58 protein-coding genes (2 of these 58 only partly in view) are annotated in these 54949 nt (G+C 62.9%); 34 read left to right on the top strand and 24 right to left on the bottom strand.

Going from position 1 to position 54949, the window contains the following annotated elements; genetic code table 11:
• On the top strand, nt 1–248 hold the end of the coding sequence (locus A2I95_RS11370; RefSeq protein ID WP_291729864.1) for a GNAT family protein. The gene continues 478 nt to the left of window position 1, outside the view; the window shows 248 of its 726 coding nt (coding positions 479–726); its start codon lies beyond the left edge, outside the window; it ends in the stop codon at nt 246–248.
• Nucleotides 249–344: 96 nt separating this feature from the next.
• On the opposite strand, the gene A2I95_RS11365 is transcribed toward A2I95_RS11370, so the two are convergent.
• On the bottom strand, nt 345–767 hold the full coding sequence (locus A2I95_RS11365; protein WP_027257720.1) for a tellurite resistance TerB family protein: 423 nt from the start codon (nt 765–767) through the stop codon (nt 345–347).
• Nucleotides 768–1018: 251 nt separating this feature from the next.
• Between A2I95_RS11365 and A2I95_RS11360 the strand changes: the two genes are divergently transcribed.
• The 3 genes from A2I95_RS11360 to A2I95_RS11350 all read left to right on the top strand — a co-directional run bounded on the left by A2I95_RS11360 (nt 1019) and on the right by A2I95_RS11350 (nt 5619).
• Nucleotides 1019–2662 carry a lysine--tRNA ligase gene (locus tag A2I95_RS11360; protein ID WP_291729863.1) on the top strand — a complete coding sequence of 548 codons (1644 nt, stop codon included), beginning with the start codon at nt 1019–1021 and terminating at the stop codon, nt 2660–2662.
• 173 nt (nt 2663–2835) lie between these two features.
• Complete coding sequence (locus tag A2I95_RS11355) at nt 2836–3237, top strand: DUF4864 domain-containing protein (protein ID WP_291729862.1); 402 nt, start codon at nt 2836–2838, stop codon at nt 3235–3237.
• A gap of 96 nt (nt 3238–3333) precedes the next feature.
• Nucleotides 3334–5619: a glycosyl hydrolase family 28-related protein gene (locus A2I95_RS11350; RefSeq protein WP_291729861.1), complete on the top strand. Its 2286-nt coding sequence runs from the start codon at nt 3334–3336 to the stop codon at nt 5617–5619.
• On the opposite strand, the gene A2I95_RS11345 is transcribed toward A2I95_RS11350, so the two are convergent.
• Both A2I95_RS11345 and A2I95_RS11340 read right to left on the bottom strand, forming a co-directional pair.
• Nucleotides 5616–6110 carry a pyridoxamine 5-phosphate oxidase gene (locus tag A2I95_RS11345; RefSeq protein WP_291729895.1) on the bottom strand — a complete coding sequence of 165 codons (495 nt, stop codon included), beginning with the start codon at nt 6108–6110 and terminating at the stop codon, nt 5616–5618. The two genes, A2I95_RS11350 and A2I95_RS11345, sit on opposite strands and share 4 nt — an antisense overlap.
• A 27-nt stretch (nt 6111–6137) precedes the next feature.
• The gene (locus tag A2I95_RS11340; RefSeq protein ID WP_291729860.1) at nt 6138–6797 is read right to left on the bottom strand and encodes a hypothetical protein; all 660 of its coding nucleotides are present in this window, start codon (nt 6795–6797) and stop codon (nt 6138–6140) included.
• A 153-nt stretch (nt 6798–6950) separates the two neighbouring features.
• Between A2I95_RS11340 and A2I95_RS11335 the strand changes: the two genes are divergently transcribed.
• Complete coding sequence (locus A2I95_RS11335) at nt 6951–7274, top strand: antibiotic biosynthesis monooxygenase (protein ID WP_129369562.1); 324 nt, start codon at nt 6951–6953, stop codon at nt 7272–7274.
• Between the two features lie 106 nt (nt 7275–7380).
• On the top strand, nt 7381–7788 hold the full coding sequence (locus A2I95_RS11330; protein ID WP_027257713.1) for a universal stress protein: 408 nt from the start codon (nt 7381–7383) through the stop codon (nt 7786–7788).
• A 39-nt stretch (nt 7789–7827) separates the two neighbouring features.
• Here A2I95_RS11330 and A2I95_RS11325 read toward each other — a convergent pair whose 3' ends face one another.
• Entirely contained in the window at nt 7828–8442 is a 615-nt protein-coding gene (locus A2I95_RS11325) for a hypothetical protein (protein ID WP_291729859.1), read from the bottom strand.
• Between the two features lie 153 nt (nt 8443–8595).
• Here A2I95_RS11325 and A2I95_RS11320 point away from each other — a divergent pair, with 153 nt between their 5' ends.
• Nucleotides 8596–8859, top strand: a complete 264-nt coding sequence (locus tag A2I95_RS11320; RefSeq protein ID WP_291729858.1) for a zf-TFIIB domain-containing protein — start codon at nt 8596–8598, stop codon at nt 8857–8859.
• A gap of 57 nt (nt 8860–8916) precedes the next feature.
• On the opposite strand, the gene A2I95_RS11315 is transcribed toward A2I95_RS11320, so the two are convergent.
• Nucleotides 8917–9384 (bottom strand): aminoacyl-tRNA deacylase, encoded by a 468-nt coding sequence (locus tag A2I95_RS11315; protein ID WP_291729857.1) that lies wholly within the window; start codon nt 9382–9384, stop codon nt 8917–8919.
• 308 nt (nt 9385–9692) lie between these two features.
• On the opposite strand from A2I95_RS11315, the gene ettA reads away from it, so the two are divergent.
• The 4 genes from ettA to A2I95_RS11295 all read left to right on the top strand — a co-directional run bounded on the left by ettA (nt 9693) and on the right by A2I95_RS11295 (nt 12624).
• Complete coding sequence (gene ettA / locus A2I95_RS11310) at nt 9693–11348, top strand: energy-dependent translational throttle protein EttA (RefSeq protein WP_291729856.1); 1656 nt, start codon at nt 9693–9695, stop codon at nt 11346–11348.
• 44 nt (nt 11349–11392) lie between these two features.
• Complete coding sequence (locus A2I95_RS11305) at nt 11393–11698, top strand: hypothetical protein (RefSeq protein WP_291729855.1); 306 nt, start codon at nt 11393–11395, stop codon at nt 11696–11698.
• 204 nt (nt 11699–11902) lie between these two features.
• Nucleotides 11903–12274, top strand: a complete 372-nt coding sequence (locus A2I95_RS11300) for a DUF4157 domain-containing protein (protein ID WP_291729854.1) — start codon at nt 11903–11905, stop codon at nt 12272–12274.
• Nucleotides 12275–12411: 137 nt separating this feature from the next.
• Nucleotides 12412–12624: a hypothetical protein gene (locus A2I95_RS11295; protein ID WP_291729853.1), complete on the top strand. Its 213-nt coding sequence runs from the start codon at nt 12412–12414 to the stop codon at nt 12622–12624.
• Here A2I95_RS11295 and trxC read toward each other — a convergent pair.
• A complete protein-coding gene (trxC, locus tag A2I95_RS11290; RefSeq protein WP_291729852.1) occupies nt 12621–13046 on the bottom strand; it encodes a thioredoxin TrxC in 426 nt (141 codons plus the stop codon). The two genes, A2I95_RS11295 and trxC, sit on opposite strands and share 4 nt — an antisense overlap.
• 129 nt (nt 13047–13175) lie before the next feature.
• Here trxC and A2I95_RS11285 point away from each other — a divergent pair, with 129 nt between their 5' ends.
• The 3 genes from A2I95_RS11285 (at nt 13176) to A2I95_RS11275 (ending at nt 14602) form a co-directional block, all read left to right on the top strand.
• Nucleotides 13176–13559: a hypothetical protein gene (locus tag A2I95_RS11285; RefSeq protein ID WP_291729851.1), complete on the top strand. Its 384-nt coding sequence runs from the start codon at nt 13176–13178 to the stop codon at nt 13557–13559.
• Between the two features lie 61 nt (nt 13560–13620).
• The gene (locus A2I95_RS11280) at nt 13621–14193 is read left to right on the top strand and encodes a L,D-transpeptidase (RefSeq protein WP_027257704.1); all 573 of its coding nucleotides are present in this window, start codon (nt 13621–13623) and stop codon (nt 14191–14193) included.
• A 199-nt stretch (nt 14194–14392) separates the two neighbouring features.
• Nucleotides 14393–14602 (top strand): cold-shock protein, encoded by a 210-nt coding sequence (locus tag A2I95_RS11275; RefSeq protein WP_027257703.1) that lies wholly within the window; start codon nt 14393–14395, stop codon nt 14600–14602.
• Between the two features lie 58 nt (nt 14603–14660).
• On the opposite strand, the gene A2I95_RS11270 is transcribed toward A2I95_RS11275, so the two are convergent.
• Complete coding sequence (locus A2I95_RS11270) at nt 14661–15302, bottom strand: arylesterase (RefSeq protein WP_291729850.1); 642 nt, start codon at nt 15300–15302, stop codon at nt 14661–14663.
• 48 nt (nt 15303–15350) lie between these two features.
• Here A2I95_RS11270 and A2I95_RS11265 point away from each other — a divergent pair, with 48 nt between their 5' ends.
• Together A2I95_RS11265 and A2I95_RS11260 are read left to right on the top strand one after the other, a co-directional pair.
• Complete coding sequence (locus tag A2I95_RS11265) at nt 15351–16055, top strand: ABC transporter ATP-binding protein (RefSeq protein WP_291729849.1); 705 nt, start codon at nt 15351–15353, stop codon at nt 16053–16055.
• Nucleotides 16052–18577 (top strand): FtsX-like permease family protein, encoded by a 2526-nt coding sequence (locus A2I95_RS11260; protein ID WP_291729848.1) that lies wholly within the window; start codon nt 16052–16054, stop codon nt 18575–18577. Before A2I95_RS11265 ends, A2I95_RS11260 begins: the two co-directional genes overlap by 4 nt.
• 17 nt (nt 18578–18594) lie before the next feature.
• Here A2I95_RS11260 and A2I95_RS11255 read toward each other — a convergent pair whose 3' ends face one another.
• A complete protein-coding gene (locus A2I95_RS11255) occupies nt 18595–19044 on the bottom strand; it encodes an Rrf2 family transcriptional regulator (protein ID WP_027257699.1) in 450 nt (149 codons plus the stop codon).
• Nucleotides 19045–19145: 101 nt separating this feature from the next.
• Here A2I95_RS11255 and A2I95_RS11250 point away from each other — a divergent pair, with 101 nt between their 5' ends.
• Nucleotides 19146–19718: a gamma-glutamylcyclotransferase family protein gene (locus tag A2I95_RS11250; RefSeq protein WP_291729847.1), complete on the top strand. Its 573-nt coding sequence runs from the start codon at nt 19146–19148 to the stop codon at nt 19716–19718.
• Complete coding sequence (locus A2I95_RS11245; RefSeq protein WP_291729846.1) at nt 19715–20908, top strand: DUF2254 domain-containing protein; 1194 nt, start codon at nt 19715–19717, stop codon at nt 20906–20908. The genes A2I95_RS11250 and A2I95_RS11245 overlap by 4 nt, the downstream gene beginning before the upstream one ends.
• Nucleotides 20909–21047: 139 nt before the next feature.
• Here the strand turns inward: A2I95_RS11245 and gltX are convergent, their stop codons facing one another.
• Both gltX and A2I95_RS11235 read right to left on the bottom strand, forming a co-directional pair.
• Complete coding sequence (gltX, locus tag A2I95_RS11240; RefSeq protein ID WP_291729845.1) at nt 21048–22373, bottom strand: glutamate--tRNA ligase; 1326 nt, start codon at nt 22371–22373, stop codon at nt 21048–21050.
• A gap of 124 nt (nt 22374–22497) precedes the next feature.
• The gene (locus A2I95_RS11235; protein ID WP_291729844.1) at nt 22498–22926 is read right to left on the bottom strand and encodes a DUF1801 domain-containing protein; all 429 of its coding nucleotides are present in this window, start codon (nt 22924–22926) and stop codon (nt 22498–22500) included.
• A 110-nt stretch (nt 22927–23036) separates the two neighbouring features.
• Between A2I95_RS11235 and A2I95_RS11230 the strand changes: the two genes are divergently transcribed.
• The gene (locus tag A2I95_RS11230; protein ID WP_291729843.1) at nt 23037–23969 is read left to right on the top strand and encodes an MBL fold metallo-hydrolase; all 933 of its coding nucleotides are present in this window, start codon (nt 23037–23039) and stop codon (nt 23967–23969) included.
• 10 nt (nt 23970–23979) lie between these two features.
• On the opposite strand, the gene A2I95_RS11225 is transcribed toward A2I95_RS11230, so the two are convergent.
• Both A2I95_RS11225 and A2I95_RS11220 read right to left on the bottom strand, forming a co-directional pair.
• Nucleotides 23980–25311 carry an FAD-binding oxidoreductase gene (locus A2I95_RS11225; protein ID WP_291729842.1) on the bottom strand — a complete coding sequence of 444 codons (1332 nt, stop codon included), beginning with the start codon at nt 25309–25311 and terminating at the stop codon, nt 23980–23982.
• A gap of 179 nt (nt 25312–25490) precedes the next feature.
• A complete protein-coding gene (locus tag A2I95_RS11220) occupies nt 25491–27149 on the bottom strand; it encodes an NAD+ synthase (protein WP_291729841.1) in 1659 nt (552 codons plus the stop codon).
• Nucleotides 27150–27330: 181 nt separating this feature from the next.
• On the opposite strand from A2I95_RS11220, the gene A2I95_RS11215 reads away from it, so the two are divergent.
• Complete coding sequence (locus tag A2I95_RS11215; RefSeq protein WP_291729840.1) at nt 27331–28734, top strand: 2-isopropylmalate synthase; 1404 nt, start codon at nt 27331–27333, stop codon at nt 28732–28734.
• A 54-nt stretch (nt 28735–28788) separates the two neighbouring features.
• On the opposite strand, the gene A2I95_RS11210 is transcribed toward A2I95_RS11215, so the two are convergent.
• A complete protein-coding gene (locus A2I95_RS11210; protein WP_291729839.1) occupies nt 28789–29454 on the bottom strand; it encodes a pyridoxamine 5'-phosphate oxidase family protein in 666 nt (221 codons plus the stop codon).
• Between the two features lie 96 nt (nt 29455–29550).
• Between A2I95_RS11210 and A2I95_RS11205 the strand changes: the two genes are divergently transcribed.
• Nucleotides 29551–30924 carry a PLP-dependent aminotransferase family protein gene (locus A2I95_RS11205; protein WP_291729838.1) on the top strand — a complete coding sequence of 458 codons (1374 nt, stop codon included), beginning with the start codon at nt 29551–29553 and terminating at the stop codon, nt 30922–30924.
• A 242-nt stretch (nt 30925–31166) separates the two neighbouring features.
• Entirely contained in the window at nt 31167–32765 is a 1599-nt protein-coding gene (locus A2I95_RS11200; protein ID WP_291729837.1) for a 2-isopropylmalate synthase, read from the top strand.
• A 99-nt stretch (nt 32766–32864) separates the two neighbouring features.
• On the opposite strand, the gene A2I95_RS11195 is transcribed toward A2I95_RS11200, so the two are convergent.
• On the bottom strand, nt 32865–33659 hold the full coding sequence (locus A2I95_RS11195; RefSeq protein ID WP_291729836.1) for a 23S rRNA (adenine(2030)-N(6))-methyltransferase RlmJ: 795 nt from the start codon (nt 33657–33659) through the stop codon (nt 32865–32867).
• Nucleotides 33660–33779: 120 nt separating this feature from the next.
• Between A2I95_RS11195 and A2I95_RS11190 the strand changes: the two genes are divergently transcribed.
• The 7 genes from A2I95_RS11190 to A2I95_RS11160 all read left to right on the top strand — a co-directional run bounded on the left by A2I95_RS11190 (nt 33780) and on the right by A2I95_RS11160 (nt 41415).
• A complete protein-coding gene (locus A2I95_RS11190) occupies nt 33780–34562 on the top strand; it encodes a hypothetical protein (RefSeq protein ID WP_291729835.1) in 783 nt (260 codons plus the stop codon).
• A 219-nt stretch (nt 34563–34781) separates the two neighbouring features.
• The gene (locus A2I95_RS11185) at nt 34782–35828 is read left to right on the top strand and encodes a rod shape-determining protein (RefSeq protein ID WP_027257685.1); all 1047 of its coding nucleotides are present in this window, start codon (nt 34782–34784) and stop codon (nt 35826–35828) included.
• Between the two features lie 65 nt (nt 35829–35893).
• Nucleotides 35894–36835 (top strand): rod shape-determining protein MreC, encoded by a 942-nt coding sequence (mreC, locus tag A2I95_RS11180; protein ID WP_291729834.1) that lies wholly within the window; start codon nt 35894–35896, stop codon nt 36833–36835.
• Nucleotides 36828–37367 (top strand): rod shape-determining protein MreD, encoded by a 540-nt coding sequence (locus tag A2I95_RS11175; protein ID WP_291729833.1) that lies wholly within the window; start codon nt 36828–36830, stop codon nt 37365–37367. Before mreC ends, A2I95_RS11175 begins: the two co-directional genes overlap by 8 nt.
• Nucleotides 37364–39310 carry a penicillin-binding protein 2 gene (gene mrdA, locus A2I95_RS11170; protein WP_291729832.1) on the top strand — a complete coding sequence of 649 codons (1947 nt, stop codon included), beginning with the start codon at nt 37364–37366 and terminating at the stop codon, nt 39308–39310. Before A2I95_RS11175 ends, mrdA begins: the two co-directional genes overlap by 4 nt.
• A complete protein-coding gene (gene rodA, locus A2I95_RS11165) occupies nt 39307–40458 on the top strand; it encodes a rod shape-determining protein RodA (protein WP_291729831.1) in 1152 nt (383 codons plus the stop codon). Before mrdA ends, rodA begins: the two co-directional genes overlap by 4 nt.
• 24 nt (nt 40459–40482) lie before the next feature.
• The gene (locus A2I95_RS11160) at nt 40483–41415 is read left to right on the top strand and encodes a glyoxylate/hydroxypyruvate reductase A (protein WP_291729830.1); all 933 of its coding nucleotides are present in this window, start codon (nt 40483–40485) and stop codon (nt 41413–41415) included.
• A gap of 127 nt (nt 41416–41542) precedes the next feature.
• Here the strand turns inward: A2I95_RS11160 and A2I95_RS11155 are convergent, their stop codons facing one another.
• A complete protein-coding gene (locus A2I95_RS11155; RefSeq protein WP_291729829.1) occupies nt 41543–43558 on the bottom strand; it encodes a M3 family metallopeptidase in 2016 nt (671 codons plus the stop codon).
• Between the two features lie 213 nt (nt 43559–43771).
• Here A2I95_RS11155 and A2I95_RS11150 point away from each other — a divergent pair, with 213 nt between their 5' ends.
• Nucleotides 43772–43897, top strand: coding sequence for a hypothetical protein (locus tag A2I95_RS11150; RefSeq protein WP_291729828.1), 126 nt, complete (start codon nt 43772–43774; stop codon nt 43895–43897).
• Nucleotides 43898–43915: 18 nt separating this feature from the next.
• Here the strand turns inward: A2I95_RS11150 and A2I95_RS11145 are convergent, their stop codons facing one another.
• The 6 genes from A2I95_RS11145 to A2I95_RS11120 all read right to left on the bottom strand — a co-directional run bounded on the left by A2I95_RS11145 (nt 43916) and on the right by A2I95_RS11120 (nt 48949).
• Nucleotides 43916–44266, bottom strand: coding sequence for a hypothetical protein (locus A2I95_RS11145; protein WP_291729827.1), 351 nt, complete (start codon nt 44264–44266; stop codon nt 43916–43918).
• A gap of 12 nt (nt 44267–44278) precedes the next feature.
• Entirely contained in the window at nt 44279–45328 is a 1050-nt protein-coding gene (locus A2I95_RS11140) for a HesA/MoeB/ThiF family protein (protein ID WP_291729826.1), read from the bottom strand.
• Complete coding sequence (gene dut / locus A2I95_RS11135; protein ID WP_291729825.1) at nt 45328–45783, bottom strand: dUTP diphosphatase; 456 nt, start codon at nt 45781–45783, stop codon at nt 45328–45330. The genes A2I95_RS11140 and dut overlap by 1 nt, the downstream gene beginning before the upstream one ends.
• A 38-nt stretch (nt 45784–45821) precedes the next feature.
• Nucleotides 45822–47018 (bottom strand): bifunctional phosphopantothenoylcysteine decarboxylase/phosphopantothenate--cysteine ligase CoaBC, encoded by a 1197-nt coding sequence (gene coaBC / locus A2I95_RS11130; RefSeq protein WP_291729824.1) that lies wholly within the window; start codon nt 47016–47018, stop codon nt 45822–45824.
• 219 nt (nt 47019–47237) lie between these two features.
• On the bottom strand, nt 47238–48053 hold the full coding sequence (locus tag A2I95_RS11125; protein ID WP_291729823.1) for a ChaN family lipoprotein: 816 nt from the start codon (nt 48051–48053) through the stop codon (nt 47238–47240).
• A 17-nt stretch (nt 48054–48070) separates the two neighbouring features.
• Nucleotides 48071–48949, bottom strand: a complete 879-nt coding sequence (locus tag A2I95_RS11120) for an RNA polymerase factor sigma-32 (protein WP_291729822.1) — start codon at nt 48947–48949, stop codon at nt 48071–48073.
• Between the two features lie 280 nt (nt 48950–49229).
• On the opposite strand from A2I95_RS11120, the gene cobU reads away from it, so the two are divergent.
• The 4 genes from cobU to A2I95_RS11100 all read left to right on the top strand — a co-directional run bounded on the left by cobU (nt 49230) and on the right by A2I95_RS11100 (nt 52691).
• Nucleotides 49230–49748 carry a bifunctional adenosylcobinamide kinase/adenosylcobinamide-phosphate guanylyltransferase gene (gene cobU, locus A2I95_RS11115; RefSeq protein WP_291729821.1) on the top strand — a complete coding sequence of 173 codons (519 nt, stop codon included), beginning with the start codon at nt 49230–49232 and terminating at the stop codon, nt 49746–49748.
• A complete protein-coding gene (locus A2I95_RS11110; protein WP_291729820.1) occupies nt 49745–50326 on the top strand; it encodes a histidine phosphatase family protein in 582 nt (193 codons plus the stop codon). The genes cobU and A2I95_RS11110 overlap by 4 nt, the downstream gene beginning before the upstream one ends.
• A gap of 58 nt (nt 50327–50384) precedes the next feature.
• The gene (locus A2I95_RS11105; RefSeq protein WP_291729819.1) at nt 50385–51068 is read left to right on the top strand and encodes a glutathione S-transferase; all 684 of its coding nucleotides are present in this window, start codon (nt 50385–50387) and stop codon (nt 51066–51068) included.
• Between the two features lie 114 nt (nt 51069–51182).
• The gene (locus A2I95_RS11100) at nt 51183–52691 is read left to right on the top strand and encodes a YifB family Mg chelatase-like AAA ATPase (RefSeq protein ID WP_291729894.1); all 1509 of its coding nucleotides are present in this window, start codon (nt 51183–51185) and stop codon (nt 52689–52691) included.
• Here A2I95_RS11100 and A2I95_RS11095 read toward each other — a convergent pair.
• The 3 genes from A2I95_RS11095 to A2I95_RS11085 form a co-directional block, all read right to left on the bottom strand.
• On the bottom strand, nt 52680–53588 hold the full coding sequence (locus A2I95_RS11095) for an alpha/beta hydrolase fold domain-containing protein (protein ID WP_291729818.1): 909 nt from the start codon (nt 53586–53588) through the stop codon (nt 52680–52682). The two genes, A2I95_RS11100 and A2I95_RS11095, sit on opposite strands and share 12 nt — an antisense overlap.
• Nucleotides 53588–54523, bottom strand: coding sequence for a glutathione synthase (gene gshB, locus A2I95_RS11090; RefSeq protein ID WP_291729817.1), 936 nt, complete (start codon nt 54521–54523; stop codon nt 53588–53590). Before gshB ends, A2I95_RS11095 begins: the two co-directional genes overlap by 1 nt.
• A 71-nt stretch (nt 54524–54594) precedes the next feature.
• Nucleotides 54595–54949, bottom strand: partial view of a YraN family protein gene (locus tag A2I95_RS11085; protein ID WP_291729816.1) — the 3' portion only. The gene runs 20 nt beyond the window's last position; 355 of the gene's 375 nt are visible here — the last part of the coding sequence; its start codon lies off the right edge, out of view; it ends in the stop codon at nt 54595–54597.

Here is a 54949-nt window from a genome sequence, read left to right as displayed (position 1 = left end):
ACGCCCTGAACGCGCCCTCCTGCCGTGCGGCAGAGCGCTTCGGTTTCACCTATGATGGTCTGTTCCGCCAGGCCATTGTCTATAAAGGCCGCAACCGCGATACCGCATGGTATTCAGTGCTGGATGGCGAGTGGCCGATGCTTGAAGCCGCCTATCAGACGTGGCTTGATCCAGCAAACTTCGGTGCGCAAGGGCAGCAGAAGCAAAGCCTCGGCACATTGATCGCAGCGGCCAGACGGACGGGCTGATACCGCAGGACCCTCCGCAGCCAGTCCCGCCCGCGCTCAGCTGCTGCTTAAACTTCACCAGGCCGCAAGGCCGGGGGCAGCGCCCCCCTTCGCCGTTCAGACCATGTGCCGCGCCCGCGCGCCGCGTTCGATGGCCGCGGCATGCAGCCGGTCGATGTTCAATTCATAGCGGACCTCCGCCAGGAACTCGAGCTCGGTCTCGCCCAGGATCCCGTCCGCAGCCGCCACATCGCAGGACAGCGCATAGGCGGTTTCAAACAGCCGCTCCGGCAGATCGCCGCGGATCAGACCGAACAGCGCCGCCAGCCCGTCTTCCTGCTCAAACAGGTCCAGAACGGTCTGCGAAACCCGTGTCACCCGGTCGATGTCATAGTCGGCAAACACCGGCAGCATATTGACCGCAGACTGGATCTTTACCAGTTCGGCAGTGCGGATGTTCTCGTCCGAGGCTGAAACCGCCACCATCAGCGCCACCAGACAGTCCTGCGGGGACATCGGGTGCGGGGTTTGCTCACTCATGGACGAAATCCTTCTTTGCGTAATATTGATCCGATCAGGATAGGTATGCCAGCGGCGAGGTTCAACAACAGGCTGTATCAGCGCGGCGTTTTTATCCTCTTTGCTGCTGCAAAAGACGGCCTCGGCGGGCCAGTGATTATTGACTCATGCTGCATCAGCACAATAGAGGAAAGGGCTGGATGCATGGGGCATCCGCACTGATCTTGCGGCCCCTGGAAAACCGGAAACGACGCCGCCGATGGAGAATACGAATGTCTGATGTGCGCGAAGAAGCTCTGAAGAGCAAAGCCTGGCCGTTTGAAGAGGCCCGCCGGGTTCTCAAACGTTATGCCAAGGGCGCGCCGGACAAGGGTTACGTGCTGTTCGAGACCGGCTATGGCCCCTCCGGCCTGCCGCATATCGGCACCTTTGGCGAGGTCGCCCGCACCACCATGATCAAAACCGCGTTCGAGGTGATCTCGGACATCCCGACCAAGCTGATCTGCTTCTCGGATGACCTCGACGGGATGCGCAAAATCCCGGGTAACGTGCCCAATGCCGAAGGCCTGCAGGACCACCTGCAAAAACCGCTGACCTCGGTGCCGGACCCGTTTGGCACCCATGAGAGCTTTGGCCACCACAACAACGCCATGCTGCGCCGTTTCCTCGATACCTTTGGTTTTGAGTATGAGTTCTATTCGGCGCAGGAGTTCTACCAGTCCGGCCAGTTCGACGAGGTGCTGAAACGCGCGGTCGACAAATACGACGACGTCATGGCGATCATGCTGAAGTCTTTGCGCGAAGAGCGCCGCCAGACCTATTCGATCTTCCTGCCGATCCACCCGGAAACCGGCCGCGTCCTCTATGTGCCGATGAAGAAGGTCTGCGCCGAGACCTATACCATCACCTTTGACGACGAATACGGCAAGGAATGGACCCTGCCCGTGACCGGCGGCAACGTCAAACTGCAGTGGAAACCGGATTTCGGCGCCCGCTGGGCGGCGCTGGAAGTCGATTTCGAGATGTACGGCAAGGATCACTCCACCAACACGCCGATCTATGACGGCATCTGCCGGGTGCTGGGCCACCGCGCGCCGGAGCATTTCACCTATGAGCTGTTCCTGGATGCCAACGGCCAGAAAATCTCGAAAACCTCCGGCAACGGCATTTCGATCGACGAATGGCTGACCTACGCCTCGACCGAAAGCCTGGCCTATTTCATGTATCTGAAGCCGAAGACCGCCAAGCGGATGCATTTCGACGTGATCCCCAAGGCGGTGGACGAATACCACCAGCAGCTGCGGGCCTATCACGGGCAGGACCTGAAGGGGCAGCTGAACAACCCGGTCTGGCACATCCACGGCGGTGACGTGCCGCAGTCGGATATGGTGGTGCCGTTCTCGATGCTGCTGAACCTCGCTTCGGCCTCCAGCGCCGAGGACAAAGCCACTATGTGGGGCTTCATCAACAAATATGCGCCCGATGCCACGCCGGAGACCAATCCTGCGATGGATCAGGCGGCGGGATTTGCCGTGGCCTATTTCAACGACTTTGTGAAACCGTCCAAGGTATTCCGCCTGCCCACCGGTCAAGAGCGTGCGGCACTGCTGGATCTGGCGGATGCGTTGAAATCGCCCGTGGCAGCGCTGGCAGCAATTGCCAAGAAGAACGAACTGGCCGGCAATGACGACCCGCTGCCCGAGGCCGATTTCGCGGATGAGGAATTCCTGCAATCCGTGGTCTTTGCCATCGGCAAGATCCACGGGTTTGAGCCGCTGCGCGCCTGGTTCTCGGCGATCTACGAGGTGCTGCTGGGGGCCTCCCAAGGTCCCCGCTTCGGCGGCTTCATCGCGCTTTACGGCGTCGAGGACACCATCGCGCTGATCGAAAAGGCGCTGGCGGGCGAGCTGGCCTAAGCCTTTCGCGGAATCGCAATCAGCAAGGGCGCGGGTTTCTGCGCCCTTTTCTTTTTCAGCCATGGGCGGCGGCCTGCGGCCTTGTCCCGCGCTGTGCACCAGCTCCCCCAAAAATTTCCTTTGACGTAACGTCACATCGCCCTAACTGGAGTCAAACGGACCGGGAGGGGCAGATGCGCAGTGTTCTGTTTGCGGGGGTAAGTGTTTTTCTTCTGGCCTTCCCGGCAATAGCTCAGAGGGAGCCGGTCACAGCCGTGATCGGCTCTCAGATTTCTGCTTTCCTGAACAATGATACCGAAACCGCCTTCTCCTACGCTTCGCCGTCGATCCGGCGCATTTTCGGCACCCCGGATCGCTTTGGCGAGATGGTGCGCCAGGGCTACCCGATGGTCTGGCGACCTGTTGAGGTGCGTTACCTGCAATTGCGGGACGTGGCCGGCAGCCTGTGGCAGCGGGTGATGGTCACCGACGAACAGGGCGCCGTGCACCTACTGGATTACCAAATGATTAATCTGGAAAGCGGCTGGAAAATCAACGCCGTACACATTCTGAAAGGACAGGGTGAAAGCACCTGAACCCAGGCCTGCGCACGCACCGCTGGGCGGAATTTAACGCGGCATCTGTAAATCCTTTTCCCTGAACGCGACATGCGCAGCAGGAAAGGGAATTCCATGAACAAGGCAATTACCGAAGGTTTGCAGCTGATGCCCCCCGCCTTTGCAGACGGTCTGAACGTCTGGTCCAGCGGCGACGGCACCCCGGGGTCGGACACTTATGACGGCGCTGCCAATGCGGTCTTTGTGGCGGCGGACTCTGATTTCGGCGGCTGCCTGGAGATGCAGAAGACCGAGAACACCCAGAAGCTGCGCTTCATGGGGCAGACGCCGCTGCAACCGGGCTGCTATTTGCAGATCAAGATCCGTATCAAGGCTGTTAGCGGCGCGCTGCCTGCGGTCCGCGTTGCAGGCTGGGCCGGTGCCAGCGGCGGCAGCCACATCGGCGGCGTATCCGAAGCCGGGCAGCAGCAGGCGCTCAGCACCTATGGCAAAGTACTCGAAGTCACCGGCATCGTCGGCAGCGGCGAGCGCGGCGGGGTGGACATGCCCTGGGGGCGCAGTGCGGCCTACGGCCATTTCGGCCTCGACCTGACTGGCGCCAACGGCGGCGTGGTCCGGATCGACGATATCGAAATCACCGATATCACCAGCGCTTTTGTGCGCGACATGCTGAGCGTGGTGGACGTCACGGACTATGGCGCGGTGGGCAATGGCAGCTTTGATTGCACGGCAGCTTTTGAAGCGGCCGATGCTGCTGCCGACGGGCGGCGCATCCTGGTGCCTGCAGGGGATTTCCGCCTGAACAGCACCGTTTCGCTGAACCACCAGGCCGTGTTCGAAGGCACCGTTTCCATGCCGGACAGCCAGATGCTGCTGCTGACAAAGAATTTCGATTTCCCCGCATATGCGGCGGCATTCGGCAATGAGGAGCTGGGGTTCAAAAAGGCGTTTCAGGCGCTGATCAACAACGCAGATCATGAATCCCTGGATCTGAAGGGCCGCAAGATCACCGTCACCGGGCCGATCGACATGCAAGCGGCGGTCCCGAACAAAAGCTCATATGCGACCCGCCGGGTCATCCGGAACGGGCAATTGGAGGCCGCCAGCAATGCGGCCTGGGACACCGATGTTGTGACTTCGCAGGCAACCTACAGTGCCTCGGACTCCAAGAAGCTGACCAATGTTGCGAACGTCGCCAATATTGCAGTCGGCTCTTTGGTCGAAGGCGCCGGTGTGGGCCGTGAGATCTATGTGGAATCCAAAAACACCGGCGCAGGAGAGCTGACCCTCAGCGGGGCGTTGTATGATGCCGAAGGCACCCAGACGTTCACCTTCCGCGACTTCAAGTATCTGGTGGATTTCAGCGGCTTCAGTTCGCTCAGCAAATTCGGCATGGAAGGCATCGAGTTTCAGTGCAATGGCCGCTGCAGCGCAGTGCGGCTGGCGCCGGCCGGGTCGGTGAACGCGTTTGACAGTTGTTTCTTTTCACGCCCCAAGGACCGGGGCATCACGTCGGCTGGTTCCGGCTGTCAGGGGATTCTGGTGGACAATTGCCAGTTCCTGTCGAATGAGGACGGGGAGGATGTGCCGGACCGGGTCAGTATCGGCCTCAACGTCAATGCCAACGATGCAAAGCTGCGCAGCAACCGGGCCACAAGGTTCCGCCATTTCGCGCTGCTGGCAGGCGGCAGCAACACGGTGACCGGAAATCACTTTTTTCAGGGCGACAATATCGCCAACGGCGTGCGTACGGCGGGGCTGGTGCTGGCCTCCAACAACTGCACCTCAACCGTGTCGGACAATTACATCGACAATTGCTTTATCGAATGGACCAACGAGCGGGATGCAACACCTGACTTCACCGGCGGGTTCTCGTTCAGCGCTTTGTCAGTGAGCGCCAATGTGTTCCTGTCCGGCGATGTCGCGCCGTGGTTCAGCTATATCGTCGTTAAACCCTATGGCAGCGGCCATTTCCTGAACGGGCTTTCTGTCACTGGCAATAAATTCCGCTCGCTTCAGGGCAGTATCGACCGAGCGGAACGGGTGGATACCAGTTTCTCGGATTTGGATTTCAGTCGTTCTAAAAGCGTCGATTTCAGCGGCAACATGTACCACAACGTCACGGCGCAAACCGCCAATCCGCTGCGGGTGCGGCATGATCAATCTTCGGCCTCAACCTCCTGGTCCGTGCGGGCCGAAGGGCTGTTGCCGTTCCAGGGGTTTGCCCGCTATGTCGATAGCGTGGTGCCGCTGGGCGCGCTGAAGAGCAGCGGCAACAGCACCCGCTACATTGTGCCGTATACCGAAGCGCAGCAAGGCTCGAACAACGACGAGATCCGGCTGCGCTGGGGCGAAGCCGTCAAGGGCGAAGTTCAGGTCATCATGCGGATGGACAGCTAACCAGTGCCGCCAGAGTGCTGAAGATCGGCGGCGGCAAGGCGGAAGGCCTTGCCAAAGCCGCCATTCAGATGCGCGCCCGTCACAGCAAACCGCACAAAGGTGAAATCAGCCAGTTGCAGATACAGCCTGGCCTTGGGCTGGCGGCGCAGGTAATGCGCGGCCAGCACCTCATGCTCCGGGTCTTGCCTGCTGATGAAACGCGCCCGGCACATCAGGCTCAGGCGCGGATGGGCAAGCGGGTCGCCTTTGTCTCCCGGTTCGCCGACCAGCAGCGAGCAGACCGGCCGCTGACGCAGCGCAGCCGTGTGCAGCGCCAGGCCGGAAATCAGGCTGACAGGATCCCCCTGCGGATCCAGTCCAAAAGCCACCCGTGTGACCAGCGGACTGCCATCGTCCAGCAGCACCCCAAGGGCGGCAAAGCGGGCGCTTGCCATCAGGCTTCGTGCCAAGGCGCGGGCGTCGTCATCTGCGGGGCGGACCGGGTCGGGCATCTGCATCTCTGGATTCCTTGAAAGGCTTCAAAACCTTTGCCACACCCCCAGCTCCAGACCAAGGCTGCGCCGGCCTGTGTTGCGGTACTCCAGCCCCAGGATCAGCTCCCGGCTGCCGTCCAGCGGATAGCGCACAGCTGGGGTCAGCGCATAGGAAAACCGGCCGCCGCCCGGCTTGTATGTCTCTATCTGCAGCATCGGGGCCATTTTTCCGGACCGGTTCAGACCGATGGTGGCATCCAGTTTCCAGGCCGCATCAAAACCGCTGTTGCGCAGCTCGTAGGCGGCATCGAGCGCCAGCCAGCCGGTGGCTTGGCCGGTTTCGAAACTGCGTCCGTAAGAAAGGGTAGCCTTTTGCATCATTTGCCAAAGACCCCGGAAATGATTGCCGCCGATCCCTGCCTCCGCTGCCAGCCGGTAACGGGGGCCGGCACGCAGCGGCAGGCGGGCAAAAAACAGGGCATGGCCGGAGCCAGCGGAATTTTCGTTCAGATCAATGCCGAGAGTGAGTTTGGAGGTAACGCCGAATGCCCCGTAATAGCTCAGCTCTTGCGCGCCTTCACCGCCGGTTTGCCGGTAGGTCGCGCTGGCAGAAGCAAACCCCCTGCCTGGCTTCTCCTGCCATGCGCCGCCAGCCGCCGGCTGGGCCAGCGTCAGGGCAAGACATACGGCACAGGCAGGTTTCATCCCAAACCCCTCAGAACACTGCGGCAAGAGTTCTGGATTATGATTAAGGTTGTATTAAATTTCGACCTAACACGAAATGGTTGCCGCTTCAAAAAAGGTGGTGCGCTTTATGCGCGAACGGGCGTAGGCTGGGGAAAGTCAACGGAGGGGCCAATGCCGAAAATAGCAAAAACCGCTGATATCCAAACCGTTATCACCACATTTGAGATGACGCCCGGGACCTGCCAGGACCTGCTGGAGGCGCTTCAGGACGCCTATGCGGACTTCATCTCGAAACAGCCCGGCTTTGTTGCGGCCGGCCTGCATGTGAATGACGCGCAGACACGTATCGCCAATTACTCGCAATGGCGCCGCCGCGAGGATTTCATGGCAATGCTGCGCAGTCCCGAAATGCGCGAGCGCAACCGCAAGATCAATGAACTGTGCCGCAGTTTTGAGCCGGTGATGTATGACGTGGCGGAGGTATTCGGCACCTGAGTCCTCCCGGGCCGCACTAGTACGGCACCTGCCTTGACCCCTGTCATAGCAGGCTGCCGCCGGCAGGGCTATCATTGACAGGAACATCAACCGATGGAGGTTTGTTATGTACCACAATGTCCTGGTGCCGATTTCATTTGATCCCGAGCGGGATGTGACCGGGCCGCTGAAAGTGGCGCGGCTGCTGTCTGCGCCCGGAGCCAAGGTGACGCTGCTGCATGTGATCGAGCAGGTTCCGGCTTATGCGATCTCTTACATCCCGGCAGATTTTATGGATGGCACCCGCAGCGCGCTGCAGGCCGAGCTGGACGGGCTGGCAAAGACGCTGCCCAATGCCACAGGCGAGCTGGTCGAAGGGCATTCCGGCCGCACTATTCTGGACTGGGCCGATCAGAACCAGCCGGATCTGATCGTCCTCGCCTCGCACCGCCCGTCAATGCAGGATCTGCTTTGGGGGTCCACCTCAGGCCATGTGGTGCGCCACGCCGCCTGTGCGGTGCATGTAGTGCGCTGAGGCCGCTCTGGTCTCGCCGCCCCAGTCAATCCGCCCGGGTCAGGCAGGAACCGCCGCCTTGAGCAGCGTCCAGGCCAGCCGGATAGCCCCCCCTGGCAGCAGGGCGGAGCGCAGCAGAACCTTATTGGAGTTTACCGCTTCGGCGATGCGGGCATAATGCACCTGCTTGTCTGCGGGGGAGCGCAGCAGGATGGTTTCGGCCTGTTTCATCGCCCGTTCGGTCTGCCGCTGAATCTGCGGCACTGCGGCGGGTTTTACCGCGCGGTAGAGGTTCAGCCCCTTGCGCTTGGGTTTCTGCGCCGGGTCCAGGTTCTGTTTCACCGCCTGGGTCAGCGTGTCCTGCACCAGCTCCAGCGCCTTGGTTGCTTCGGCATAGGCATGGTTGCCGCCCAGTTGCTGAACCGCCAGCTTGTAGGTGTGGCGGTAGCAGTCGTATCTGTAGACCTTGGGCAATGTCCCGCAGCGGTCAAAACCGCGCGTCAGCGTTGTCACAACGGTTTTTGTCGCCCGGGAGCTTAGCCCGCTGCGCTGACCGCCGCCGCCGCTTGCACTGCTGTCCCGGCTGCCGCCGCCACCGCCGCCTTCGCCGCCAAAGGCGGGGGTGCTGGCGAGGATCAGGGTCAGAAACCCGGCCTGGATGGTTTTGCTGCTCATGTGTGCCTCCATGGTTTGCAGGCAGCTTACCATGGGTCAGGCCCTTGGGAATGGGCGGAATTCTGCAAATTCCGCGAATTTGCGGGGCTATTGCCTTGTGCAAGACAGCGGGGCTGCCCACCTGAGTCGCTGGAGTTGTACAAGGAGACACAGATGCAGTGCCCGATTGACGGAACCCAGCTGGTGATGAGCGACCGCGCCGGTGTGGAGATTGATTATTGCCCGAAATGCCGCGGCGTGTGGCTGGACCGGGGCGAGCTGGATAAGATCATCGAGCGCTCCTCCCAGCCGGTTCAGGCCGCACCGCAGCAGCCGCAGCGGTATGACGACCGGGGCGGCGACTATGATCCGCGCTACGGCAAGAAACCCTATAAGAAGAAGAAAAAGAACTTTCTGGAAGATCTGTTCGACTTCTGACCCGCATCAGGCGCCGCCCCGGTGACGCGGGGGCGGCAGTCCTTTGCTGCACGGCTGTTAGTGCATGGTGCAGAAGGATCCGTGTTTCGCATCCTTCATAAGAACGTCGAAATCGTTGCCCTTCATTTCCACCAATGTCTTGTGGTCGCCGGCCTCGAACCAGACTTTGTCCAGGCCGGTCAAGCTGTCGTCGATCACCGTCGGCACATGATAGGCCTGACCCACGCAGGGGGCAGCGCCAGGGTCGCAATCGTCAAACACCTGGTTCAGCTCATATTCCGGCGCCAGGCCCAGGCGGCGGTCCATCATGGATTGCAGCGCGTGCAGATCAACGGTCTGGTTGGAAGGCACCACGGCAAGCACCGGGCCTTCCTCCATGTGGATGAGCACCGATTTTGCCAGATGGTCCCCCGGCACATGGGCACTTTCGGCGCATTCGGCGGACGTGGCGGTATAGGGATGGCGGACCGTGCCGAACGGCAGGCCTTGTGCCTCCAGATGATGTTTCAGGCGTGAGGCGATCATCAAAGGGTCCTCCTGTTTAGGAAAGGCCCCCCGGCCGCTGTGGCTCAGGTCTTGGACGCCGCGGGTGTGTCTGCAGTCACTGATTGGGCGGCATCGTCAGGTCTGGGCGCAGCCAGCGGCAAGCCGGGGCGCCCCGAAGTTTCCGGTGCCCTGCAGTGTGGGCCAGGAGGGGTGAGTCGGGCAAGAGGGCAGCCGCCGGCACAGGTTCAGCAGCCGGATTTCGCACCGTCTGCATCCCGCATTGCCCCGCCGCCGCCCATCCGTTATCACACCAGCCAGCTAGAATTCCCCCATCATGGAGCAGTCACATGGCCGCCTATCAGTACGTCTACCACATGCAGGGTGTCTCCAAGACCTACCCCGGTGGCAAGAAATGCTTTGAAAACATCCACCTGTCCTTCCTGCCCGGCGTGAAAATCGGTGTGGTCGGCGTCAACGGCGCCGGTAAGTCCACCCTGATGAAAATCATGGCCGGCCTCGACACCGATTTCACCGGTGAGGCCTGGGCCGCCGAAGGCGCCAAAGTCGGCTATCTGCCGCAGGAGCCGAAGCTGGACGAAAGCCTGACCGTGCGGGAAAACGTCATGCTGGGCGTCAAGGCCAAGAAGGACATCCTGGACCGCTACAACGAGTTGGCGATGAACTACTCGGACGAAACCGCCGAGGAGATGGCCGAGCTGCAGGACAAGATCGACGCCGAGAACTTGTGGGATCTGGACAGCCAGATTGACGTGTCGATGGAGGCGCTGCGCTGCCCGCCGGATGATGCCGAGATCGCCAATCTCTCGGGCGGTGAACGCCGCCGCGTGGCGCTGTGCAAGCTGCTGCTGGAAGCACCGGAAATGCTGCTGCTTGACGAACCGACCAACCACTTGGACGCCGAGACCATCGCTTGGCTGCAGCAGCACCTGATCGATTACAAGGGCACCATCCTCTGCGTCACCCACGACCGCTATTTCCTGGACGATATCACCAGCTGGATCCTGGAACTGGACCGCGGCCGCGGCATTCCTTACGAGGGCAACTACTCTGCCTGGCTGGAGCAGAAGGCCAAGCGCCTGCAGCAGGAAGCCCGCGAAGACAAATCCAAGCAGAAGACGCTGGAGCGCGAATTGGAATGGATGCGTCAGGGCGCCAAGGCGCGCCAGGCCAAATCCAAGGCCCGGATCAACGCTTATAACGATCTGGCCGGCCAGTCCGAACGCGAAAAGCTGACCCGCGCCCAGATCGTCATCCCCAACGGCCCGCGTCTGGGCTCCAAAGTGATCGACGTCGAAGGCATCTCGAAACACTACGGCGACAAGCAGCTGGTTGAAGGCCTGTCCTTTGATCTGCCCCCCGGCGGCATTGTCGGCGTGATCGGCCCCAACGGCGCGGGTAAATCGACCCTGTTCCGCATGCTGACCGGCCAGGAGCAGCCCGATGCGGGCACCGTCACCTATGGCGACACGGTGAAGCTGTCTTATGTCGATCAGTCGCGCGATGATCTGAAGGACAATGAAACCGTCTGGGAGGCCATTTCCGGAGGCTCCGAGATCATCGAGCTTGGCGATGCGCAGGTGAACTCCCGCGCCTATTGCTCCTCGTTCAACTTCAAGGGCGGCGATCAGCAGAAACCGCTGAACCTGCTGTCGGGCGGCGAACGCAACCGGGTCCACATGGCGCGGCTGCTGAAAGAGGGCGGCAACGTGCTGCTGCTTGATGAGCCGACCAACGACCTGGACGTCGAAACCCTGCGCGCGCTGGAAGACGCGCTGGTCGATTTCGCCGGCTGCGCCGTAGTGATCTCGCACGACCGTTTCTTCCTCGACCGGATCTGCACCCATATGCTGGCGTTTGAGGGCGACGCCCATGTGGAATGGTTCGAGGGCAACTTCGAGGACTATGAGGAAGACAAGAAACGCCGGCTGGGCGCGGACGCGCTGGAGCCCAAGCGATTGAAGCACAAGAAGTTTGTGCGGTGAACGATTGGCTTCCACTCTTGGGGGCCTTTGGTTTGGGATCCGTGGTGACAGCTGTTGTTCAAAGCTGGCTGTCATCACGAACCAAAGCATTGGAACGAAGCTTTCAAGAACGCAAAGAAGCCTACATCGGCCTTCTCGAAGCATACCACCGCGCAGCGGTGAACGGCACAGATGAATCAGCGAAGAGTTTTGCCTACTGGCAGATGCGCTGCGAAATCGTCGGGCCTCAGCCCGTCAGGGATTCCATTGAAGAAATCATAGCATCCAACACGGATCGCAAAGGCAGATCTCACGCTCACGAAAAGCTGAAATCTTCAATTCGAAAAGATCTAGGCATTACTTCAGAATAGCCCCAACACAAGGCCCGCGCCTGACCTTGGGGAGGTGCGATTGCGCCTCCGGCGTGACGGGAAGGTCAGGCGCGGGCCGTGCCGCTGAGCGCCGCGTCCCAAAGGGACAGAACCTCTCCATTTCGTCTTTCTGCCACTCTGCGCTACCATCGCGGCAGGCGCCCCGGCGCCCATTGTTGGTTTATGCATTGGAAAGGATCCCCCATGGCTTTGAAACCGGAAGAGGTGAAGGCACAGGTCGAGGCAGCCAAGGGCAAGAAGGCAAAGCGCAAGAAGCTTAAGACCGAACCTGAAGGCACCACGGAAAAGAAACTGCCCGGCGATCTGCGCAAAGGGCTGGAGGCGCATTTCGGCGGCAATCTCGGCAAGGTCAGGGTGCATGTCGGCGGCAATGCCAAGGACGTCTGCAAGGAACTGAAGGCCAAGGCCTTTACCGTCGGCAACAATATCTATGTGATGAAGCCCGCGTTTGCCAAGGATACCGATCTGCTGGTGCATGAGCTGGCCCATGTTCTGGAACAGGGCAAGGGCAAGATGCCCAAGGCCAAGGACGGTGTGGCGCTGACCTCAAAGTAGTCCTGCACCTTCCATTTGCGCCGCGCTGCCCAGCCTATTGACACATTTTAAACCTTTTTTAAGCAAAATTGCCCGCAAGATAGTGTTGAGAGACACTGGGGCGGTCAGGCTAGATTGCTCCTGAAGAGGGAGTTGCCATGGTTTGGGCTGGACTGTTTGCAGGAATGATCACCGGGATGGGCGCCACGGCGTTTGGGTTTTTCGTGGCCGCGCTGCCGCTGTGGCTTAGCCTGCTGCTGTATCCGGCGGCCGGGCTGGGCGCGACCCTGCTGGTGATCGCAGGGCTTTCCCTGCGCTGCTGGCTGCAGGCGCAGCCGGTTCTGGGACAAGCCTATGGCAACCGCGCCTAACCGCGCAGCCAGCTGATAATCTGGCCTTGCCGCATCACGCCGGTCTGGCGCTTTTTCTCTTTGCCGCGCTCAAAGGCGACCAGGGCCGGGATGCCGCGGATGCGGTAGCGCGCGCCGGTGGACGGGTGATCCTGGGTGTTCAGCTTGACCAGCCGCGCCTTGCTGCCCAGTGCCTTGGCGGCCTTGGCAAATTCCGGCGCCATCGTCCGGCAGGGCCCGCACCAGGGCGCCCAGAAATCCACCAGCAAAGGCAGATCGTCATTCTGCGCCGCCTTCTGCAATGTCGCCGGGTCCACGTCCACCGGCTTGCCCGGCATCAACGCCGCGCCGCAGCTGCCGCAATTGGGGCCTTTGCCCAGCTTGTCCTCCGGCACCCGGTTCAGCTGCGCACAGGCCAGGCAGGTCAGAGTCTTGGCGCCCATGATGGCTCCTCCGCTTTGATCCTGCTCTGATACAGACAACCGCCGCCAGGCCGCAAGGGAAGCCGCCGGAGCTTCACAAACCTGTTGTCAGCACTGGAAGCCGCAGGCCGCCGCTTCAATATCAAGGGCATGCAACAGATACTCCGCATCCTGCCGCCTCTGGCGGCCGTACTGGCAGCCGCCGAGCTGGCGCATTTCATGAATCTGACCGCCGGGCTGGGGGCGCATCCCTGGTGGGCGGGCAAAGTGATCTGGCTGGGCGCCCTGCCCGGCCTTGTTCTGGCCCTTGCCGTCCGGCTGCTGCATCCCCCGCGCTGGCTGGCAGCCGCGGGTTTCGCGGTCTTCGGTGCTGCGGCCTTTGCCATTGCGGCAGCAGGCAAGGCGCAATTCGCCGCGTCATATGCCGAGGACCTGTTGGCCGGGAAATTCTGGTACTTTGGCTGGATTGCCGTCTGCACCCTGGCTGCTGCGACGCTTGCAACACTTGCCGGCCCGTCTGCGGAAACCCGTTGACCCAGCGCATTCCGCGCCGGAAGATGATTAGAAGACACAACAGACATCCGGAGATTTAGCCATGATTTCACGCCGGAAAATTCTGAGCACTGGCACAGCGGCCGCCGCAGCAACCCTGCTTCCGCTGCCTGCGCTGGCCCGCAAGAAAGACCCCGCTCCCTTTGATCCCACCCCGCAGGAGGTCCGGATCCGCAAGGATTTTGCCCCGGGGCAAATCCTGGTGCTGCCGCGCTCCTACTACCTTTACTTTGTCACCGACAAGCGCAAGGCGATGCGCTATGGCGTTGGTGTCGGCAAGGCCGGTCTGGAGTTCACCGGCACCGCGGTGATCGAACGCAAGAAGGTCTGGCCCACCTGGCGCCCGACCGACGAGATGATCGAACGCGATCCGCGGGCCTATGCCAAATTCGTCGACAATGAGTACATTCAACCCGGCGGGCCGGAAAATCCGCTGGGTGCGCGGGCACTGTATCTGTTTCAGAACGGCATCGATACCTACTTCCGCATCCATGGCACCAACCAGCCGCAGACCATCGGGCACTCGGTATCCAACGGTTGCATCCGGATGATGAACGAGCATGTTATGGACCTGTATCAGAGGGTTCCGCTCGGCACGGTTGTGACAGTGCTTTAGGCACGGTTCTGCCAAAGACCCCGCGTCACTTTGGATTTTTTCTTGCGCCAAGGGTGATTCCTACTCAATTCTGTCACCGCAACGTTACGCGGGTATCATCACTGTTGCCTTACCGGCGCGGTCATGACCCTCTGGGTACCGCTGCCGTTCTGCCGCATGAAGCGGGCAGAGAATTGAGACGACTTAGGAGAATACGACGATGGCGACTGGCACCGTCAAATGGTTCAACACCACCAAAGGCTATGGCTTTATTGCACCCGACGATGGCGGCAAGGACATTTTTGTCCACATTTCCGCAGTTGAGCGATCGGGGCTGACCGGCCTGGCAGACAATCAGAAAGTGACCTTTGAGCTGCAGGCGGGCCGGGATGGCCGTGAGTCCGCGGTTGATATCGCACTGGCCTCCTGATCCGAATTTTTGATCACGCTTGAAAGCTTTCAAACAGCCCTGCCCGCCGGGGCTGTTTTCACTGGGTGATCATCCCGGCCAGCTGCAAGGCTGCGGGCCCGATCGCAGCCACGTTCAGCGCAACACCCCGGGCATTGGGGTGGATACCGTCATCCTGCATATAAGCCTGCGCCGCGGCCGGATCTCTGCCAACCTTGGCTGCAATGCCCGCAAAGGCATCCGGGTGCAGAACCGCACCGAATTCGGCGGCCAGATCCGGATAGATCGCATCAAAGGCGGCCTTATACTCCGGCCCGTAGTTGCCCGGCGCCTTGATGCCAACCAGAAGGGTTTTAATGCCCAAGGCCTTCGCTTCCTGCAGGATTAGGGTCAGATTGGCCCGCGCCTCCTCTGGCGCCAGGCCGCGCAACAGGTCATTGCCCCCTAACAGCACGATCAACCCGTCGGGATTGTCCGACAGCGTCCACGCGGCCCGTTCCGCCCCGCCCGCTGTAGTGTCACCGGACACGCCGGCGTTCTGCAGGACCACTTCGGCACCGTTCTCATTCAGCCAGCGCTCCAGCTGCGGCACCAGACCCTGGTCCTGCGGCAGCCCGTAGCCCTGCACCAGACTGTCGCCTAATGCGGTGATCCGCAGCGGCTCAGCCCAGGCGGCACTAGAAAAAAGCAGCAAACTCAATAGCGCCAGTATCTTGTGCATCGCCGCAAACACTCCATATCCGATAGGTGGATCCAACAGGCAGGCCCGATGACCAAAGATAACAGCCCCGTTCTGCATCTGTTAGATGCGTCCTTAACCCTGAATAGCAATACCGGTCCGGTAGAGATTTTGCACGGCATCTCGCTGGACGTGCAGCAGGGGGAGACTTTGGGGCTGGTCGGGCCGTCCGGATCGGGCAAGTCCTCGCTGTTGATGCTGATGGGCGGGCTGGAGCAGGCAACCGGCGGCAGCATCACTGCGCTTGGCCAGGATCTGACCGCGATGGACGAGGACGCGCTGGCCCGGTTCCGCCGCAATAACATGGGGGTGGTGTTCCAGAGTTTTCACCTGATCCCCACCATGACCGCGCTGGAGAACGTCGCCACACCGCTGGAGCTGGCAGGCGTCAAAGATGCCTTTGACCGCGCCCAGGCTGAGTTGGAAGCCGTCGGGCTGGGCCACCGGGCAGGCCATTTCCCGGCGCAGATGTCGGGCGGCGAGCAGCAGCGGGTGGCGCTGGCACGGGCGTTGGCGCCGCGGCCTGCGATCCTTTTGGCGGACGAGCCGACCGGCAACTTGGATGAAGCCAATGGCGAGGCGGTGATGGAGCTTCTGTTCGGTCTGCGCGACCGCTATGGCGCGACGCTGGTGATGGTCACCCACGCGCCGGAACTGGCCGCGCGCTGCGACCGGGTGGTCCGCTTGCGCGACGGACGGGTCGATGACGAGGCCGCGCGCGAGGCCGCGGAATGAGCACTTCCGCCTTCCGCCTCGCCTGGCGCTTTGCCCTGCGCGAACTGCGCGGCGGCCTGAAGGGGTTTCGCATTTTCCTGGCCTGCCTGGCGCTGGGGGTCGGGGTGATTGCTGCCATCGGCTCGATCCGGGCTTCGATCGAGACCGGACTGTCGCGTGAAGGCGCGACCATTCTGGGCGGCGATGCCGAGCTGAACTTCACCTACCGCTTTGCCAATGAAGATGAGCGCGGCTGGCTGGACCGGAACGCGGTCCGCTATTCCGAGATCGCCGAGTTCCGCTCAATGGCGACCGTGGGCGAGGAACGCGGGCTGACCCAGGTGAAGGCGGTGGACGGGCTGTATCCGTTGAAGGGGGATATGCACCTCACGCCTGAAATGCCGTTGGAGACTGCTCTGGCCGGAGCGGAGGGCTTGCCCGGCGGGGTAATGGACCGGGTGCTGGCGGACCGGTTGGGGCTGCAACCGGGCGATAGCTTCCGGTTGGGGACTCAGGATTTCCGCCTGATGGCAGTGATTGCCTTGGAGCCGGATGCCGCTGCCTCGGGCTTTGAACTGGGGCCGCGCACTATGGTGAGCACCGGGGATCTGGCGGAGTCAGGCCTGCTGGAACCCGGCACGCTGTTTGATACCAAATACCGGATGCAGCTGCCTGCGGGCAGCGACCTGACCGCGCTGCAGGCCGAGGCAGAGGGCCTGTTTGAAACCACCGGCATGCGCTGGCGGGATGCCAGGAATGGCGCGCCGGGGATATCCTCGTTCGTGGAACGTCTCGGCGGGTTTCTGGTGCTGGTGGGCCTGTCCGGACTGGCGGTGGGCGGGGTTGGCGTTTCCACCGCCGTGCGGGCCTATCTGGCGACCAAAACAGCCACTATCGCCACCCTGCGCACATTGGGGGCCGAGCGGCAGACGATTTTCCTGACCTACTTTCTGCAGATCGGCGCGCTGACGCTGATCGGGGTGGGCGTAGGGTTGGTGCTGGGCGGCTTGGGGCCAGTGCTGCTGGGGCCGTTGATTGCAGCGCAATTGCCCTTCCCGGCGGTGTTCTCGATCTATCCCTCCGCCCTGACTGAGGCCGCAATATATGGCGTGCTGACCGCCTTCATCTTTGCCCTGTGGCCGCTGGCGCGGGCCGAGCGCATCCGCGCCGCCTCGCTGTTCCGCGATGCCTTTGCCAGCCAAACCCGGCTGCCTGCGCCGCGCTATCTGCTGGCGACCGCGCTGGCGTTGGCGGCACTGGTCGGGCTGGCCGCCTGGTTCAGCGGCTCGGCGCAGCTGACGCTGTGGACCGCCGGCGGACTGATGGGCGCGCTGATGGTGCTGCTGATTGCCGCCCTAGGCATCGGCTTCCTCGCCCGCCGCGGTTCCGGCGCATCGCGCGGGCGGCCTGCCCTTCGCTGGGCGCTGTCCTCCATTGGCAGCGCCCGCGACGGCGCGGTGCCTGCGGTGCTGGCGCTGGGTCTTGGCCTGACGGTGCTGGCCGCCATCGGCCAAATCGACGGCAACATGCGCCGCGCTATTGCGGGCAACCTGCCGGATGTGGCGCCCAGTTATTTCTTTGTCGACATCCAGCGCAGCCAGATGCCCGATTTTCTGCAGCGCGTGGAAAACGACCCTGCAGTAACACGGGTGCAAAACGCGCCAATGCTGCGCGGGGTGCTGACCCATATCAACGGCCAACCGGCAACCGAAGTGGCGGGCGATCACTGGGTGGTGCGCGGCGACCGCGGCATCACCTATGCCGCCGCCCAGCCTGCCAGCACCGAGGTCACTGCCGGCGAATGGTGGCCTGCGGATTACAGCGGCGCTCCGCAGATCAGCTTTGCCGCAGAAGAGGCCGAAGAGCTGGGCCTCAGCCTGGGCGATACGCTGACGCTCAACATTCTGGGGCGCGGCATCACCGGCACCATCACCAGTTTCCGCAATGTGGATTTCTCCACCGCCGGGATGGGGTTTGTGATGGTGCTGAACGAGTCTGCCCTGGCCGGTGCACCGCACAGTTTCATCGCCACAGTTTACGCCGAGGAACAGGCCGAGGCCGCAATCCTGCGCGATCTGGCGCGCGAGATGCCGAACATCACCGCGATCCGGATGCGCGATGCCATTGACCGGGTCTCGGACATCCTGCGCCAGCTGGCCGCCGCCACCGCCTATGGCGCTGCGGCAACGCTGCTGACCGGGTTTCTGGTGCTGCTGGGCACCGCCGCGGCTGGAGAGCCTGCGCGCCGGTATGAGGCGGCACTGCTGAAAACACTGGGCGCACCGCGCAAACAGATCCTGCTGAGTTTTGCCCTGCGCTCAGCGCTGCTGGGAGCGGCGGCCGGGCTGGTGGCGCTGGCGGCGGGTATTGCCGGGGCCTGGGCGATCAATGCTTATGTGTTCGAGACCAGCTATGCGGTGATCTGGCCCAATGCGCTGATGGTGATTTCAGGCGGGGTGCTGACAACCCTGCTGGCCGGACTGGCCTTTGCCCTGCGGCCGCTGGCGGCCAAGCCCGCCCGCATCCTGCGCGCAAGGGAATAAACGGTGCTGCGGCGGCTTTAGCGGGCGCCGCAGGAAACCGGCTGCAGGATCCGCATCAGGTCGTGGTTGTCACAGACCAGCGCTTCCAGTGTGATGTCATCCAGCGAGGTGTAAAACGCCTGCGCGGCGTCAGCCAGCGCCACTTTCAGGCGGCAGGCATCGGTCAGCGGGCAGGTATTGTCCGCATCGGCAAAGCATTCCACCATCGGCAGGCCGCCTTCGACATCGCGGAACACGTCGCCGATGCGGATCTCTATTGCGGGTTTGCCGAGGTTCATGCCGCCATTGCGACCCCGCTGGGTTGCCAGATAGCCAAGCTGGCTCAGCTGGTTTATCACCTGCGCCAAGTGGTTTTCCGAGATGTTGCAGCATTCGGCAATCTCGGCCTTGGTCACCAGACGGTCTTCATGCGCGGCGCAATACATCAGCAGCCGCACGGCAATGTTGGTCCTTTTGGTAATGCGCATGGGTCGCTCCCGCAGCTATGGTGCATCGCTTATTGCACAGGCCGGGAAAAAGCGGTTTGACATACATCAATAACCGGAAACACCGCAGAAAGGCAGAGCAGATGACAGCCCCTTACTTCTTTGGCTACGGCAGCCTGGTGAACACGGCCACGCATGACTATGGCGGCGCCCGGCCTGCACGGTTGCAGGGCTGGCGCCGGGCCTGGGTTCATACCGCTCTGCGCGAGGTCGCGTTTCTGTCGGCTGTTCCCTGCGCGGACAGCGGGATCGACGGGCTGATCGCCAAGGTGCCCGGGGCAGACTGGGCCGCACTGGACGAACGCGAGTTCGCCTATGACCGGCTGCCTGCATCAGACAGGGTGCAGCACGGGCTGGAAGGAACGCCCGAGATTTCAGTTTATGCCGTTGCCCCGGGCAAGCAGAATGGCGTCACCGAGCGGCTTCCAATCCTGCTCAGCTATCTGGATGTGGTGCTGCAGGGCTATTTACAGGTCTTCGGCGAGGCCGGGTTGCACGATTTTGTTGCAACTACCGATGGCTGGGACGCCCCTGTGCTGGACGACCGGACCGCGCCGCGCTACCCGCGCCATCAGCCGGTTTCAGCGGCCGAACGCAAATTGTTTGATGAACTGATCGACAGTACAGGCGCCCGCCGGATAGGCTCAGGGTCATGATAGAAAAGACGCTGCTGCACCTCGGCCGGATAGCACGGCAGCTCTGGTTCAGGGTTGTTCTGATTTCCCTTTTTTCCCTGCTCGTCTTGCTGCTGGCACCGCTGGCTAAGCCGCTGCTGCCGGACGGTCTGAGCGAGGATTTCGGGCGCGAAGCAGTGCTGCCGGTGCTGACGATCCTTGCCTCCGGAATGCTGGCGGTCACCACCTTTTCGCTCAACGTCATGGTCAGCGCCTACCGCACCGCGGCTTCGATGGCAACGCCGCGGGTCTACCGGCTGCTGCTGGAGGACACCGTCACCCATCAGGTACTGGCGACATTTGTCGGCGGGTTCATCTATTCGCTGAGCGCGGTGATCCTGTTCCGGGCCCGCTATTACACGCCGGAAGGCGCGCTGGTGGTCTTTGGCCTGACCATCATCGTGGTAATACTGATTGTGGGCGCCATTCTGCGCTGGATCGATCACCTGTCCAGCCTTGGCAGCATGGACCACACTTTGCGGCTGATCGAGAACCGCACCCGTGCCAGCCTGCGCGCCCGGATGGACAAACCCTGCCTGGGCGGATTATGCGCACGTGAAGACGCCAAGCCCGAAGATGCGGTGGATATACCCGCCGCCAAAAGCGGATTTGTCCGCTTTGCCGGACTCGCTCAGCTGGATGAGCTGGCCGCAGAGGCAGGCACGCAGATCACCCTGGCACGGGCACCGGGTGAATACATCCTGCGCGGCCAGCCGGTGGCCTGGGCCGCAGCCGGGGACAACACGTTTTGCAAGGCGGCCTCTGCTGCGATCGACATCGGCGATGTGCGCAGTTTTGATCAGGACCCGTCTTTCGGCGTGACATTGCTGGCAGAGACCGCGCAAAAGGCGCTGTCGCCCGGTGTCAATGATCCCGGCACCGCAGTTGAAGTCATGGGCCGGCTGGAACGGTTGCTGTGGGAGAACACGCCGGCGGATGAGACCTCTGACGCCCGCGAGGCTGCCTACCCCAATGTCTGCATCCCGCCTGTCACCGCACAGCATCTGCTGGCGTGCGCCTTTCCGCCGATTGCCCGCTGCGGCAGTGAGGCCCCATCAGTCATGCGCTGGATGGAAAAGTCGCTGGATGCGCTTGGCGAACATCCGAACCCGGAGATGGCAAAGGCCGCCAAGGAGATGTGCCAGGAGCTGAAAGGCGGCAGCTGGGGCTGACCCCGCCTGTGATTGGCGAAAGGGCGTGTTCCCGCCTGTTCCGGCGCATCAAAGATGCCGGTCCGACGGGCGGAAGCGCTTCAGAATGAAAAAGGCGGCACCTGAAGCGCCGCCTTTGTTAACCTCTGACAAATTTCGATCAACCGCGGGCGCGAACCTTTTCCATCAGCGCCAGAAGCGCCGACATATCGGGGCCGCGCTCCATGCCGGTAACCGCCTTGCGCAGCGGCATGAACAGGCCTTTGCCCTTGCGGCCGGTGGCCTCTTTCACTGCGGTGGTCCAGGTTTTCCAGCTGTCCGCGTCATAGGGGCCTTCGGGCAGCATCGCCATGGCCTCGGCAATGAAGTCCTTGTCCTCATCCGCCACCAACGGCTCGGCACCGTCGCGGCACAGCTCCCACCAGCCCCCCAGATCCTTCAGCGTGGAGATATTCTCCTTGGCCATGGTCCAGAAGGCCGCCTGTTTCGCTGCCGGAACACCCAGCGCGTCCACATGGCCCTGCACCGCCTCCAGCGGCAGCGACTGCAGGTGGCGGGCGGTCAGCGGGTAGAGATCTTCGACATCGAATTTGGTGGGGGCTGCACCAAAGCGGTTGATGTCGAAGCCATCGACCAGCTCCGCCATCTCAGAGCGCAGCTCCACCGGATCGGAGGACCCCAGGCGCGCCATCAAGGACAGCAGTGCCATCGGTTGCACGCCTGCTTCGCGCAGGTCGCGCAATGCCAGCGTGCCCAAACGCTTGGACAGCGCCTCGCCCTGCGGGCCGGTCAGCAGCGAGTGGTGCGCAAACGACGGCACGGTGCCGCCCAGCGCCTCGATGATCTGGATCTGGGTCGCCGTATTGGTCACATGGTCGGAACCGCGCACCACATTGGTCACGCCCATTTCGGTGTCATCCACCACCGAGGCCAGGGTGTAAAGGAACTGGCCGTCGCCGCGGATCAGCACCGGGTCGGAGACCGAAGCAGCATCGATGGAGATATCGCCGAGGATTCCATCGGTCCATTCAATACGCTGATGGTCCAGCTTGAAGCGCCAGACACCGTCGCCGCGCTCGGCGCGCAGGGCGGCTTTCTCGTCGTCCGACAGGGCCAGCGCCGCGCGGTCATAAACCGGCGGCTTGCCCATGTTCAGCTGTTTCTTGCGCTTCAGGTCCAGCTCGACCGGGGTCTCGAACGCCTCGTAGAAACGGCCGATTTCGCGCAGTTTGTCCGCGGCGGCGACATAGCGGTCGAGACGCTCGGACTGGCGCTCCACCTTGTCCCAGGTCAGACCCAGCCATTCCAGATCCTGCTTGATAGCATCGACGTATTCTTCCTTGGACCGTTCCGGGTCGGTGTCGTCGATGCGCAGAATGAAGGTGCCGCCGGCCTTGCGGGCGATCAGGTAATTCATCAGCGCAGTGCGCAGGTTGCCGACGTGGATATAGCCGGTCGGCGACGGGGCAAAACGGGTGGTGGTCATCACGGTTCTCCTGTTGCCGTTGCCTTGTCACATGGGCGGCGGATTGTCCAGTTTCGGCTGGGTTAACACGCCTGACGGCGCGTGCCTGCGGCGCGGATATTTTCAGCCAGAAGAAGACAGCGGGTCAGCTTGGCTGCACGGGCCACATCGCATCAAGGTCTTTCAATCCCGCACGGATCAGTTCGGACAGCACATCCAGGTCGATGTCGGCAAGCTTGTTCACGTACAGGCAGCTTCTGCCCAGCTTGTGCTTGCCCAGGCGTGCAAGGATGGCGCCGTAGTCCTGATAGCCCGGCATGATATAGATCGAATGACGCGCTTTGCGTGGCGAGAAACCGGTGGCGAGAAAGTCTCCTTTGCGCCCCGTTGCATAGCGGTAGTGGTAGCGCCCGTAACCGATGATGGACGGGCCCCACATCTGCGGCTTGAAACCGGTGGTTTGGCGGAACAGGGCATCCAGCTCTTGTGCTTCTGCCGCCTTGCGCTCTGGTTCAACCGTGGCAAGGAAATCTGCAACGCTTGCTCCTGTCGGGACGGTCTTGTTCTGGCTCATGGCGGGGATCCTCCTTCCTGCATCCTAACCCGCATCACGGGATTGTTTACAACCCTCTGCCGCCGCGGCGCTAGGATGCGGGCAGTCCAATGCAACTTGGAGGTTCCCCAATGACTGTTTCCCTGTCCCGCCGTGCGGCCTTGGCCGGCGCTGCCGCCCTGCCCCTTGCCGCAGCTGCAACACCTGTTCTGGCCGGCGCCCACGGCGGCCGTGCCGAAGCGCCCATTGCCCATTCGTTCAAACTGGGCGAGATGCCGGTCACCACACTGCTGGATGCCTCATCCTTGCGCGACGGACCCAAGCCGCTGTTTGGCGCAGCGGCCAGCGATGCGGAGTTTGCCGAAGTTTCTGCTGAGAACTTCGTCTCAGCAGAAACACTGCAGTTCTATTTCACCCCTACCCTGGTGGATACCGGCGCCGAGCTGGTGCTGTTTGACACCGGGCTAGGCACCGGCGGCATTGCCAAGGCGCTGGCGGCAGCCGGGGTGACGCCGGATCAGATTGATGTCGTGGTGATCACCCATATGCACCCGGACCACATTGGCGGGCTGATGACAGACGGTGCCCCCGCCTTTGCCAATGCCCGCTACATTATGGGATCAGCCGAGTATAACTTCTGGTCCAAAATGGAGGCCGGCAACCGGGTCGGTGATCTGGTGGCCAGCAATGTAACGCCGCTAGCGGAGAAGACCATGTTCATTGACGATGGTGCCGGTATCGCACCGGGGATCACTGCAATGGCAAGCTTTGGCCACACACCGGGGCATTTGTGCTTCATGCTGGAAAGCGGCGGCCGGCAGCTTTTGCTGACGGCGGATCTGGCCAATCATTATGTCTACAGCTTTGCCCGGCCGGATTGGGCGTTCAGCTTTGACGCGGATGCCGATGCTGCCAGCGCGTCGCGCCGCGAGGTGCTGGGAATGCTGGCCGCCGACAAGGTTCCGATGATCGGCTATCACATGCCCTTCCCTGCCGCCGGTTTTGTCGAGACCCGCGGCAAAGGTTTCCGCTATGTGCCGGTCAGCTATCAGTTGATGGGCTGAGCGGCCCGGTTTAATAGCCGGTTTGCGGCCCGTATCCGCCGCCGTCCGTGAAACGGGACAGGCGGAAGTCGTGCGGATCCACCACGGGTGCGTCGCCGGTCACCAGGTCGGCGGCCAACTTGCCTGCCGCCGGGCCGATGCCAAAGCCGTGGCCAGAGAAGCCGGTAGCGACAAACAGCCCCGGTAGACCGTCGGCCTGAGAGATCACCGGGATTGCATCCGGCGTCACGTCGATCAGCCCGCCCCAGCTTTGCACCACATCGGCGCCTTGCAGCGCCGGAAACGCCTCTTGCGCTGCCGCCCAGCCGCTTTTCAGCGCCTTTTGCGAGGGTGCAGGGTCCAGCACCCGGCAAAGTTCAAACGGGGTGGTCTGGTTCGGCTGCCAGTGACGGGCCTGGGCGGCCTCTTCCCGCCAGCGGTCTGACAGGCGGAACTGCAGCGCCCGCCACTCCTGCCGGTAGCTGGGCAGATATTTCCAGCCCAACCGGAAGCTGTCCGGCACGATGTCGACGATGTTTTCATGGGCGTCCGCCACGGTATAGCCGCCGTCGGCGCGCTTGCGCAGGCCAAGGTTGGCGGCACGGATGGCGGTTTCCGGCCCGCCCTGTACCGGCGAAGTGCGCAGGACCGAGTTCAGGACTTTCAACTGCGGCAGGTTCACACCCGCGTTGCCCAGGAACAACCGCGACCAGGCCCCGCCTGCCACCACCACGGCGGAACAGGCAACGCGTCCGCGTTCGGTCATCACGCCGCTGATGCGGCCTGCAGCGGTCTCAACGCTGCGCACGGCGCATTCTGTCATCACCTTGGCGCCTGCTGCCTGCGCGGCGGCGGCAATCGCATGCGTGGCCAGTTGCGGTTCTGCCCGCCCGTCCATCGGCGTCAGCAGCCCGCTGCGGGTCTTGGTCTGGTGGCCCGGCATCAGCTGACCGATCTGGTCGCCGCGGACCATGCGGGCATTCTGTTCCCAGCCGTCAAGATTGCGCAGCCAGCGTTCCAGCTGGGCTTCGCGCTTACTGGTTTCCGCCGTGTAGAGGATGCCAGAGCGGGTAAAGCCTGTCTCCTGCCCGGTGCGGGCGTTCAGACCTTCCCAAAGCCGCAGCGCCTCGGCCATCAGCGGGATTTCCCGCGGATCACGGCAGGAAATCCGCACCCATCCCCAGTTGCGCGAGCTTTGCTCACCGGCGATCTGGCCTTTTTCGCACAACAGCACTGAACAGCCGCGCTCGGCCAGCTCAAGTGCGGTGGCGGCGCCAATGATGCCGCCGCCGATCACCACGGCGTCGACGGTTTTGGGCAAGGCCAGATCGGATTGAAAGTGAGGAAGCTTTGGTCCGGGCATGCAGGCATCTATGCCCGCTGCGGAATCGCCGGTCCAGCATGCAGGCGCGAACCATGCGCTGGTTTCCGGCATTGTGATTTTTCCGCCGCATATCAGAGCGTTGCCGACGCCAGGCAAGGCTTTAGAGGTGGCCAGGATAACGCGAAAAGGTCCACGACTTCAAAGGGTTAACAACCGAGTCAGGACGGATCGCGCCAGCGGTTCACGATCGGGTAGCGCCGGTCCAGCCAGAACGCGCTTGGGGTCAGGCGGGCGCCGGGCGCGGATTGGAAGCGTTTGTATTCACTGATGTAAACCAGATGCTCAACCCGCTTGGCCACATCCCGGTCAAAGCCCGCCGCGACGCAATCTGCAATTGAACCGTCCTTGTCCACCAGGATTTCCAGCAGCGCGTCCAGCTCCGGGTAGTCCGGCAGGCTGTCGCTGTCCTTCTGGTCATCGCGCAGCTCGGCACTGGGCGGCTTGTCAATCACGTTGGGGCGGATCACCTCGCCCGCCGGCCCCATCATCCAAGGACGGTGATTGGCATTGCGCCAGCGGCAGGTTTCGAACACCCGTGTCTTGTACATGTCCTTGATCGGATTATAGCCGCCGTTCATGTCACCATAAATGGTGGCATAGCCCACCGCGACTTCGGATTTGTTTCCGGTGGTCAGCAGCATTTCCCCGAACTTGTTGGACATCGCCATCAACAGCAGCCCGCGCAGGCGGGACTGGATGTTTTCCTCAGTCAGGCCCGGCTCCATTCCGGCGAACAGCGGCGCCAGCGTATTGGTGATTGCTTCGCGGCCCTCGGAAATCGGCACATAGTCGTAATGCACGCCCAGCGCCTTGGCGACGGCTTCGGCATCCTCCAGCGACTCGTCGGAGGTGTACTCAGAAGGCAGCATCACGCAGCGGACGTTTTCAGCGCCAAGCGCGTCCACCGCAATGGCCGCCACGATGGCCGAGTCCACGCCGCCGGACAGTCCCAGCAGCACCTTCTTGAATCCGGTCTTGCCCATGTAATCGCGCAGCGACTCCACCATCACCCGGTAGTCCTGCTCCCACTCATCCGGCAGATGTGCCTTCTCGCCCTCAACCGCGTGCCAGCCCTCGTCAGTGCGCTCCAGGTCGAGATGGGCAAAGGCCTCATCGAACACCGGCATCTGCAGCGCCAGCGCGCCGCCCGGATTCAGCACGAAAGAGCCGCCGTCAAACACCTGGTCATCCTGGCCGCCCACCATGTTGAGGTAGATCACCGGCAGGTGGGTTTCGACCGCGCGCGCCACCATGTGGTTAAAGCGCACCTCCATCTTGTTACGGAAATAGGGTGAGCCGTTGGGGATCAGCAGGAACTCGGCGCCGGTCTCGGCGAGGGTTTCCGCGACATCCTCGTGCCAGCCGTCCTCGCAGATGGGAGAGCCGATGCGGGTGTTGCCGACCGCATAAGGGCCGCCCAGCGGGCCGGCATTGAAAATCCGCACCTCGTCGAACACGGTTTCATTGGGCAGGTAGTGTTTGAGGCTGCGCGAGGCGATCTTGCCGCCTTTCAGGATCAGGTAGGCGTTATAAAGCTGAGCGCCTTCGACCCAGGGGCTGCCGATGGCCAGCGCCGGGCCACCGGCGCAATCCGCTGCCAGCTTCTCCACCTCGGCAATGGCCGCGGTGTGAAAAGCCGGTTTCATCACCAGGTCCTGGGTGTTGTAGCCGGTGATGAACATTTCCGGCAGCGCCACCAGATCGGCGCCGGCCTTGCGGCCTTCCTCCCAGGCGGCGCGGGCCTTGGCGGCATTGCCTGCCAGATCGCCCACCGTGGGGTTCAGCTGCGCCAGTGTCACGCGAAAACGGTCTGCCATGCTGCTTTGGCCCTTTGTGAAATACCTCTCTCAGCCATTTACCAGATTGACGGCCAAGGAAAAGGGCAAGGGGAGCAAGCCAGGGAAAAGACATTGCGGCCCCGCGTGCGGTAGCTTAGTTTCCGGGCGAGCAACCCAATATGGCAGCAGCACCGTAATTCCTGGGCAGGCAGAGGTTTCAATGACCCGTTTCGGCACCGCATTCGCGCTTACCACACTCCTGGCACTGGCCGCACCGGCACTGGCCCAGGAGAGTGGCGTCATAACCACTCAGGACGAAATCGGCGGTGTCTATGAAGGCACCTTCAAGGGCGGGCTGCAGCATGGCACCGGCACTTACAAGCTGCCGAACGGCTATGAATACACCGGTGAATGGGTCGATGGTGAAGTGCGCGGCCAAGGCGTGGCACGCTTCCCGGACGGCTCGGTCTATGAGGGCGGGTTTGCGCAAGGCAAGCCGCACGGGCTGGGCAAACTGACCCGCGCCGACGGCAGCACCTATGAGGGCGGCTGGCAGAACGGGCAAATCCATGGCGACGGCACCTCGGTTTATGCCAGCGGCGTGCGGTATCACGGCAGCTTTGCCGATGGTAAGCGGCACGGCAAGGGCGTGATGTCTTCCCCCGACGGCTATTCCTATGATGGCGATTGGGTTGCGGGCCGCCAGCAAGGCCAGGCTAAGATCACCTATGGTGAGGGCACTGTTTACGCGGGTGCTGTGTCTGACGGCCAGTTGCAGGGACAAGGCAAGCTGGAGACCTCGGACGGGCTGGTCTACGAGGGCGAATGGGCCGCAAGCCAGATGCATGGCACCGGCCGCCTGATGCAGCCCAACGGCGATGCTTACGAAGGCGAGCTGCAAAACGGCCGCCGTCATGGCACCGGCAAGCAGACCTATGCCAACGGCGATGTCTACGCCGGCGACTTCCTGGACGATCAGCGCCACGGCATGGGCACTTTCACCGAAAAAGACGGCTATACCTATACCGGCGAATGGGTGAAGGGGCAGATCGAAGGCAAAGGCAAAGCGGTCTATCCGGACGGGTCGGTTTATGAGGGCGATTTCCGCGATGACCTGGCTGAGGGCCAGGGCAAGATCGCCTATCCCGACGGCTCCACCTACCAAGGCGCTTGGATGGCCGGCGTGATCGAAGGCAAAGGCACCGCGACCTACCCCAATGGCATCACCTACACCGGGGATTTTCAAAACGCCAAGAACCATGGACAGGGTGTCATGACCTATGCCGACGGTTACCGTTACGAGGGCGGCTGGCAGGACGGGCAGCGCCATGGCGACGCCAAGGTGACCTATGCCGACGGCTCGGTCTATACCGGCCAGTTCGCGGACAGCCAGCGGCACGGTCAGGGCAAGATCGAAATGCCCGACGGCTTCGTCTACGAGGGCAGCTGGCTAGAGGGCAAGATCTTTGGCGAAGGTGTAGCGACCTATGCCAATGGCGACGTCTACGAGGGCAGCTTTGTCAACGGCAAGCGCCAGGGGCCGGGCACGATGAAATACGCCAGCGGCCAGCAGGCGGACGGCACTTGGGAAAACGGCGCGCTGGTGAGCCGCGAAACCGAGTAAGCGACAGTCCCAAAGCGGATCGCAAAGGGTGCGCCGGTGAGCGCACCCTTTTTGTCAGCCGATGCGGATGCGGCTCAGGTGATCGGGCATTGCCACGCCTTCCAGATTAGCAGGGTCCGGCTGGGGCGGCTTAAGCTCCATTGCCATTGGCACCACCCCGGCCCAAATCGGCAGCGCGTAATCCTCCTCGTCGTCCTTGGGCGGGCCGGATCGGATCTTGGCGGCGCCTTCCTCGATCGGCATTCGCAGCAGGGCTGTTGCTTTCAACTCCTGGCTGGTCATCGGGCGCAGCGCGTCCCAGCGGCCCGGGAAGATGTGGTCCACCATGGCTTTCAGGCTGGCGGCCTTGGCGTCTTCATCCGTCACCTTCTCCGCCACACCGAACAGCATGGCAGAGCGGAAGTTAACCGAATGATGAAAGGCCGAACGCGCCAGCACATAACCGTCCATGCAGGTCACAGTCAGGCAAACCTCAGCCCCTACCATCGCGCGGATGGCGCGGCTGGCAGCGGAGCCGTGCCAATAGACGTGATCGCCCTCGCGCCATTGCAGTGTGGGCAGAACCGATGTGGCGCCGTTGATCTGATAGCCGAAATGGCCAAGCGGCATGGCATCGAGCATCTGATAGACCGCCTCTCGGTCATACAGCCCGCGTTCGTGGGCGCGGCGCAGGCGGCTGCGTTCGGATTTCAGGTCGGTTTCCGGTTCGGGCTGGCGCATATGCTGATCTCTTGTTCTTGATTGTCCTTCCGGAACATCTATGTGCAAACTGGACTGCAATTAACTTCCAGTTTCTGATAAAAAGAGCAGTCCGCAATGATTGACCTGTCCGGCATGGTCTCTGGCACAAGCACGGAGCCGCTGTATCAGCAGATCGTCACGGCGCTGCGCCGCCGGATCAGTGAAGGCAGCCTGGCTATCGGCACCCGGCTGCCCGCGTCCCGGGCGCTGGCGCAGGATCTGGGGGTGGCACGGTCCACTGTGGTGACGGCCTATGACCAGCTGGTGGCCGAAGGTTTCGCCGAACCCCGGCGCGGAGCGGGTATCTTTGTCTGCGATGTGGCACCGATCCGCCCGCCGGCGGCTCCATCCCGGCCTCTGCCGGCAGTATCACCGCCAGCCCCGGGGATGCTGCTGCCCGGCGCGCCGGATCCGGCGGTGTTTCCGGCCCGGCCCTGGGCGCGCTGTGTTTCACGTGTGGCAAGGATGGATCCGCTGAGCCTCAGCCACCAGGAAGATGCCTTTGGCGATCCTGAGCTGCGGCGCGAGATCGCCGCCTATGCAGCCCGCTGGCGCGGCATCGAATGCAGCGCCGAGCAGGTTCTGGTCACCAGCGGCGCCCGCGAAGCGCTGGAACTGGCAATGGATTTTCTGGTCGGCGGCGAGGATATTGCACTGGAAGCGCCTGGCTTCACACCCACCCAGCGGTTTGCAGTGTCGCGCGGCTGGGACGTACGCTGGCTGCGGGCCGGGGCACGCGGGGCAGAAGTGCCGCCGCAAATGGCCAAGGTCACGCTGCTGACCCCGTCGCACCAGTTCCCGCTCGGCGGCACCCTTCCCGTTCCCCAGCGGCAGGCCTTTCTGCAAGCGGCCAAGGACCGGGACGGCTGGATCATCGAAGACGATTTCGACAGCGAGTTCCGCTATGCCGGGCAGCCGGTTCCCGCCATGGCCGCGCTCGACCGCGAGGGCCGCTGCATCTATGCGGGCACATTCTCCAAGACGTTTTCCCACGCACTGCGGCTGGGATATGCGATCCTGCCGCCCGCGCTGGTGCCGCGGTTCCGCGCCCTGTTCATCCACCCCAGTGCAGGCGCCGCCATCACCGCGCAGCGGCCCCTGGCCGAATTCATGGCCTCGGGGCAGTACGACCGCCACATCCGCCGGGCCCGCAGGCTCTATGCCGACCGTTATGCGGCGGCGGCGGAGGCTCTGGCAGCATGGCCGGAACGGCTGGGTTTTTTCCGCCGTCACAATGCGGGTATGCAGATTGCCTTTCATCTGGCAGACGAACAATGCGACATGCGGATCTGCCGCGATGCAGCCAAAGCCGGCTACGCCGTCCGGCCTTTGTCGCCGCATGATCCGGTCAAGCAATCCCCGGGGCTGCTGATCGGATTTTGCCAAAGCCGCCCGGATGCGTTACCGGGCCAGATTGCCGGGCTGCGCCGGATCGTGGAGGAATACTGAAATTCTCCGCCTATGGGCTTTTCATTTACAATTGCCTCTGTATAAATCCTCGGTATGAGCATTTGCGCAGATATCCCCCTTGCCGCCACCGCATCCCGCGGTGCCGCTCTGCGCGCCCTACTGATCCTAGCCCGCCTCTGAGCGTGCCCTTCCGGCGCGCCCGCTCAGAGGATTGCCGCACGCGCGCCATAGAAGGCTATTGATGCCCCAAAGGGCCTAGGACAGAGACAAGAGATACCGATATGACCAACAATTCCCCGGCTGCCGGCCCGAATTCCGGCGACAAATCCCGTGTTGTGATTTTTGACACGACCCTGCGCGACGGCGAGCAAAGCCCCGGCGCCACCATGACCCATGACGAGAAGCTGGAGATTGCCGGACTTCTGGACGATATGGGTGTGGACATCATCGAGGCCGGCTTCCCGATTGCGTCTGAGGGCGACTTTCGCGCGGTTTCCGAGATTGCGGAACGCTCGAAGAATTCGGTGATCTGCGGCCTGGCACGCGCCAGCCTCAAGGACATCGACCGCTGCGCCGAAGCAGTGCGCAAGGCCGCGCAGCCGCGCATTCACACCTTTATCGGCACCTCGGCCCTGCACCGCGCCATCCCGAACCTGACCATGGACGAGATGGCCGACAAGATCCATGAAACGGTCACCCATGCCCGCAATCTGGTGGACAATGTGCAGTGGTCGCCAATGGATGCGACCCGGACCGAGTGGGACTACCTGTGCCGGGTGATCGAGATCGCGATCAGGGCCGGCGCCACCACTATCAACATCCCCGACACCGTGGGTTACACCGCGCCTGCGGAAAGCGCGGACCTGATCAAGCGCCTGATCGAGACCGTGCCGGGCGCGGATGAGGTGGTCTTTGCCACCCATTGCCACAACGACCTTGGCATGGCGACCGCCAACGCGCTGGCTGCGGTTGCGGGCGGCGCGCGTCAGATCGAATGCACCATCAACGGCCTCGGCGAGCGTGCCGGCAACACCGCGCTGGAAGAAGTGGTGATGGCGCTGAAGACACGCAATGACATCATGCCGTGGCACACCGGCATCGACACCACCAAGATCATGCATATCTCGCGCCGGGTCTCGACCGTCTCCGGCTTTGTGGTACAGCCGAACAAGGCGATCGTCGGCAAAAACGCCTTTGCCCATGAAAGCGGCATCCACCAGGACGGGATGCTGAAGAACCGCGAAAACTTCGAGATTATGCGCCCCGAGGATGTGGGTCTCTCCGGCACCTCGCTGCCGCTCGGCAAACACTCGGGCCGTGCTGCGCTGCGCGACAAGCTGGAACACCTTGGCTATGAGGTTGGCGACAACCAGCTGAAGGACGTTTTTGTCCGCTTCAAAGAGCTGGCCGACCGAAAGAAAGAGGTGTTTGACGACGACCTCATTGCGCTGATGCGCACCGGAGTGGACGCTGAGAACGACTACCTGAAAGTGGTCTCGATGAAGGTCGTCTGCGGCACCGGCGGCCCGGCGGAAGCCACCCTTGAGATGGAGATCGATGGCAAGGACGTCACCGAGACCGCCGAGGGCGACGGCCCGGTTGATGCGACCTTCAAGGCGATCCGCATGATCCATCCGAACTCTGCCCGGCTGCAGCTGTATCAGGTGCATGCAGTGACCGAAGGCACCGATGCGCAGGCAACTGTGTCGGTGCGGCTGGAGGAAGACGGCATCATCGCCACCGGCGAAAGCGCCAATACAGATACGGTGGTGGCATCGGCCAAGGCCTATGTGAACGCGCTGAACCGGCTGATCGTGCGCCGCGGCCGCGTCGGCGAAGGCGCCGATGCACGCGAGATTTCCTATAAGGACCTGGCCTGATCAAAGGCCGGTCAGACAGAACGAACAAAGGGCGCCCGCTGCGGCGCCCTTTGTTGTTCAATGCGAAACCTCCGGCCGGACAGAGCGGGCGGTGCGCGGTTATTTGCGGGAAATCCCCTCGAACAGCGCCGACAGCCGGGCAGTTTCTTCTTCGATGCCAAAGGGAGCATTGACCACAAACATGCCGCTTCCGATCATCCGGTGCCCTTCACGGACCGGCGGAAAGGAGACCTCGTGGCGCAATGCCCCGGGCAGGTCTTGCGCCTCCAGCGCCTTGAGCATCTGCGTATGGGAGCCGTCCTTGAGGATCGGATACCACAAGGCGATGATCCCCACATTCCACTTCTTGTGCAGCTGGCCGATGATGCCGGGGATGCGGGCATAGTCGGTTTTAATCTCGTAACTGGGGTCAATCAGCATAAGGCCCCGGCGGGGTGTTGGCGGCGCCAGTGACATGGCAAGCTCAAACCCGTCCTGCTGATGCACCTTGGCCCGCCAGGGCCTCAGCGCGGCGCGCAGGGCGGCGCATTCCTGCGGGTGCAGCTCGGCAAAATGCATCGCGTCGCCCGAGCGCAGCAAAGACGCAGCAACCAGCGGCGACCCCGGATAGGCGGTCTCTCCGTGCTGTTTGCGCGTTTCGGCAAGGGCCTGGTGCAGCGGGTGATCCGCAGCCAGGCTCTGGTCCGCCAGAACACGGGTGATGCCTTGTTCCGCCTCGCCGGTTTTGACCGCCTCAGCCGCGTCCAGCTGGTAGAGGCCCCGTCCGGCATGGGTCTCGATATAGCTGAGCGGTTTGTCCTTGCGGGTGAGGTAGGCCAGCATCCAGGCAAGCAGTGCGTGCTTCTGGACATCGGCCAGGTTCCCGGCATGGTATATGTGCTGATAGGAGAGCATAAGCCCCCTCTAGCGGCAATTGCCGGAAGGCGGAAGGGGCAGCGCACACCGGGTAAACGGAATCTCAACCTCAACACGGCAGACTGCAGCCAGTCGAGACACCGCAGAATGCAGGTCCCTATGCCCCTCAGAACGAGCGCCGTTGCCCTCTTCCTTACACTTCTGGCTATGCTGCTGTGCGCCGCGGCAGCGGTCAGCGCGCAGGGCTATTCGCTGGTCGGCAGCCAGTTCTTCCTGCACAAAGCCTCTGCCCCGCAACCCGGTTCTGCGCCAGGCCCGGCGCCGCAGGCAATTGCCAGCCTGCTGCCTGATACCCTGCCCGGAGCCGGCACCGGGCGCGGTGCGGTGTCGCTGGACCCGGGTGCCGCCAGCCTGTTCCGCGGCCGCAGCGGCGGCAGCCTGTTTGCCCCGCTCCTCAGCGCGCCGCCAAGCGTAAGCCGCCTGCTGTCGCTGATCGCCAGCGCCGAGGCAGGCAAGGCAAACTATGATGCTGTGCAGCACGGCGCCAAACGCAAGCCGCCGAAGAAACCCACGCAGATGACCGTTACCGAGATCAACGCCTGGATCAATGCAACGCCAGGACAGCCCCACGCCATCGGGCGCTATCAGCTGATCCCCGCAACCTTCCGGCGGCTGGTCAAGCATCAGGGTGTGAAACCGCAGGCCCGCTTCTCGCCCGAGCTGCAGGATCAGCTGGCGCATCAGCTGATCGAAGAGGCCGGCTACAGCGCCTTCCTGCAGGCTGAGATGCCGCGCAAGACCTTCATGCTGAACCTGGCCAAGATCTGGGCCGGGCTGCCGACGTCCAGCGGGAAGTCCTATTACGAGGGCTATGCCGGCAACAGCGCCAGCCTGACCTGGTCGCATTTTGATGCTGAAATGAAGCGGATTTTCTCCAGTTGACCTGGGCCCGCTGCTGCCGGCCCAGGCGGGGTTCTGCGCCAGTCCCGGCCTTCCCGCTTGGACAGAGCGGGTAATGACGCCGTGGACTTGGCGGAAAGGCGCTGTTTCACCATAATACGCCCTTTCGCGGCACTGCACTGCCGCTTATAAGGTTGGTGCTGGCGGCCCCTCCGGGAGTCGCCTAAGGTATAATGGCAGCACTCACAGGATCCCTTCTATATGGCGCTTTTCGGAAACTTGGGCGGTCTGTTCTCTTCGGACATGGCCATCGACCTCGGCACTGCGAACACGCTGGTTTACGTCAAGGGCCGCGGTGTCATCCTTTCCGAACCGTCAGTGGTGGCCTATCACGTCAAGGATGGCGTCAAGAAAGTGCTGGCCGTGGGCGAGGATGCCAAACTGATGCTGGGCCGCACCCCCGGCTCAATCGAAGCGATCCGGCCGATGCGCGAAGGCGTGATTGCCGATTTCGACACCGCCGAAGAAATGATCAAGCACTTCATCCGCAAGGTGCATAAACGCTCGACCTTCTCCAAGCCCAAGATCATCGTCTGCGTGCCGCATGGCGCCACCCCGGTAGAAAAACGCGCGATCCGCCAGTCGGTGCTGTCCGCAGGCGCCCGCCGCGCCGGGCTGATTGCCGAACCGATTGCCGCCGCCATCGGCGCCGGCATGCCGATCACCGACCCGACTGGCAACATGGTTGTCGACATCGGCGGCGGCACCACCGAGGTGGCCGTTCTGTCGCTGGGCGACATTGTTTACGCGCGCTCGGTCCGCGTCGGCGGCGACCGTATGGACGAGGCGATCATCAGCTACCTGCGCCGCCAGCAGAACCTGCTGGTGGGTGAAGCTACCGCTGAACGCATCAAAACCTCCATCGGCACCGCCCGGATGCCCGACGATGGCCGCGGCCAGTCGATGCAGATCCGCGGCCGCGACCTGCTGAATGGCGTGCCGAAGGAAATCGAGATTTCCCAGGCCCAGGTGGCCGAAGCGCTGGCCGAGCCGGTGCAGCAGATCTGCGAAGCGGTGATGACCGCGCTGGAAACCACGCCGCCGGACCTGGCCGCCGACATCGTCGACCGCGGCGTGATGCTCACCGGCGGCGGCGCGCTGTTGGGTGATCTGGACCTGGCCCTGCGCGAACAGACCGGCCTGGCCGTATCCATCGCTGACGAAAGTCTCAACTGCGTGGCGCTGGGAACCGGCAAGGCGCTTGAATACGAAAAGCAGCTGGCCCACGCCATCGACTACGACAGCTGAACGCCCCTGACCGCCGGAACGGCGCCAGCTGACAGGATGCTGGAGGGGCGGCTGGAAGGAGAGACGTGGCAAAGGACAAGTCACAGCGCGACGAGTATGCAACCCCGCTGCGGCGTCTGCTGACAGCGGTGCTTTGCCTGTGCCTGGCTGCAGTGTTTATCGTCTGGCGGATCGACAGCCCAAGAGTGGAACGGTTCCGCGCCCAGGTGGCGGACAAGGTGGTGCCCAGCATGGACTGGGCCATGGTGCCAGTCACTGCCGCTGTCAACCTGGTGCGCGATTTCCAAAGCTATCAGCGGCTGGCCGAGCAGAATCGCGAACTGCGCAGCGAGCTGCGGCAGATGCGGGCCTGGAAAGAGGCGGCGCTGCAGCTGGAACAGGAAAACGCCCGGCTGCTGGATTTCAACAACGTGCGGCTGGACCCGCAGCTCACCTATATCACCGGGGTGGTGATGGCCGACAGCGGCTCCCCCTTCCGTCAGTCTGTGCTTCTGAATGTGGGCAGCCGCGACGGGGTGCATGACGGCTGGGCGGCGATGGACGGGATCGGGCTGGTGGGCCGGATTTCCGGCACCGGGCGCGACACTGCACGCGTGATTCTGCTGACCGATGCCGCCAGCGCCGTTCCAGCAACCATTCAACCCTCCGGACAGACCTCGCTGGTCACCGGTGACAACAGCGCCGCACCAGTGCTGAGTTTTCTGGAAAACCCTGATCTGGTGCGGCCCGGCGACCGGGTGATCTCCTCCGGCGATGGATCAGTGTTTCCGGCGGGCCTGCTGATCGGCCAGGTGGCCAAGGACCGCTCGGGCCGGATGCGGGTGCGGCTGTCCGCCGATTACAGCCGGCTGGAGTTTCTGCGGGTGCTGCGCCACCACGGCACCGAGGTGATCCAGGATCCCGGCGGGCTGGTGGGCGCCGCCCCGGGTGATCCGGTTCCGCAGCCGCGGCCAGATGGGCTGGGAGACGGCAGCGTTGAGGGCACTGCTGAGGTCGGCAATGGCTAATACCTCGCCCGCCCGGATCTGGACTATGCGCGCAGCCTTTCCCGCACTGGCGCTGCTGATCATGTTCTTCCACCTGCTGCCCTTGGACACTGAACCGCGGTTTTGGGCACCGCCGGATTTCCTGCTGCTGCTGGCCATGACCTGGTCGATGCGCCGCCCCGACTTTGTGCCTGCGCTGTCGATTGCGCTGGTCATGCTGCTGGCCGATCTGCTGTTTCAGCGCCCGCCTGGATTGCTGGCCTTGCTGACGGTGCTGGCCTGCGAGTTCCTGAAGGCGCGTGCGGCCCCGCACCGGGAAAGCACATTCGCCAGCGAGTGGCTGGCAGCCGGCGTGACCCTGATCGGGATTGCCGCATTGAACCGGCTGGTTCTTGTGATGTTTGGCGTGGAGCAAGCGCCGCTTAGCCTGACCGTGATCCAGATTGTGGTGACCATTGCCGCCTATCCGCTGGCAGTTTGGGTCAGCCAGGCTATTCTGGGCGTGCGCAAATTGTCCCCTTCCGAGGCCGAAACTCTGATGAGCCGCCGATGAAACGCAATTCCAAGGACCTGGACGCCTCTCATGGCAAGATGACCCGGCGGGCACTGCTGCTGGGCGGTCTGCAGCTGGCCTTTGCCGGCGGTCTGGCAGCAAGGATGCGCTTTCTGCAAGTGGATCAAGCGGATGAGTTCCGACTGCTGGCCGAAGAGAACCGGATCAACATCCGCCTGCTGCCGCCTGCCCGCGGTCAGATATTCGACCGCAACGGGCTGATCATTGCGCAGAACTCGCCGTCCTACCGGATTACTGTGGTGCCCGAGGACGCCGGCGACGTCGAGGCGGTGATCGACAAGCTGTCGAGCCTGCTGCCGCTGGACCCGGAAGACCTGGAACGCGCCCGCACCGAGATGCGCCGCTCGCCGCCGTTCCTGCCGATCACGCTGGCCGACCGGATCGGCTGGGAGGATATCTCCAAGGTGGCGGTGAACGCCCCGGCCCTGCCTGGCATCACACCGGAGGTGGGCCTGACACGGGTCTATCCGCAGTTGGGCGATTTTGCCCATGTGGTGGGCTATGTCGGCCCGGTCTCCGATTACGACCTCAGCAAGATGGAAGACCCCGAGCCGGTGCTGCTGATCCCGCGCTTCCAGATCGGCAAGGTCGGGTTCGAGGCCAAGCGCGAGGACGTGCTGCGCGGCAAGGCCGGCGCCAAGCGGGTCGAGGTCAACGCCACCGGCCGGGTGATGCGCGAGCTGGACCGGCGCGAGGGTATTTCCGGCGCTGATATGCAGTTGACCACCGACGCGGAGCTGCAGAATTACGTCCAGGCGCGGCTGGGCCGCGAAAGCGCCGCTGCGGTGGTAATCGACTGCGAAGACGGCGACATCCGCGCGATCTGCTCTTCGCCCAGTTTTGACCCCAACCTGTTTGTGCGCGGGATCTCAGTCGCTGACTACCGGATGCTGACCGAAGATAACTACCGCCCGCTTTCCAACAAAACCGTGCAGGGCACCTACCCGCCCGGCTCCACCTTCAAGATGATCACTGCGCTGGCGGCGCTGGAACAAGGCGTGATCGGGCCGGAGGAAACTGTGTGGTGCCCGGGCCATCTGAAGGTTGCGGGCCGCCGGTTCCACTGCTGGAAGCGGGCGGGCCACGGGCATGTGGACCTCAACACCTCGCTGAAACGGTCCTGCGATGTCTATTACTACGACGTGGCGATCAAGACCGGGATCGACAATATCTCAGCCATGGCCAACAAATTCGGCCTCGGCATCAAGCATGACCTGCCAATGTCGGCGGTGGCCCAGGGGATCACCCCGACCAAGGAATGGAAAGCCCGCTCATATGGCAAGGACTGGCTGATCGGCGATACCGCGAACTCCTCGATCGGCCAGGGCTTCACGCTCGCCTCTCCGCTGCAGCTGGCGGTGATGACCGCGCGGATCGCCACCGGGCGCAGTGTAACGCCGCGACTGCTGAAATCGCTGGACGGGGTGGAACTGCCCAGCGGCGCGGGCGATCCTTTGGATGTCAGCGAAAACAGCCTGCGCATGGTGCGGCGCGGCATGTATTCGGTCAGCAACGACCGCCGGGGCACCGGCTACCGGTCCCGTATCATCGCTGACAACATACGGATGGCCGGCAAGAGCGGCACCAGCCAGGTGCGCAACATCACCGCCGCCGAACGGGCAGCCGGAGTGATCCGCAACGAGGATCTGCCCTGGGACCGGCGCGACCATGCGCTGTACGTGTGTTTTGCCCCCTATGATAACCCGAAGTACGCGGTTGCCGTGGTGGTTGAACATGGCGGCGGCGGCTCCAGAGCGGCGGCGCCGATTGCCCGCGACGTGCTGCTGCAGGCGCTTTACAATGGCACCCCGCCGCTGGAGGCCTACCCCAAAGGGGACCGCAGCCGCATCAAGGCGCAGCAGGAGCGGCTGGAGCGCGAGCGCGTCAAGCGTCCCCTGGGCAGCAGGAGCAGCAAGGCATGAGCTATCTTGAGTATCACGCCAAATCGACACCCTCCGGCCTGCGCAAAATACTGTATTTGAACTGGGGGCTGACGCTGCTGCTGATCACGGTCTCCAGCGTCGGCTTCCTGATGCTCTATTCGGTGGCCGGCGGCTCATTCAGCCCCTGGGTCGAACCGCAGGTCAAACGCTTTGCCCTGGGCCTGGGTGTCATGTTTGTGGTGGCGATGATCCCGATCTGGTTCTGGCGCAATGTCTCGGTGCTGGCCTATCTTGGCTCCCTGGCGCTGCTGGTCGCGGTGGAGCTGTTCGGCACCGTGGGCATGGGTGCGCAGCGCTGGATCGACATCGGTTTCATGCGGCTGCAGCCCTCGGAGGTGACCAAGATCGCCCTGGTGATGCTGCTGGCCGCCTATTACGACTGGCTGCCTGCCGAGAAGACCTCGCGGCCCTTGTGGGTTCTGCTGCCTGTGTTTCTGATCCTGCTGCCGACGGCGCTGGTGCTGAAACAGCCGGACCTTGGCACCTCGATCCTGCTGATGGCCGCGGGCGGCGGGGTGATGTTCCTTGCGGGCGTGCATTGGGCTTATTTCGTGGCGGTGATTGCTGCCGGCGTGGGGCTGGTCAGCGCGGTGTTCCAAAGCCGCGGCACCGACTGGCAGTTGTTGAAGGACTACCAGTTCCGCCGCATCGACACTTTTATGGACCCCTCGCAGGATCCCTTAGGCGCGGGCTATCACATCACCCAGTCGCAGATTGCGCTAGGATCCGGCGGCTGGTCCGGGCGGGGTTTCATGCAGGGCACGCAATCGCGGCTGAACTTCCTGCCGGAAAAACACACCGACTTTATATTTACCACCCTGGCGGAGGAGTTCGGCTTCATCGGCGGTGTTACCCTTCTGTTCATTTACATGCTGATCATCCTGTTCTGCATTGCCTCGGCGATTGCCGCCAAAGACCGGTTTTCTTCGCTGGTGATCCTGGGCATTGCCATCACCTTCTTCCTGTTCTTTGCCGTCAACATGTCGATGGTGATGGGGCTGGCACCAGTGGTCGGCGTGCCGCTGCCGATGGTCTCATACGGCGGCTCGGCAATGCTTGTGCTGCTCGGGGCCTTCGGCATTGTGCAAAGCGCCCATATCCACCGCCCGCGCCAATCGTCACGATAAGAATTAAGACGCAAGGGAGTTTCCATGACCGCAAATATCCTGTTTGCAGGCCGCCCCGATGGCTGGCCCGCCTATGAGCCGCTCTTGAAGGCAGAGCTTGCCCGGCTGGGCGTAGATGCCGATCTGCGCAATGACTTCGCTCCGGAAGACGTGGATTACATCGTCTATGCCCCCAGCGGCCCGATCAGTGATTTCACGCCGTTCACCAGACTGAAAGCTGTACTGAGCATGTGGGCCGGCGTTGAAAAGATTGTGCCAAACAAGTCGCTGACGGTGCCGCTCACCCGGATGGTGGATACCGGGCTGGAACAAGGCATGACCGAATGGGTGGTTGGCCACACTCTGCGCTATCACTTGGGAATGGATGCGCATATCCACGGGCAAAACGGCCACTGGGAGCCGCAGGCGCCGCCATTGGCCAGGGACCGCTGCGTGACGGTGCTGGGCCTGGGGGCGCTGGGAACAGCCTCGGCCAGGGCGCTGGCTGCGCTCGGGTTCCAGGTCTCAGGCTGGAGCCGGAGCCAAAAGGAAATCAACGGCGTCACCTGCCATGCCGGAGCCGACGGGCTGAAGGCGGCGCTGGCGCAGGCGGACATTGTGATCCTGCTGCTGCCGGACACCCCCGCCACCGAAAACACGCTGAATGCAGAGACCCTAGCCATGCTGCCCAAGGGGGCAAAGATCATCAACCCGGGCCGCGGACCGCTGATAGATGATGACGCCCTGCTGGCAGCACTCGGCAGCGGCCGGATCGGGCATGCGACATTAGATGTGTTCCGCGTTGAGCCGCTGCCGCCGGAACATCCCTATTGGGCGCATCCGAATGTGACAGTGACGCCGCATATCGCATCGGAAACCCGCGAAAGCACCGCTGCCGAGGTGATCGCTGAAAACATCCGCCGCAATGAGGCAGGCGAGCCGCTGTTGCATCTGGTGGACCGCAGTCTCGGGTACTAGGGGCGTTGCCCCTCGCGCCTGCGGCGCTCACCCCAAGGTATTGATGACCAGAAAGAAGCCAAAGGCCCTTCTGCTTCTTTCTGGTCTTATATACCCAATGCCAATGCCGCGCCCAACGGAACGCCTGTTATTCCGCAGCCAGCCCGCGGCCTTTCAGCAGCGCTTCCACCCCCGGCAAACGGCCGCGGAAGGCAGTGTAGAGGTCTGCCGGATCGACAGATCCGCCGGTTGAGAGGATGTGCTCTTCCAGGGCTTTGGCGCGTTCCGCATCAAAGGCGCCGCCGGCTTCTTCAAAGGCTGCAAAGGCGTCGGCATCCATCACCTCGGACCACATGTAGCTGTAGTAGCCTGAGGAATAGCCATCGCCGGCAAAGACATGAGCGAAATGCGGGGTGGCGTGGCGCATGGTGATGGCACGGGGCATGCCGATGGTTTCGAGCACTTCGGCCTGTTTCGCCATCGGATCGGTCGGCGCCGCGCCATCGTGGAACGCAAGATCCACCAGTGCTGAGGCCACATATTCCACCGTCTGGAAGCCCATGTCGAAATTGGATGCACCCAGCACCTTCTCCAGCATCTCCTGCGGCATCGGTTCGCCGGTTTCCGCGTGGGTGGCATACTCCTGCAGCACCTCCGGCACTTCCAGCCAGTGTTCATAAAGCTGGCTGGGCAGTTCCACAAAGTCGCGCGCGACCGAGGTGCCGGAGATGCTTTCATAGGTCACATCCGACAGCATCTGATGCAACGCGTGGCCGAACTCGTGGAACAGGGTGCGGGCATCATCCCAGGACAGCAGCGCGGGATCGCCCTTGGCGAAGTTGCAGACGTTGATCACCACCGGCGCCTGCACCTCGGGGAACTTGGCCTGCTGCCGCATTGCCGAACACCAGGCGCCGGAGCGTTTCGAGCCGCGGGCAAAATAGTCGCCAATGAAGACCGCGATATGTTCGCCGTTGCGGGTCACTTCCCAGGCGCGGCAATCCGGGTGGTAGAGCGGTACATCCAGCGGTGCAAACTCCAATCCGAACAGGCGGTTTGCGCAGACGAAGCTGGCTTCGATCATCCGGTCAAGCTGCAGGTAAGGTTTCAGCGCCGCCTCATCCAGGTCATGCTCGGCCTTGCGGCGCTTTGCGGCGTAGTAGCGCCAGTCCCAGGGCTCCAGATCGCCATTGATACCGTCCGCCTGCATCATCGCGGTCAGCACCTTTGCGTCGGCCTCTGCGCGGGACTTGGCCGGGCCCCAAACATCCATCAGCAGCCCGCGCACCGCGTCCGGCGTCTTGGCCATTTCTGTTTCCAGCTTGTAGGCCGCAAAATTTTCATAACCCAATAGCTGCGCACGCTCCTCGCGCAGCTGCAGAGTTTCCGCTGCGATGGCCCGGTTGTCTGTCCTGCCGCCACCCGCACCGCGGGCGGCCCAGGCGTTAAAGGCCTTCTCGCGCAGATCCCGGCGCGGGGAGAACTGCAGAAACGGCGTTATCAAGGACCGCGAGAGTGTCACCACCGGGCCGTCTTTGCCCATTTCTTCGCCGGCGGCACGGGCGGCACTGATCACGAATTCCGGCAAGCCTTCCAGATCGTCTTCGGACAGCTCCATGAACCAGTCCCGCTCATCCGCCAGCAGGTTCTGGGTGAACTCTGTGCCAAGAGTGGCCAGCCGTCCTTTGATCTCTTGCATCCGATTATCGGCTCCGCCTTCCAGTGCTGCGCCGCCGCGGACAAAGCCGCGGTGGGTCAGCATCAGGACGCGCTGCTGCTCCTGCGTCAGATCCAGCGCCTCGCGCTGATCCCAGACCGCCTTGACCCGTGCATACAGCGCCTTGTTGGCGGTGATCGCCGAGAAATGCGCGGCAAGTTTGGGCGAGAACGCCCGCTGCAGCTCTTCGCGCTTGGGGTTGCTGTCGGCACCGGCCACGGTAAAGAACACGCCCAGCACCTGCTCCAGCTCACGGCAGGGGGTTTCCAGCGCCTCGATCACATTAGCAAAACCAGGCGCCTCGCTGCTGTTTGCGATGGTGTCGATCTGTGCGGTGTGCGCCGCAAGAGCTTGCTCCAGCGCAGGGGCAAAATCGTCGTCAGAGATGCTATTGAACGGGGCAATTTCAAACGGCGTTTCCCAGCGGGACAGAAGCGGATTGGACATATACGGGTCTCCTTTGCTGGGAACGCTAACGGGAAAACCGGAGGGCTGCAATTGGGCTTGCAATGGCTGGGCACACACCCGCAGCGGGACCCAGTGCAGGCGCAGATGCCGAATATGTCCGGCATGATTGCATGCCAGGCGCTGGCCTGCCGCAGGGCAGGCCGTGGCGCAGTAGATGATCGGCCAGCTGCAGGTCACTCACTATGCCGAGCGTTGGCCCCCCGCCGTTCGCTGGCGCTCTTGATGGAGGCGGCAGAGCTGATGGAGACCTTATTCCGCCTGTCTGCCGGTCTGGAAGGCAGCGACGATCTGATTGCCGGTCTGAACCGGTTGCTCTGACCTTGTGGCGCAGGCGGGTCAGCCGCCCGCGCCATCGCCTTTGGTCAGCGCCGCTGGCACAATGCGGATCGGCACATCCGCGATATTGGCCGCCCGGGCGATGCGCCACTCGAAACGGCCCATTCGGCTATCGGTATCGATAAGAACCACCACCGGCTCCTTGCCGGTGATCTCTGCCGCGAACAACGCCTGCTGAATGCTGTCCAGGCTGCTGCGCTTGTCGAGACCGAACTCAATAACCCGGTTACTATTCTCGCAATCTGTGCGGATCGACGCCGCACCGCCGGGATAGGTGAACTGATGCACTGTTTCCGGCTGGCCGCCGAACAAGGCGCCGCAGAGCAGCGAAATGAAATAGGCTTCGTTCACAGGGAGGTCCCGTCAGGAGTGTCCGGCGCTGCCGCAGACCGGACAATCCGGCCGCCTGGCCATGCGGATCTTGCGGGTTTCGCCATAAAGCCCGTCGTAGATCAGCATCTCGCCTTGCAGAGCCGCACCGGCACCAGTGATCTTCTTGACCGCCTCCATCGCCATCATTGACCCGACAACACCGGGCAGCGGACCGATCACCCCGGCCTCTGAGCAACTGGGGGCAAGCCCGGGCGCAGGCGTCTCGGGGAAAATGCACTGATAGCAGGGTCCGCCTTGGGCCGGGTGAAAGACGCTCAGCTGTCCTTCCCATTGCGACAGCGCGCCAGAGATCAGCGGCTTGCGCAGCGCCACTGCGGTACGGTTGGCGAGGTAACGGGTTTCGAAATTGTCGGTGCCGTCCAGGATCAGATCATACTCCGCGAACAGTTCCTCCGCGACCTCTTCCGTCAGGCGGCGGCTGAAAGGGCGCACCTCGACGTAAGGGTTCTGTGCCTGCATCGCGGCCTGAGCCGAAAACACCTTGGGCTTGCCGATGTCTGCATCCCGGTGGATCACCTGACGCTGCAGATTGGCATTGTCGACCACATCGTCGTCGATCACCCCGATGGTGCCCACCCCCGCGGCGGCCAGATATTGCAGCGCAGGCGCACCAAGGCCGCCAGCGCCAATCACCAGTACCTTGGCCTGCTTCAGCTTCTTCTGTCCCGGCCCGCCCAGTTCCCGCAGGACAATATGACGGGCATAGCGGTCAAGCTCGCTTTCGGTGAAGGTGCTGGCAGGCTGGCTCATCTTCGTTTCCTGAGGCTGGGCGCGGGTCTTCAGGCCGGCCACGATACGCGCATAGAGGCCAGCCACAATGGCAAAACCGCCCAACAGAAGCCAAGGCGCTGCCGAGCCCCCGGTGCCTTCCCGCAAGGCGTGCCCGTCCGGCAGGGTCAGCTGAGCTGCCAGCACTGCCGCAAACAGCACTGCCAGCAAACCAAAACGCAGATTGCGCGGCAGGCCAAGGAATCGCCCGCCCCACCAGATCAGCGCCGCCAGGATCAGAATGCGCAGCATCAGCCGCGCCCGGTCGAACCAAAGCCGCCGTCGCCGCGGGTGGTGCCGGAGAGCGTCTCCGCTAGCTCAAACCGGGCTTGCAGCACTGGCGCCACAACCATCTGCGCGATGCGTTCGCCATGGCGGATTTCAAAGGGCGCCTGCCCCGCATTCAAGAGAATCACCCCTAGCGGCCCGCGGTAGTCGCAGTCGATTGTGCCAGGCGTGTTGGGCAGAGTGATCCCGTGCTTCAGGGCAAGCCCCGAGCGCGGGCGGATCTGCACCTCGTAACCTGCAGGAATTTCGATGCGCAGCCCGGTTGGCACCAGCACCCGCGTCCCCGGTTCAAGCGTCAGTGTGCCCCCGCCCGGCAGATTGGCGCGAAGGTCCGCGCCCGCAGCGCCTGCGGTCTCATATGCGGGCAGCGGCACATCCCGGTCCGCATCTTCGTTGTGGATCACACGGATTGTTACCATCCCCGCCCCCTGCTTCTCTTTTGTTCAAATACTCAAATTCACCCGGCCAGCGCCGCAGCGATCCGCGCAGCCAGCTTGCGGGCGACGTCATCCTTGCCCATCCGCGGCCACTCCTCGGCGCCGTCATCAGAGATCAGGACCACGGCGTTTTCGCTGCCGCCCATGATGCCGGTTGCGGGCGAAACATCATTTGCAACAATCCAATCGCAGCCCTTGCGCTTGCGCTTGGCGGTGGCGTTTTCCACCACGTCGTTGGTCTCGGCGGCAAAGCCGACCACCAGGGGCGGACGGCCCTTGGTCATCTGGGACACAGTCTTCAGAATGTCGGGGTTTTCTGCAAATTCCAGCACCGGCAGCCCGTCCTTGGACTTCTTCAACTTGCGGTCCGAGGCGCTGGCGACCCGCCAGTCCGCCACCGCGGCGGCAAATACGCCGGCATCGGCTGGCAAAGCCGCCTGCACTGCCGCCTCCATCTCGCGGGCGCTTTCCACCGGCACCACTTGCACGCCCTCAGGCGGGCGCACCGCCGCCGGGCCCGTGATGAACACCACTTCCGCGCCAGCTTCGCGCAGAGCACGGGCCACCGCCGCCCCCTGCGCCCCTGAGGAGCGGTTGGCTATATAGCGCACCGGGTCGATCGGCTCATGCGTCGGGCCGGAGGTCACCAGGATGCGTTTGCCTTTCAATGGCCCATCCGAAAGCTTGGCGGTGATCGCAGTCAGGATCTCATCCGGTTCCGCCATCCGGCCCGGGCCGAATTCACCGCAGGCCATGCTGCCGTCATTCGGACCCGCGAAAGACACCCCATCCTCCTTCAGAATCGCGATGTTGCGTTGTGTCGCCGGATGCTCCCACATCCGCACATTCATGGCAGGCGCCAGCAGTACCGGGGTGTCGGTGGCCAGCAGCAGGGTCGAGGCAAGATCGTTTGCCAGACCCTGCGCCATCTTGGCCATCAGATCCGCCGTGGCCGGTGCCGCCACCAAGAGGTCGGCGCTGCGCGAAAGCTGGATGTGGCCCATCTCGGCCTCGGACGTCAGATCGAACAACTCCTGATGCACAGCGGTTCCGGCGAGTGCCGAGACCGACAGGGGCGTTACAAATTCCGCGCCGGACTTGGTCAGAACCGGGGTCACGCGCGCACCCTTGTCCTGCAAGCGGCGGATCAGCTCCAGCGACTTATAGGCCGCGATGCCGCCGCTGATAATCAGAAGAATATGTCTGCCAGCCAGCATTTGTCCGCCCTTGTCCCGTTTCCCGCGACCTTACTGCGCTGCGGCGAAAGTGTGAAACGGTTTTCCAAGCGGGGGAAGGCCGAAGCCAAAGCAAAGGCTCCCGCCACCGCGCGGCACGGACCCGCGGCCCCTGCCCCTGGCGAAGTTGGGCCGGGCGCCGTGCTGCGCACGGCGCGGTACCGTTTCCAAACAGACCGGCCCTGTACTGCGCAGAGACTTTCAGCCGCCGCTTTGGAAGGCCAGGCAGGGATCCGGACGGCTGGCCGCGCCCGCGTCAAGCAGCAGATCAAATGTCCCGCTGATCTGCCCGCCCTCGGACTGGCCCAAGCTGCGGATCTGCACCGCGGGACGGGCCCTGGCCAAATAGACCGCCAGCCCGCGGTCGGTGCGGGCATGGCCATTGCCGGTGATCACGGCCACGGGGCCGCCGGTTTCCGCAAGCGCGGTATCCGCAGCCTTTGCCAGGGCGGCGTCCCGCAGGCGTTGGAAGTCCACCAGGACAGGCAGCATCTCCACCGGCATCGCATTGCAGTGATTGACCTGCTGGTCCGCCTCGCGCGCGGCCTGTTCCGCCTCCGGCAGCGGCTGATCAAGGCCAAAGCGGGCCGCGTCTTCAGTCCCGAAATAGGCAGCCGCACCGCGTTCCAAAGCTTCCGCAGCCTCTGCCCGTGGCACCTGTGCACCATACTGGCGGGCATTGGCAGCAGCTGCAAACACCGGCGCATACAGGCTGAAGTCCGGCCAGCCGGAATTCAGCCAATCCAGCTGTTGTGCCGTCAGCGAAGCGTTCGCCAGCGTTTCAGGATCCAGTGCAGCTGCCTGCTCGGCAGTGATCATCTCCCAGACCACCGCCTTTGGCTGCAGCTCTGCCAGCAGCATTGCCTGCCGCTGGTGATGCACAGAATTGTCATGCACCTCCCCGAGAACCGCAACATCCGCTCCGCTTAGAAACCGGGCCGCCGCGGGCAGGTCGCCGGCCCGGGCGCCAGACATGCTAAGCGCCGCCAGACCGGCGGCGCTTAGCATGATTTTCATGAAGTTGATCTGCTTTCTCATGAAAGCAATCTGTGCACCTCGCGCGACTGGCCTTCAAGGCATTTGCGCATTTTCTGGAACGCCCCGGCCTCCAGCTGGCGGACCCGTTCCTTGGAAAGCCCCAGTTCGGTTCCCAGACTTTCCAAAGTGCGCGGGCGTTCGCGCAGCTTGCGTTCTGTGATGATAAAGCGCTCACGGTCATTCAACGCCTGCAACGCAGATACCAGCCATTTGCGCAGCTGGCGGCGGTCGTGCCGCTCCTGCACCAGTTCATCGGCCTGAGACGTGTCATCTTCCAGAGCGTCGATCCACTCGCGGCCCTCTTCATCGGTGGACTGCACGGCGTTGAGCGAAAAGTCGGCACCGGACAGGCGCCCCTCCATCATCTCAACATCGCGCAGCGGCACCCCGATCTCAGTCGCAATCTTCTGATGCAACTGATGCCGGTCCAGCCGCGCGCCCGAGGCACGCGCCTCGCGCTCCAGCTGCGCCTGCACCCGGCGCATGTTGAAGAACAGCGATTTCTGCGACGACGTAGAACCTGTGCGCACCATCGACCAGTTGCGCATGACGTAGTCCTGGATCGATGCTTTGATCCACCAGACTGCATAGGTCGAGAACCGCACCCCCCGGTCCGGGTCGAATTTGTCGGCTGCCTTCATCAGGCCCAGGCCCGCCTCTTGGATCAGATCGTTCATCGGCGCCCCGTACCGCTTGAACTTGGCCGCCATGGAAATCGCCAGGCGCATATACGCATTGATGAGCCGGTGCAGCGACTTCACATCGCGGTCATCGCGCCACGCATAGGCCAGACGCCGTTCAGTTTCGGCATCCAAAAGCTCTGCCTTCATTGCCTGCCGCGGCAATGGGTTTTCGAATGTGGAATCTAGTGCCATTTTATTTCCCCCCGGAAACTAATTAACAAACTGCCGCCTTGGAGACGCGCATAGAACTAGAGTTGAGCCCGGGTCTTCTGTAGGCCGACAGTATCAGTGCACTGGATACGACTCTTGGCACATCCACAGGCCAAAAATGGAAAAGCAAAATGGTTTTTTGGCCCCTGTGCAGACTTTCCCGGCCTTAATAAGTGGAACCCCGGGATACTGCGGTCTCTTGTCTTAACCGGGCCCTGCGTTTACCCACAGGAACGGCTTCGTTCTTACAGGTTAGCAAAAAATGCCTGCAAATGTAACTTTTATTCTAGGGGGGGCGGCCTCTGGGAAGTCGGCCTTTGCCGAGCAGCTCTGCATAAACGCTGAAAAAGACAGGGTTTACTGGGCTACTGCACAAATTTTTGACAGTGAAATGCGCGAAAAAGTGTCCCGCCACCTCAAACAAAGAGGGCAAGGCTGGACAACTGTTGAGGAACCGGAAACGGCCAGCAGGGTTCTGGACGCGCTGACTGCGGGGCAAATCTGCCTGATGGACTGTGCCACCATGTGGCTGACCAACCATCTGCTGGCGGAACATGATCTGGAGCTTGCGCAAGGGGACTTGCTGGCAGCAATCGGCCGCTGCCGCGCGGATCTGGTGATCGTTTCCAACGAAACCGGTCTTGGCATCGTGCCTGAGAACAAGCTGGCCCGCCGCTTCCGCGAAGCGCAGGGACGGCTCAATATCGCATTGGCAGCGCGTGCAGAAACTGTTGTGCAAGTGACCGCCGGGCTGCCGCTGGTGCTGAAGGGGGCGTTATGACAGCCCGGCTTTTCCTGGTGCGGCACGGGCCGACACACGCCAAATGCATGGTTGGCTGGTCCGACTTGCCCGCGGATCTGTCTGACACCGCCGCGCTGAAACGCCTGTCGGATTACTTGCCGGCGGACGCGTTGATCGTGTCGTCCGATCTTTCCCGCGCAGTGGAAACCGCCAGCGCCATCCAAGGCAGCCGTCAGCGGATTCCCCATGCTGAGGCGCTGCGCGAGATCCATTTCGGCGCTTGGGAGCTAAGAACCTGGGCCGAAGTCGACGCCGAAGACCCGGACCGGATCCGGGCCTATTGGGAGACGCCGGGCGATGTAACGCCGCCGGGCGGCGAGAGCTGGAATCAGGCCTGCAACCGGGTGAACGCGGCAATTGACGGGCTGATCAACGCGAATCAGGGGCGCAACTTGATTGTCGTGGGGCATTTCGGTCAAATCCTGACCCAGATTCAGCGGGCAGAGCTGCTGACATCAGAAGAGGCTTTCAGCCATCGGATCGACAACCTGTCGGTAAGTGAAATCATTCTGGGATCTGCGGGCTGGCAGACGGGCTCAATCAATCATTGCCCGTGATCAACCCCATCAAAAACATTCCATTTCTAAATTAGATGCCACGCGTTAGCCTTTGCGCATGGCTTATGAAATTTATATCGGCGACCGCATGTTCTCCAGCTGGTCATTGCGCGGCTGGCTCATGCTCGAAAAATTCTCCCTTCCCCACACAGTGCATCTGGTGGGGCTGTACTCAGGAACCATGGCGAAAGAGATGGCGCATCTGGCCCCGGCACGGCTGGTGCCCGCGTTGCGCACGCCTGAAGGCACAGTTGTTGGCGAAAGCCTGGCGATAGCCGAGACACTGGCCGAACAGAACCCGGACGCCGGGCTTTGGCCCGCGGACCCGGCGCAGCGCGCCGCTGCACGCTGGCTGGCGGCAGAAATGGTTGCGGGCTTTAGCGCGCTGCGCGGCGAATGCCCGATGCAGCTGGCGCATATCTACGAAGGGTTTGAGACGTCCAGCGCGGTTCAGGCGGATCTGGACCGGATCGAAACGCTGTTTGCCCATGCGCGCCAGGTGTCCGGCCAGTCAGCGGGCTGTCTGTTCGGAGAATATTCGCTGGCGGATGTGTTCTATACCCCGGTTGCCGCACGCATCATCGGTTACGGGCTGCCGGTTTCTGCCGCCACGCGTGCCTATTGCAAGCTGCTGCTGTCCGACCCGGCAGTACTGCGCTGGCAAGAGCAGGCGCATGAGGTCAGCTATGACCCGGAGCCTTATGCGCGGGATCTGCCGCGGCGGCCCTGGTCCCTGGACTGAACCGGCGGCAAGCGCGAATTCTGCGTGAATTCGCCGGGCGGCACCACTGACGTTAACACTTCGGAAACCACGATCATCAAGCATTTCTCCCTGAACCAGAAGGGGCGGGAAGAAATGACGGCACGGTCGTACACAGTTGCCTTTCAAGGGGTTGAGGCCCGGCTGGTCGAGGTGCAATGCGCCGTCGCCCCCGGCCTGCCAGCCTTCTCGGTGGTCGGATTGCCGGACAAGGCCGTCTCCGAAGCCCGTGAACGGGTGCGGGCGGCCTTTGCGGCGATGTCGATCGCCCTGCCCTCCCGCCGGATCACCATCAACCTGTCACCCGCGGACCTGCCCAAGGAAGGCAGCCATTTCGACCTGCCGATTGCGCTGGCCTTGCTGGCAGCGATCGGAATCATCCCAGCGGAAAAGGCCGAAGAAACCATAGCCCTGGGTGAACTGTCGCTGGACGGCCAGCTGATGCCTGTCGCGGGCGCCCTGCCCGCAGCCGTTACCGCGGCTGAGGAAGGGCGCATGCTGCTCTGCCCGGAACCGTCCGGACCTGAGGCCGCTTGGGTCGATGCGGCACAGGTCATCGGTGCAGCCACGCTGACCGGTGTGGTCCAGCATTTCACCGGCCAGCGGCGCATTGAACCGTCCGCGCCGGGTGAAGCCCTCAGCGGGCTTGGCGGCAAGGACCTGCGTGACGTCAAAGGCCAGGAGCAAGCCAAGAGAGCGCTGGAGATTGCTGCCGCAGGACGTCACCACATGCTGATGATCGGCCCGCCCGGATCCGGCAAATCGATGCTGGCGGCACGGCTGCCATCGATCCTGCCGCCGCTGTCGCCTGCCGAGGCATTGGAAACGTCGATGATCCACTCCTTATGCGGGCTGATCGATGCGGGCGGGATCAGCCGGGCCCGCCCTTTCCGCGAACCGCACCACACCGCCTCCATGGCGGCGATTGCAGGCGGCGGACGGCGGGCGCAGCCGGGGGAAATCAGCCTGGCCCACAATGGCGTGCTGTTTCTTGATGAGCTGCCGGAATTCGGCCGCCCGGTTCTGGAAACCCTGCGCCAACCGCTTGAATCCGGAGAGGTGATGGTGGCACGTGCCAATGCCCATGTGAAATACCCCAGCCGTTTTATGCTGATCGCCGCTGCCAATCCCTGCAAATGCGGATATCTGGCTGATGCCAACCGGGCCTGTTCGCGGGCACCAATGTGCGGCGCGGATTATCTGGGGCGGATTTCCGGCCCGCTGCTGGACCGGTTCGATTTGCATCTGGACGTGCCGCCGGTGAATGTGTCCGACCTGGAATTGCCACCCTGTGCCGAAGGTTCGGCCCAGGTGGCGCAACGAATCGCAGTTGCACGGGAAACGCAGACGGAACGGTTCCGCAGCCATCCCGGCCTGCGCCAAAACGCAGACGCCGAAGGCGCTGTGCTGGAAGAGGTTGCGGCGCCGGGTGCCGAGAGCCGTGATCTTTTGCTGCGTGCCGCCGAACGGTTCGGCCTCAGCGCCCGCGGCTACCACCGGGTGCTGCGCGTTGCGCGCACCATTGCAGATCTGGCCTGCGAAGACCGGGTGCAACGCCAGCATTTCGCCGAGGCGCTGAGCTTCAGGCTGCCCTCAACCCGCTGAGCCGCCGTCGAAGGCGGAAACCGCAAAGGCAGCAGCTTCGTCCAATGCAGCCTGCCCTTCGGGCAGATGCCCTGCCATAAATTGCCAGACGTGCGGCACATCGCGCCAAAGGCTGAGCCGCACAGCGCCGCCTGCCTCCTCCAGTCGCTGCACCATACGCTGCGCATCTGACAGCAATACCTCGGTGTCTCCGGCCTGAATCAGCACCGGCGGCGGGTCCGGGAAGTCAGCGAACAACGGAGAGGCGCGGGCATCCGAAGGGTCTGCACCTGCCAAATACTGATCAACGGCTTCCTTCATTCGTCCTGCCGGGATGATCACGTCCCTGGAGCGGTTGACCTGAATACTTGCCCCGCTCAGCGTCAGATCGCACCAGGGGGAAAAGGCCACAAGGCCGGCCGGGCGTTCCCCTTCCCCCAGAAGAGCGGCGAGCAAGGCCAGCGCCATCCCGCCGCCGGCACTGTCGCCGGCAAGCAGGATATCGGCAGCGGCAAACCCCGACTGGCGCAGATGCTGCCAGGCGGCCAGGGCATCTTCGAACGCAGCCGGAAAAGGCGCGTCCTGCAGCAGCCGGTAATCGGGCACAGCAATTTCCAGCCCCGCTGCCAGGGATAGACGGGACAGCATCCCCTGGTAAGCACGGGCGCTGCCTGCCAGATAGGCGCCGCCATGCAGGAACAGAATGATCTTCCCACGGCGCGGCCTGCCCGCGGAAACCAGCGTGAGCGGCATCGGCGCAGGCCGCGGCAGCAGCCGGGTATAGGGCAGCGCCGGATAAAGGCGCGGTGCCATGATCTCAAAGACCTTGCGCGCCAGATCCGGGCTGCTGGTCATTTGCAGCGCCGGTTTCATGCCATAGCGCATCCATGTGTTCAGGGCCCGGCGCTGCCAGCTCATCAGTTGATCTTGGCTTCGATCGCCTGCCAGACCTTTTCGGCGATATTCACGCCATCAAACCGCTCCAGCTCCTGAATGCCGGTCGGCGAAGTCACGTTGATCTCGGTCAGGTAATCGCCGATCACGTCGATGCCGACAAAAATCTGCCCCTTTTCGCGCAGCAGCGGGCCGATGGCGGCGCAGATCTCCAGATCACGCTCCTTCAGCCCGATCTTCTCGGGGCGTCCGCCCACATGCATGTTGGAACGGGTTTCACCCGCCGCAGGCACCCGGTTGATGGCGCCGACCGGTTCGCCGTCAACCAGGATCACCCGTTTATCGCCATTGCTGACGTCGGGCAGAAACTTCTGCACGATCAGCGGCTCGCGGCTGAAACCGGTGAACAGTTCATGCAGCGAGGTGAGGTTGCGGTCATTGGCATCCAGCCGGAACACGCCGGCACCGCCGTTGCCGTAAAGCGGTTTCAAAATCACATCGCCATGCTTTTCCTTGAACGCCTTGATGGTCTGCAGATCGCGGGCAATGGTGGTCGGCGGGGTCAGGTCCGGGAAGGTCAGAACCAGCAGCTTTTCCGGGTAATTGCGCACCCAGAACGGATCATTCACCACCAGCGCCCGGCCCTTCAGCATGTCCAGCAAATGGGTCGAGGTGATGTAGTGCATGTCAAAAGGCGGGTCCTGGCGCAGCCAGATCACGTCGAAATCCTCCAGATCCACTTCGCGTTCTTCGCCCAGAACCGCCGGCGTCCCAGCCACACGCTGCACGGTCATGTCATGCCCGCGGGCCGTGATGCGGCCTTCCTGATAGGCCAGCTGATCGGGCGCGTAGTAGAACAGATCATGCCCGCGCGCCTGCGCCTCTTCGGCCAGGCGGAAGCTGCTGTCCGCGTTGATGTCCACGCCCATGACCGGGTCCATCTGAAAGGCGATTTTCATGGCAGTATCCCTTGTAAACTGGCCAGATACATGGCCCACCGCGCCCCAGGGTTCAATGGGGCAGGCCTGGTTCAGTCCAAACCGAAGGCGTTTTCGATGATCTCCACCGCGCCAGTGCCGTCCACCAGCGCGGCGTCGAACCGGACCGGGGTCAGTTGTCCCTGGGGTTCGTTTTCCAGGTATTGCCCGGCGCTGGCATAAATCCGTTCTGCCTGCCGGGGCGTGATGCGCAGAGCAGCAGCGGCGCTGGTGGCGCTGTGTTTCACTTCCACAAACACCAGTTCCTGCGGACCGCGCAGGATCAGGTCGATCTCGCCGCCCGCCCCCCGCCAGCGGCGTTCCGCAACAGCGTAGCCGCGGTTTTCATAGTGGCGTGCGACAATCTCTTCCGCCGCCTCTCCGGCAAGATGGGCACGGGCGCCGCGA

The sequence above is a fragment of the Leisingera sp. F5 genome, from assembly GCF_001593695.1.
The sequence above is the reverse complement of the archived record's forward strand: the minus strand, read 5'-3'. Positions and strand labels throughout refer to the sequence as shown.

Coding starts and splice junctions, on each gene's coding strand:
- A2I95_RS11365 (WP_027257720.1), bottom strand. CDS start 767: ATGAGTGAGCAAACCCCGCACCCGATGTCCCCGCAGGACTGTCTGGTG.
- A2I95_RS11360 (WP_291729863.1), top strand. CDS start 1,019: ATGTCTGATGTGCGCGAAGAAGCTCTGAAGAGCAAAGCCTGGCCGTTT.
- A2I95_RS11355 (WP_291729862.1), top strand. CDS start 2,836: ATGCGCAGTGTTCTGTTTGCGGGGGTAAGTGTTTTTCTTCTGGCCTTC.
- A2I95_RS11350 (WP_291729861.1), top strand. CDS start 3,334: ATGAACAAGGCAATTACCGAAGGTTTGCAGCTGATGCCCCCCGCCTTT.
- A2I95_RS11345 (WP_291729895.1), bottom strand. CDS start 6,110: ATGCCCGACCCGGTCCGCCCCGCAGATGACGACGCCCGCGCCTTGGCA.
- A2I95_RS11340 (WP_291729860.1), bottom strand. CDS start 6,797: ATGAAACCTGCCTGTGCCGTATGTCTTGCCCTGACGCTGGCCCAGCCG.
- A2I95_RS11335 (WP_129369562.1), top strand. CDS start 6,951: ATGCCGAAAATAGCAAAAACCGCTGATATCCAAACCGTTATCACCACA.
- A2I95_RS11330 (WP_027257713.1), top strand. CDS start 7,381: ATGTACCACAATGTCCTGGTGCCGATTTCATTTGATCCCGAGCGGGAT.
- A2I95_RS11325 (WP_291729859.1), bottom strand. CDS start 8,442: ATGAGCAGCAAAACCATCCAGGCCGGGTTTCTGACCCTGATCCTCGCC.
- A2I95_RS11320 (WP_291729858.1), top strand. CDS start 8,596: ATGCAGTGCCCGATTGACGGAACCCAGCTGGTGATGAGCGACCGCGCC.
- A2I95_RS11315 (WP_291729857.1), bottom strand. CDS start 9,384: ATGATCGCCTCACGCCTGAAACATCATCTGGAGGCACAAGGCCTGCCG.
- ettA (WP_291729856.1), top strand. CDS start 9,693: ATGGCCGCCTATCAGTACGTCTACCACATGCAGGGTGTCTCCAAGACC.
- A2I95_RS11300 (WP_291729854.1), top strand. CDS start 11,903: ATGGCTTTGAAACCGGAAGAGGTGAAGGCACAGGTCGAGGCAGCCAAG.
- A2I95_RS11295 (WP_291729853.1), top strand. CDS start 12,412: ATGGTTTGGGCTGGACTGTTTGCAGGAATGATCACCGGGATGGGCGCC.
- trxC (WP_291729852.1), bottom strand. CDS start 13,046: ATGGGCGCCAAGACTCTGACCTGCCTGGCCTGTGCGCAGCTGAACCGG.
- A2I95_RS11285 (WP_291729851.1), top strand. CDS start 13,176: ATGCAACAGATACTCCGCATCCTGCCGCCTCTGGCGGCCGTACTGGCA.
- A2I95_RS11280 (WP_027257704.1), top strand. CDS start 13,621: ATGATTTCACGCCGGAAAATTCTGAGCACTGGCACAGCGGCCGCCGCA.
- A2I95_RS11275 (WP_027257703.1), top strand. CDS start 14,393: ATGGCGACTGGCACCGTCAAATGGTTCAACACCACCAAAGGCTATGGC.
- A2I95_RS11270 (WP_291729850.1), bottom strand. CDS start 15,302: ATGCACAAGATACTGGCGCTATTGAGTTTGCTGCTTTTTTCTAGTGCC.
- A2I95_RS11265 (WP_291729849.1), top strand. CDS start 15,351: ATGACCAAAGATAACAGCCCCGTTCTGCATCTGTTAGATGCGTCCTTA.
- A2I95_RS11260 (WP_291729848.1), top strand. CDS start 16,052: ATGAGCACTTCCGCCTTCCGCCTCGCCTGGCGCTTTGCCCTGCGCGAA.
- A2I95_RS11255 (WP_027257699.1), bottom strand. CDS start 19,044: ATGCGCATTACCAAAAGGACCAACATTGCCGTGCGGCTGCTGATGTAT.
- A2I95_RS11250 (WP_291729847.1), top strand. CDS start 19,146: ATGACAGCCCCTTACTTCTTTGGCTACGGCAGCCTGGTGAACACGGCC.
- A2I95_RS11245 (WP_291729846.1), top strand. CDS start 19,715: ATGATAGAAAAGACGCTGCTGCACCTCGGCCGGATAGCACGGCAGCTC.
- gltX (WP_291729845.1), bottom strand. CDS start 22,373: ATGACCACCACCCGTTTTGCCCCGTCGCCGACCGGCTATATCCACGTC.
- A2I95_RS11235 (WP_291729844.1), bottom strand. CDS start 22,926: ATGAGCCAGAACAAGACCGTCCCGACAGGAGCAAGCGTTGCAGATTTC.
- A2I95_RS11230 (WP_291729843.1), top strand. CDS start 23,037: ATGACTGTTTCCCTGTCCCGCCGTGCGGCCTTGGCCGGCGCTGCCGCC.
- A2I95_RS11225 (WP_291729842.1), bottom strand. CDS start 25,311: ATGCCCGGACCAAAGCTTCCTCACTTTCAATCCGATCTGGCCTTGCCC.
- A2I95_RS11220 (WP_291729841.1), bottom strand. CDS start 27,149: ATGGCAGACCGTTTTCGCGTGACACTGGCGCAGCTGAACCCCACGGTG.
- A2I95_RS11215 (WP_291729840.1), top strand. CDS start 27,331: ATGACCCGTTTCGGCACCGCATTCGCGCTTACCACACTCCTGGCACTG.
- A2I95_RS11210 (WP_291729839.1), bottom strand. CDS start 29,454: ATGCGCCAGCCCGAACCGGAAACCGACCTGAAATCCGAACGCAGCCGC.
- A2I95_RS11205 (WP_291729838.1), top strand. CDS start 29,551: ATGATTGACCTGTCCGGCATGGTCTCTGGCACAAGCACGGAGCCGCTG.
- A2I95_RS11200 (WP_291729837.1), top strand. CDS start 31,167: ATGACCAACAATTCCCCGGCTGCCGGCCCGAATTCCGGCGACAAATCC.
- A2I95_RS11195 (WP_291729836.1), bottom strand. CDS start 33,659: ATGCTCTCCTATCAGCACATATACCATGCCGGGAACCTGGCCGATGTC.
- A2I95_RS11190 (WP_291729835.1), top strand. CDS start 33,780: ATGCCCCTCAGAACGAGCGCCGTTGCCCTCTTCCTTACACTTCTGGCT.
- A2I95_RS11185 (WP_027257685.1), top strand. CDS start 34,782: ATGGCGCTTTTCGGAAACTTGGGCGGTCTGTTCTCTTCGGACATGGCC.
- A2I95_RS11175 (WP_291729833.1), top strand. CDS start 36,828: ATGGCTAATACCTCGCCCGCCCGGATCTGGACTATGCGCGCAGCCTTT.
- mrdA (WP_291729832.1), top strand. CDS start 37,364: ATGAAACGCAATTCCAAGGACCTGGACGCCTCTCATGGCAAGATGACC.
- rodA (WP_291729831.1), top strand. CDS start 39,307: ATGAGCTATCTTGAGTATCACGCCAAATCGACACCCTCCGGCCTGCGC.
- A2I95_RS11160 (WP_291729830.1), top strand. CDS start 40,483: ATGACCGCAAATATCCTGTTTGCAGGCCGCCCCGATGGCTGGCCCGCC.
- A2I95_RS11155 (WP_291729829.1), bottom strand. CDS start 43,558: ATGTCCAATCCGCTTCTGTCCCGCTGGGAAACGCCGTTTGAAATTGCC.
- A2I95_RS11140 (WP_291729826.1), bottom strand. CDS start 45,328: ATGCTGCGCATTCTGATCCTGGCGGCGCTGATCTGGTGGGGCGGGCGA.
- dut (WP_291729825.1), bottom strand. CDS start 45,783: ATGGTAACAATCCGTGTGATCCACAACGAAGATGCGGACCGGGATGTG.
- coaBC (WP_291729824.1), bottom strand. CDS start 47,018: ATGCTGGCTGGCAGACATATTCTTCTGATTATCAGCGGCGGCATCGCG.
- A2I95_RS11125 (WP_291729823.1), bottom strand. CDS start 48,053: ATGAAAATCATGCTAAGCGCCGCCGGTCTGGCGGCGCTTAGCATGTCT.
- A2I95_RS11120 (WP_291729822.1), bottom strand. CDS start 48,949: ATGGCACTAGATTCCACATTCGAAAACCCATTGCCGCGGCAGGCAATG.
- cobU (WP_291729821.1), top strand. CDS start 49,230: ATGCCTGCAAATGTAACTTTTATTCTAGGGGGGGCGGCCTCTGGGAAG.
- A2I95_RS11110 (WP_291729820.1), top strand. CDS start 49,745: ATGACAGCCCGGCTTTTCCTGGTGCGGCACGGGCCGACACACGCCAAA.
- A2I95_RS11105 (WP_291729819.1), top strand. CDS start 50,385: ATGGCTTATGAAATTTATATCGGCGACCGCATGTTCTCCAGCTGGTCA.
- A2I95_RS11100 (WP_291729894.1), top strand. CDS start 51,183: ATGACGGCACGGTCGTACACAGTTGCCTTTCAAGGGGTTGAGGCCCGG.
- A2I95_RS11095 (WP_291729818.1), bottom strand. CDS start 53,588: ATGAGCTGGCAGCGCCGGGCCCTGAACACATGGATGCGCTATGGCATG.
- gshB (WP_291729817.1), bottom strand. CDS start 54,523: ATGAAAATCGCCTTTCAGATGGACCCGGTCATGGGCGTGGACATCAAC.